The organism is Lacticaseibacillus sp. 22 (assembly GCF_055413445.1).
This window is the reverse complement of sequence record NZ_JBVAYD010000007.1, coordinates 57,672-114,039: the sequence shown is the minus strand read 5'-3', so window position 1 is coordinate 114,039 and position 56,368 is coordinate 57,672. Positions and strand designations below refer to the sequence as shown.

48 protein-coding genes, 1 tRNA gene, 2 pseudogenes and 1 CRISPR repeat array are annotated in these 56,368 nt (G+C 45.9%); of the genes and pseudogenes, 18 read left to right on the top strand and 33 right to left on the bottom strand.

Annotation, left to right across the window (positions count from 1 at the left end; translation table 11 throughout):
* Both ACWP87_RS05460 and ACWP87_RS05455 read left to right on the top strand, forming a co-directional pair.
* Positions 1 to 217, top strand: a pseudogene (locus ACWP87_RS05460) (YhgE/Pip family protein); the annotation flags it as partial.
* A gap of 257 nt (positions 218 to 474) precedes the next feature.
* Positions 475 to 1,419: a cation diffusion facilitator family transporter gene (locus ACWP87_RS05455; RefSeq protein ID WP_014569951.1), complete on the top strand. Its 945-nt coding sequence runs from the start codon at positions 475 to 477 to the stop codon at positions 1,417 to 1,419.
* Positions 1,420 to 1,531: 112 nt separating this feature from the next.
* Here the strand turns inward: ACWP87_RS05455 and asnB are convergent, their stop codons facing one another.
* From asnB to ACWP87_RS05435, 4 genes are all read right to left on the bottom strand, one after another.
* Positions 1,532 to 3,436, bottom strand: coding sequence for an asparagine synthase (glutamine-hydrolyzing) (gene asnB / locus ACWP87_RS05450; protein WP_014569952.1), 1,905 nt, complete (start codon positions 3,434 to 3,436; stop codon positions 1,532 to 1,534).
* Positions 3,437 to 3,833: 397 nt separating this feature from the next.
* On the bottom strand, positions 3,834 to 4,085 hold the full coding sequence (locus ACWP87_RS05445; protein ID WP_129336021.1) for a hypothetical protein: 252 nt from the start codon (positions 4,083 to 4,085) through the stop codon (positions 3,834 to 3,836).
* A gap of 197 nt (positions 4,086 to 4,282) precedes the next feature.
* On the bottom strand, positions 4,283 to 4,990 hold the full coding sequence (locus ACWP87_RS05440; RefSeq protein ID WP_014569954.1) for a type 1 glutamine amidotransferase family protein: 708 nt from the start codon (positions 4,988 to 4,990) through the stop codon (positions 4,283 to 4,285).
* A 310-nt stretch (positions 4,991 to 5,300) separates the two neighbouring features.
* Positions 5,301 to 5,741 carry an AraC family transcriptional regulator gene (locus tag ACWP87_RS05435; RefSeq protein ID WP_014569955.1) on the bottom strand — a complete coding sequence of 147 codons (441 nt, stop codon included), beginning with the start codon at positions 5,739 to 5,741 and terminating at the stop codon, positions 5,301 to 5,303.
* 248 nt (positions 5,742 to 5,989) lie between these two features.
* Between ACWP87_RS05435 and ACWP87_RS05430 the strand changes: the two genes are divergently transcribed.
* Entirely contained in the window at positions 5,990 to 6,151 is a 162-nt protein-coding gene (locus ACWP87_RS05430; protein ID WP_014569956.1) for a putative holin-like toxin, read from the top strand.
* Between the two features lie 508 nt (positions 6,152 to 6,659).
* On the opposite strand, the gene ACWP87_RS05425 is transcribed toward ACWP87_RS05430, so the two are convergent.
* Together ACWP87_RS05425 and ACWP87_RS05420 are read right to left on the bottom strand one after the other, a co-directional pair.
* Positions 6,660 to 7,724, bottom strand: coding sequence for a metallophosphoesterase family protein (locus ACWP87_RS05425; protein WP_014569957.1), 1,065 nt, complete (start codon positions 7,722 to 7,724; stop codon positions 6,660 to 6,662).
* A 36-nt stretch (positions 7,725 to 7,760) separates the two neighbouring features.
* A complete protein-coding gene (locus ACWP87_RS05420) occupies positions 7,761 to 8,675 on the bottom strand; it encodes a 1,4-dihydroxy-2-naphthoate polyprenyltransferase (protein ID WP_014569958.1) in 915 nt (304 codons plus the stop codon).
* Between the two features lie 75 nt (positions 8,676 to 8,750).
* Here ACWP87_RS05420 and ACWP87_RS05415 point away from each other — a divergent pair, with 75 nt between their 5' ends.
* The 7 genes from ACWP87_RS05415 to ACWP87_RS05385 all read left to right on the top strand — a co-directional run bounded on the left by ACWP87_RS05415 (position 8,751) and on the right by ACWP87_RS05385 (position 15,492).
* Positions 8,751 to 9,719: a polyprenyl synthetase family protein gene (locus tag ACWP87_RS05415; RefSeq protein ID WP_015765026.1), complete on the top strand. Its 969-nt coding sequence runs from the start codon at positions 8,751 to 8,753 to the stop codon at positions 9,717 to 9,719.
* A 221-nt stretch (positions 9,720 to 9,940) separates the two neighbouring features.
* Positions 9,941 to 11,146 carry an acetate kinase gene (locus tag ACWP87_RS05410; protein WP_005692564.1) on the top strand — a complete coding sequence of 402 codons (1,206 nt, stop codon included), beginning with the start codon at positions 9,941 to 9,943 and terminating at the stop codon, positions 11,144 to 11,146.
* A 277-nt stretch (positions 11,147 to 11,423) separates the two neighbouring features.
* Positions 11,424 to 12,311 carry an ABC transporter ATP-binding protein gene (locus ACWP87_RS05405; protein ID WP_014569961.1) on the top strand — a complete coding sequence of 296 codons (888 nt, stop codon included), beginning with the start codon at positions 11,424 to 11,426 and terminating at the stop codon, positions 12,309 to 12,311.
* A 2-nt stretch (positions 12,312 to 12,313) separates the two neighbouring features.
* Positions 12,314 to 13,585, top strand: coding sequence for an ABC transporter permease (locus tag ACWP87_RS05400; RefSeq protein WP_014569962.1), 1,272 nt, complete (start codon positions 12,314 to 12,316; stop codon positions 13,583 to 13,585).
* An 18-nt stretch (positions 13,586 to 13,603) separates the two neighbouring features.
* The gene (locus tag ACWP87_RS05395; protein WP_005713168.1) at positions 13,604 to 13,999 is read left to right on the top strand and encodes a GntR family transcriptional regulator; all 396 of its coding nucleotides are present in this window, start codon (positions 13,604 to 13,606) and stop codon (positions 13,997 to 13,999) included.
* Positions 13,989 to 14,855, top strand: coding sequence for an ABC transporter ATP-binding protein (locus ACWP87_RS05390; RefSeq protein WP_014569963.1), 867 nt, complete (start codon positions 13,989 to 13,991; stop codon positions 14,853 to 14,855). Before ACWP87_RS05395 ends, ACWP87_RS05390 begins: the two co-directional genes overlap by 11 nt.
* The gene (locus ACWP87_RS05385; RefSeq protein WP_014569964.1) at positions 14,848 to 15,492 is read left to right on the top strand and encodes an ABC-2 transporter permease; all 645 of its coding nucleotides are present in this window, start codon (positions 14,848 to 14,850) and stop codon (positions 15,490 to 15,492) included. The genes ACWP87_RS05390 and ACWP87_RS05385 overlap by 8 nt, the downstream gene beginning before the upstream one ends.
* A gap of 65 nt (positions 15,493 to 15,557) precedes the next feature.
* On the opposite strand, the gene ACWP87_RS05380 is transcribed toward ACWP87_RS05385, so the two are convergent.
* From ACWP87_RS05380 to ACWP87_RS05295, 18 genes and pseudogenes are all read right to left on the bottom strand, one after another.
* Positions 15,558 to 16,343, bottom strand: a complete 786-nt coding sequence (locus tag ACWP87_RS05380) for an SDR family oxidoreductase (RefSeq protein ID WP_014569965.1) — start codon at positions 16,341 to 16,343, stop codon at positions 15,558 to 15,560.
* Between the two features lie 460 nt (positions 16,344 to 16,803).
* Positions 16,804 to 18,260 (bottom strand): annotated as a pseudogene (locus tag ACWP87_RS05375) (glycoside hydrolase family 1 protein).
* 18 nt (positions 18,261 to 18,278) lie between these two features.
* Complete coding sequence (locus ACWP87_RS05370) at positions 18,279 to 20,114, bottom strand: beta-glucoside-specific PTS transporter subunit IIABC (RefSeq protein ID WP_014569968.1); 1,836 nt, start codon at positions 20,112 to 20,114, stop codon at positions 18,279 to 18,281.
* A 367-nt stretch (positions 20,115 to 20,481) separates the two neighbouring features.
* The gene (locus ACWP87_RS05365) at positions 20,482 to 21,354 is read right to left on the bottom strand and encodes a PRD domain-containing protein (RefSeq protein ID WP_005684687.1); all 873 of its coding nucleotides are present in this window, start codon (positions 21,352 to 21,354) and stop codon (positions 20,482 to 20,484) included.
* 131 nt (positions 21,355 to 21,485) lie between these two features.
* Positions 21,486 to 23,108: an ABC transporter ATP-binding protein gene (locus ACWP87_RS05360; RefSeq protein ID WP_014569969.1), complete on the bottom strand. Its 1,623-nt coding sequence runs from the start codon at positions 23,106 to 23,108 to the stop codon at positions 21,486 to 21,488.
* Positions 23,101 to 24,795, bottom strand: coding sequence for an ABC transporter ATP-binding protein/permease (locus ACWP87_RS05355; RefSeq protein WP_014569970.1), 1,695 nt, complete (start codon positions 24,793 to 24,795; stop codon positions 23,101 to 23,103). Before ACWP87_RS05355 ends, ACWP87_RS05360 begins: the two co-directional genes overlap by 8 nt.
* 211 nt (positions 24,796 to 25,006) lie before the next feature.
* Entirely contained in the window at positions 25,007 to 25,432 is a 426-nt protein-coding gene (locus ACWP87_RS05350; RefSeq protein WP_014569971.1) for a NusG domain II-containing protein, read from the bottom strand.
* Positions 25,433 to 25,617: 185 nt separating this feature from the next.
* Positions 25,618 to 26,718 (bottom strand): hypothetical protein, encoded by a 1,101-nt coding sequence (locus tag ACWP87_RS05345; RefSeq protein WP_014569972.1) that lies wholly within the window; start codon positions 26,716 to 26,718, stop codon positions 25,618 to 25,620.
* Positions 26,719 to 26,926: 208 nt separating this feature from the next.
* Positions 26,927 to 27,289: a GNAT family N-acetyltransferase gene (locus ACWP87_RS05340; protein ID WP_223804838.1), complete on the bottom strand. Its 363-nt coding sequence runs from the start codon at positions 27,287 to 27,289 to the stop codon at positions 26,927 to 26,929.
* Positions 27,290 to 27,531: 242 nt separating this feature from the next.
* Positions 27,532 to 29,085: a CRISPR direct-repeat array (repeat unit 36 nt; unit sequence GCTCTTGAACTGATTGATCTGACATCTACCTGAGAC).
* A gap of 20 nt (positions 29,086 to 29,105) precedes the next feature.
* On the bottom strand, positions 29,106 to 29,786 hold the full coding sequence (csn2, locus tag ACWP87_RS05335) for a type II-A CRISPR-associated protein Csn2 (RefSeq protein ID WP_015765029.1): 681 nt from the start codon (positions 29,784 to 29,786) through the stop codon (positions 29,106 to 29,108).
* A complete protein-coding gene (gene cas2 / locus ACWP87_RS05330) occupies positions 29,783 to 30,088 on the bottom strand; it encodes a CRISPR-associated endonuclease Cas2 (RefSeq protein ID WP_015765030.1) in 306 nt (101 codons plus the stop codon). The genes csn2 and cas2 overlap by 4 nt, the downstream gene beginning before the upstream one ends.
* A complete protein-coding gene (cas1, locus tag ACWP87_RS05325; RefSeq protein ID WP_014569976.1) occupies positions 30,066 to 30,971 on the bottom strand; it encodes a type II CRISPR-associated endonuclease Cas1 in 906 nt (301 codons plus the stop codon). The genes cas2 and cas1 overlap by 23 nt, the downstream gene beginning before the upstream one ends.
* 205 nt (positions 30,972 to 31,176) lie before the next feature.
* On the bottom strand, positions 31,177 to 35,268 hold the full coding sequence (cas9, locus tag ACWP87_RS05320) for a type II CRISPR RNA-guided endonuclease Cas9 (RefSeq protein WP_014569977.1): 4,092 nt from the start codon (positions 35,266 to 35,268) through the stop codon (positions 31,177 to 31,179).
* A 278-nt stretch (positions 35,269 to 35,546) separates the two neighbouring features.
* Positions 35,547 to 37,274 carry a thiol reductant ABC exporter subunit CydC gene (gene cydC / locus ACWP87_RS05315; RefSeq protein ID WP_014569978.1) on the bottom strand — a complete coding sequence of 576 codons (1,728 nt, stop codon included), beginning with the start codon at positions 37,272 to 37,274 and terminating at the stop codon, positions 35,547 to 35,549.
* Positions 37,255 to 38,997: a thiol reductant ABC exporter subunit CydD gene (gene cydD / locus ACWP87_RS05310; protein ID WP_014569979.1), complete on the bottom strand. Its 1,743-nt coding sequence runs from the start codon at positions 38,995 to 38,997 to the stop codon at positions 37,255 to 37,257. Before cydD ends, cydC begins: the two co-directional genes overlap by 20 nt.
* Entirely contained in the window at positions 38,994 to 40,007 is a 1,014-nt protein-coding gene (gene cydB / locus ACWP87_RS05305) for a cytochrome d ubiquinol oxidase subunit II (protein WP_014569980.1), read from the bottom strand. The genes cydD and cydB overlap by 4 nt, the downstream gene beginning before the upstream one ends.
* Positions 40,004 to 41,428, bottom strand: a complete 1,425-nt coding sequence (locus ACWP87_RS05300) for a cytochrome ubiquinol oxidase subunit I (RefSeq protein WP_005684670.1) — start codon at positions 41,426 to 41,428, stop codon at positions 40,004 to 40,006. Before ACWP87_RS05300 ends, cydB begins: the two co-directional genes overlap by 4 nt.
* A gap of 231 nt (positions 41,429 to 41,659) precedes the next feature.
* The gene (locus tag ACWP87_RS05295) at positions 41,660 to 42,964 is read right to left on the bottom strand and encodes a pyrimidine-nucleoside phosphorylase (RefSeq protein ID WP_014569981.1); all 1,305 of its coding nucleotides are present in this window, start codon (positions 42,962 to 42,964) and stop codon (positions 41,660 to 41,662) included.
* A gap of 99 nt (positions 42,965 to 43,063) precedes the next feature.
* On the opposite strand from ACWP87_RS05295, the gene add reads away from it, so the two are divergent.
* Together add and ACWP87_RS05285 are read left to right on the top strand one after the other, a co-directional pair.
* Positions 43,064 to 44,083 carry an adenosine deaminase gene (gene add / locus ACWP87_RS05290; protein WP_014569982.1) on the top strand — a complete coding sequence of 340 codons (1,020 nt, stop codon included), beginning with the start codon at positions 43,064 to 43,066 and terminating at the stop codon, positions 44,081 to 44,083.
* Between the two features lie 214 nt (positions 44,084 to 44,297).
* Entirely contained in the window at positions 44,298 to 44,534 is a 237-nt protein-coding gene (locus ACWP87_RS05285) for a hypothetical protein (RefSeq protein WP_005684666.1), read from the top strand.
* Positions 44,535 to 44,537: 3 nt separating this feature from the next.
* Here the strand turns inward: ACWP87_RS05285 and ACWP87_RS05280 are convergent, their stop codons facing one another.
* Positions 44,538 to 45,026 carry a hypothetical protein gene (locus ACWP87_RS05280; RefSeq protein WP_005684665.1) on the bottom strand — a complete coding sequence of 163 codons (489 nt, stop codon included), beginning with the start codon at positions 45,024 to 45,026 and terminating at the stop codon, positions 44,538 to 44,540.
* 126 nt (positions 45,027 to 45,152) lie between these two features.
* On the opposite strand from ACWP87_RS05280, the gene ACWP87_RS05275 reads away from it, so the two are divergent.
* Positions 45,153 to 45,323: a hypothetical protein gene (locus ACWP87_RS05275; protein ID WP_005684664.1), complete on the top strand. Its 171-nt coding sequence runs from the start codon at positions 45,153 to 45,155 to the stop codon at positions 45,321 to 45,323.
* A gap of 189 nt (positions 45,324 to 45,512) precedes the next feature.
* Here the strand turns inward: ACWP87_RS05275 and ACWP87_RS05270 are convergent, their stop codons facing one another.
* From ACWP87_RS05270 to ACWP87_RS05260, 3 genes are all read right to left on the bottom strand, one after another.
* On the bottom strand, positions 45,513 to 46,430 hold the full coding sequence (locus ACWP87_RS05270) for a DMT family transporter (protein ID WP_014569983.1): 918 nt from the start codon (positions 46,428 to 46,430) through the stop codon (positions 45,513 to 45,515).
* 29 nt (positions 46,431 to 46,459) lie between these two features.
* Positions 46,460 to 47,074, bottom strand: a complete 615-nt coding sequence (locus ACWP87_RS05265; RefSeq protein ID WP_005684662.1) for a DNA-3-methyladenine glycosylase I — start codon at positions 47,072 to 47,074, stop codon at positions 46,460 to 46,462.
* A gap of 440 nt (positions 47,075 to 47,514) precedes the next feature.
* The gene (locus tag ACWP87_RS05260; RefSeq protein WP_014569985.1) at positions 47,515 to 47,961 is read right to left on the bottom strand and encodes a universal stress protein; all 447 of its coding nucleotides are present in this window, start codon (positions 47,959 to 47,961) and stop codon (positions 47,515 to 47,517) included.
* Positions 47,962 to 48,265: 304 nt separating this feature from the next.
* Between ACWP87_RS05260 and ACWP87_RS05255 the strand changes: the two genes are divergently transcribed.
* From ACWP87_RS05255 to ACWP87_RS05240, 4 genes are all read left to right on the top strand, one after another.
* A complete protein-coding gene (locus ACWP87_RS05255; protein ID WP_005684659.1) occupies positions 48,266 to 48,655 on the top strand; it encodes a helix-turn-helix domain-containing protein in 390 nt (129 codons plus the stop codon).
* 356 nt (positions 48,656 to 49,011) lie between these two features.
* Entirely contained in the window at positions 49,012 to 49,800 is a 789-nt protein-coding gene (locus ACWP87_RS05250; protein WP_014569986.1) for a tyrosine-protein phosphatase, read from the top strand.
* A gap of 288 nt (positions 49,801 to 50,088) precedes the next feature.
* On the top strand, positions 50,089 to 51,231 hold the full coding sequence (gene queG, locus ACWP87_RS05245; protein ID WP_005684656.1) for a tRNA epoxyqueuosine(34) reductase QueG: 1,143 nt from the start codon (positions 50,089 to 50,091) through the stop codon (positions 51,229 to 51,231).
* Between the two features lie 39 nt (positions 51,232 to 51,270).
* Positions 51,271 to 51,636, top strand: a complete 366-nt coding sequence (locus tag ACWP87_RS05240; protein WP_014569987.1) for a hypothetical protein — start codon at positions 51,271 to 51,273, stop codon at positions 51,634 to 51,636.
* Between the two features lie 139 nt (positions 51,637 to 51,775).
* Here ACWP87_RS05240 and ACWP87_RS05235 read toward each other — a convergent pair whose 3' ends face one another.
* Positions 51,776 to 52,318, bottom strand: coding sequence for a biotin transporter BioY (locus tag ACWP87_RS05235; RefSeq protein WP_014569988.1), 543 nt, complete (start codon positions 52,316 to 52,318; stop codon positions 51,776 to 51,778).
* Positions 52,319 to 52,579: 261 nt separating this feature from the next.
* A tRNA-Asn gene (locus ACWP87_RS05230) sits at positions 52,580 to 52,651 on the bottom strand.
* Between the two features lie 214 nt (positions 52,652 to 52,865).
* Here ACWP87_RS05230 and ACWP87_RS05225 point away from each other — a divergent pair.
* The gene (locus ACWP87_RS05225) at positions 52,866 to 53,423 is read left to right on the top strand and encodes a class I SAM-dependent methyltransferase (protein ID WP_005684653.1); all 558 of its coding nucleotides are present in this window, start codon (positions 52,866 to 52,868) and stop codon (positions 53,421 to 53,423) included.
* 112 nt (positions 53,424 to 53,535) lie between these two features.
* Here ACWP87_RS05225 and ACWP87_RS05220 read toward each other — a convergent pair whose 3' ends face one another.
* The 3 genes from ACWP87_RS05220 to ACWP87_RS05210 form a co-directional block, all read right to left on the bottom strand.
* Positions 53,536 to 54,534: an RlpA-like double-psi beta-barrel domain-containing protein gene (locus ACWP87_RS05220; RefSeq protein WP_005715365.1), complete on the bottom strand. Its 999-nt coding sequence runs from the start codon at positions 54,532 to 54,534 to the stop codon at positions 53,536 to 53,538.
* Between the two features lie 279 nt (positions 54,535 to 54,813).
* On the bottom strand, positions 54,814 to 55,434 hold the full coding sequence (locus tag ACWP87_RS05215) for a type 1 glutamine amidotransferase (RefSeq protein ID WP_014569989.1): 621 nt from the start codon (positions 55,432 to 55,434) through the stop codon (positions 54,814 to 54,816).
* Between the two features lie 18 nt (positions 55,435 to 55,452).
* A complete protein-coding gene (locus tag ACWP87_RS05210) occupies positions 55,453 to 56,202 on the bottom strand; it encodes a TIGR02452 family protein (protein ID WP_014569990.1) in 750 nt (249 codons plus the stop codon).
* Between the last annotated feature and the right edge of the window lie 166 nt (positions 56,203 to 56,368).

Sequence of the window (56,368 nt, the reverse complement as noted above, 5' to 3'; positions counted from 1 at the left end):
TTTAGTCAATGGCTTTGCAAAAGCGATTAATGAATGGCTGCCGATGACCTATCTCATTGACGCTTTAAGAAGCTTAATTGCAACACATCAAGCGATTGGCACCGACATGGCGATCATGATCGGCTTAATCGGACTATTTAATCTTCTTATGCTCTTCCGTTTTCAGATCGGCTTGCATCAAAGCTTCATCGAAATTGATGCTACTGAAGATGCTTAACGCGCTCCCCGGCGCAAAAGCCTGCGTGTAAGGACCTCGAACGCAATGGCCAAAACCGGGCCATCACGCCCAAGGCCACTTACACTCCGGTCTCTAACCGCGCTGGCTCGCGCTTACGATAAACGCGTTCGCCAGCCCAGAAATCTGCGTGTAAGGACCTTGGGCGCAATGGCCAAAGCCCGGCCATCACGCCCAAGGCCACTTACACTCCGATTTCTAACCGGGCTGGCTCACGCTCACTAAAGAAGGTGTTTGCGATGTTAAAAAGCAACAATTCGCTCAGTATCTCAGCCTTAATTGAACAACACGGTCATGAGAAGATTCGTCAGGCCCGGCGTATGCTGGTTATGAATCTCATCGTCTACACTGTGATTGCCGCCATTGAGCTATGGTTCGGCGCGAAGGATCATGCCGTTGCGTTAACCGCCGATGGTCAAAATAATTTGACTGGCATTGTCACCGTCTCTGCTTTGATTGTCGGACTATCGTTTGCCACCCGCCCTTCTGATACATTTCATCTTGAAGGTCACTGGCAATTTGAGAATCTTGCCGTTTTTCTAGCCGGCTTGGGTATGTTTCTTATCGGCCTGATCACCATCTGGGAAGGTCTGGGCGCAACTTTGGCCTTACTATCCGGACACGCCGCTGCGCCACTCAAAGGCCAAGCCGCTATCATGGCTGCCATTTCAGCGGTGTCAATGCTAATCCTTTGTTGGTTCAACCACCTCATTGGCCAACATACACAAAGTAGTTCACTCGCGGCATCGGCCAAAGATTTTCTCGGCGATGCCTTGACTTCAACTGGCACCATGATCGCCATTCTCGGTGCTTCCTATTGGCACATCCACTGGATTGATCCACTGGCAGCTGTTTTGATCGGGCTATTCTTGATCTGGAACGGCAGCCGAATTCTCAGCACCAGCGCCGAAAAGCTCTCCAACGGGTTCAATCCTGCCCTCCGCACCCAACTTGTGGACAAGCTGCAAACTGTTAGTGGGATACTCGCGGTCAGCTTCGTTGATGGTCGGTATGCTGGCAGCAATATTATTGTCGAAGCCGAAATCGTGCTCCCAGCCGGTGATAGCCTCGCCAAATCCTACCGCATCTGCAAAAGTGCCGAGCAAGTCCTCCAAAGTGACTTTCCAGTGCTGTACTGTTGCATTCAGGTCAAACCCAACTTACCCAAAAATATGTCTAGATGATGAGCTCCCACCACACTTGCCAGCGCAGAGAACTGACTAACACTTAAAAAGCACAAGCCACAGACAGAATGAGTTCTGGCTGCAGCTTGTGCTTGTTTAGGTTCAAAATCGACTAGGCTTCGAGCTTTTCTTTGTTTGAATCCGCCACATAATGCGGAATCTCATCATCAATGAAATAAACCTTATACCAAACTAAGAAGGTATAAATCGTCCAAACTTTGCGGCGATCATTGCGCTCTTTGCGGTAAGTCTTATCGAGAATATCCAAAATTGCGTCTTGATCAAAGAACTCTTTAACCCAGTCTTGCTCAAATGTTTCGCGAACCTTTTTATAAAAAGGTTCATCTTCAAGCCACTGTTTGACCGGAACCGGGAAGCCGAGTTTTTCGCGACTCGCCCATTCTTCTGGCAAGTGACGGTTGGCAGCTTCACGCAAGGCGTACTTAGAATTGTGCGAGTTGATCAGATATTTGGTTGGAATACCAGCCGCCACTTTGGCAACTTCCTTATCCAAAAACGGTACCCGCAGTTCCATAGAGTTGGCCATTGACAGCTTGTCGGCCTTCAGCAAAATATCCTTAGGCATGAACTGGTGAATATCAAGGTACTGCATCTTCTTGACTTCATCATCGTAATGGCGCACCTTTTTGTACGATTCCGTTACGATATCACGAACGCTCTTACTCTGGCGGAAGTCCGGCTGCAAGATCTCATCGGCCTGGCCTTCATGGAAAACTAAGGCCTCACCAATGAAGAACTCTTCCGCCGGGGCCGTGGATTCATACAGATGCAGCCGTCCGTGGAAGTTCGGCATCTTCTTCAACCCATGGGCAATGCGGTACTTCACGCCGCGCGGTAACTTACGCAAACCGTCCGCGAAGACCCGAATCGCATGGCTGCGGGTATGAAAGCCATAGTTGGCATACCCGGCAAAAAGTTCGTCCGCCCCTTCACCAGACAAAATAACCGTCACATCTTTGTGAGCCAGTCTTGTCAGGAAGTATAACGGCACGCAGGAAGGATTGGAATCCGGCTCGTCCAAATGATATTGAATCAATGGGAAGTTATCCAATGCCTCTTTTTCCGTCACGATATCACTAGTGTTATCTAAGCCCAATTTGTCACTGAGTTCTTTCGCAGCGACCCCTTCATGATACTTCTTGTTGTCAAAACCGATGGAGAAAGTGTGCTCTGGCCGCAACAGCGCGGTAATATATGACGAATCCACCCCTGAAGAAAGCAAGGAGCCGACTTCAACATCGGAAATCCGGTGGGCATCAACTGATTCGGACACACTCTTGTCAATGGCAGCAACCGTATCTTCAAAACTCAGATTGTTCGCCTTGAAGTCCATATCCCAGTACTTCTTAATCGTGAGTTCATTATCCTTCAACGTGAAGTAATGACCTTCCGGAATGCGATAAACGCCTTTGAAGAAAGTTTCGTCCAACGCAGAGTACTGGAAGGTCAAATACGGTTTGAGCGCTTCTTTGTTCAGTTGCTTCTTAAACTTAGGATGTTTCAAAAAGGCCTTGATTTCACTACCGACGATGAACGTGTCGCCATCGTGGTAGTAATACATCGGCTTAATTCCAAAGAAGTCGCGCGCACCAAACATTTCTTTCTTGTTGTCATCCCAAATCAGGAAAGCAAACATGCCGCGAATCTTTTTCAACAGTTCTTCAATGCCATACTCTTCGTAACCATGAAGCAGCACCTCGGTGTCGGAATGGGTCTTAAACACATGTCCGGCAGCAATCAAATCTTTGCGAATGCTCTGAAAATTATAGATTTCCCCATTAAAGATAATCGCAACAGTACCGTCTTCGTTCAGAATCGGCTGCGAACCACCCTTTAAGTCAATGATCGACAACCGACGAAATCCAAGCGCAACATCATCATTGATATATTCGCCACTCGAATTCGGCCCCCGGTGTTTGATCATATCCATCATGTTATTAATAACTGGTTTCTTGTTCAAAATTGTCTTGTCCGCAAACGCGATGATTCCGCACATACAGTTAACCCCTTTTCGCGTGAATGACGATCATTACTTGTTTCAGTATAAAGATTTGACAACGCAAGTCAATCAAAGAGCGTGAGCCAGCCCGGTTAGAAACCGGAGCATAAGTGTCCTTGAGCGTGATGGCCCGGGCTTGGCCATTGCGCTCAAGGTCCTTATGTGCAGGTTTCTGGGCTGGCGAACGCGTTTCAGAGCAGAGCGTGAACAGGAGCGCTTAGAAATCGGAGTGTAAGTGGCCTCAGCCGCAATGGCCGGGCTTTGGCCATTGCGGCTGAGGTCCTTACACGCAGATTTCTGCGACTGTGAACGCGTTTCAGAGCAAAGCGACTACACCCTCAAAGTCGGCACCATCACCTTTTTTATGTGGCCTCCAAATAAGCACACGACACGGTTAACGCCATTTAATTATCAATATTGATTTTCTTTTACCCAACACGCTAGGATAAGTATCACCATGATTTGAAACTAAGATGGAATATGAAAATTCACCATTGACTAGCAAGATAGAGATAAAGAGCCTGTTATTAGGATCAATCACAGGCAATTTTTCATGGATAGTTTGATTGCCTCTTTTTAAAGCATTCTTAAATGGAGTAGATATTTGACTTGGAACGTCTATCAGATAGTTAGAATAGTTTGCCATGCTGCCAGATTCAAATTGATTAAGAATGTTTTTTAGACGGTTTCCAATGGAATCTTGTTTACAAGTATCACCGTAATATATATTCAAAAGCAATTTTCAAAAACGCTAATTTAAAATTTAATACATTGTAGTTGTATCTAAAATTAATCTTTAGTCAACTTTCTTCAACTTCCGTATTTTTAATTTTTTTCAAGGCTTTATCTATAAGCTTCTGTGGAACATGCTGCCTCCTTACCTTTTTTAATTATCTGAGCTGTTTCTTTTTTAGAATTCGCCATAACTGAAAAGCCATTATCCTTTTCAGTTACTTTAGGAATATATTTAGGACCTGGATCTTTGTCTAATATTATGGTGTTACCATTCGAATCTTTTCCAAGTCTTAACACTTGTGGCATATTCCACTTGCACCCTTCTAACTCTAGAATCTCTCTTTTTATTTCAATTGTTGCACCAAGAGCACCATCATAGTCTGCACAAACTGTATTCGTAGTAAAACTATTAATGCCAATAGCTTCAGGAATAACATGTTCTAAGCTAGATTTTTTCCCCACCCAAAATATACACGTAATTTTCAAGGTTAATCCCCCTAAACAAGATAAGCGATATAGTTTAATCAACAAAATCGATTGCCATACTTTTTTGCAAAATTGATAAAACCCAAATTCGCATAAATAAATATTCTTGTCTATTTGCTCACTATTTTTAAACTTAATCATTTTCAAAACTTGCTTTGTAAATTCTAGCGGCGCAGCACCATTAGCAGTAACTAAATTATGATCGCGTACTGTTTTTTCTTGAAAGAAGTCTGATTTGTTTTGATACTGGTCAAAGTCTTTCCACAGATATTGTGCGTTACCAGTATGTTTGAAGTTAGTAAGTAATCCATTTTTAGCGAGATAGTCCACGGCACTACAGATCGCACCCACGAACTTGTTATTCGTTAGCTAATCTTGGATTAGCTGTTTTAGTACACTGTTTTTAATTTGCTATGAATTTCCACCAATCAATATTAATAGCTCACAATTAGCCGGTATTTTCCGATTTATAGTCTACTGTGGTTCTAAAACCACCAATTGAAACTACCTCTTGCTTAATGGAAGCAGTTTTAACTTCCTGACTAGGGGCTTGATTTAATGTACTTGAAAGGTAAGCGTCTCCCAATCAGCATAGTCATTCAACATCACAAAAACTGCTTGTTTCATAATAATGGAGTCTCTATTCTATTGGGATTAGTATCTCACAGAATCCCAAACTGACTAATTTCTGTTTATATCGTTCAATAATTGGCTTATTAAGCACCTTAAGTTGTTTTTCGCAGATAATCTGGTTCAACTTTTTATAAAATTCATTAATTGCTATTTCGGTATGAGGTATTTTAAAAATAGCGTACTTTATGGAAGGTAAAGGCCTTTGCTTAATACGGTTATTCTTCAAATGTTCCTTATTAATAATTAAACAAACATCATATCTACAATTCGCATCAGGAACATTCTGCGGATTATCTAAAGCTATACCTAGAATAGTTGATCCTTCGAATAGACCTTCTGCCTTAACCCATTGTTTAAAGGAATGCATTAATTTTCCATTTTCACTACCATAAGGGCCCATTCGTCTAAAATAGGCAACGTTTGTTTCTTTCATATATTCAATATGCACTTTTCTGTACTCCATTTTTTTACTTGGACGTCCTGTGTCATTAGCATAACCCCAGTTAAAATGAAATACACTACTGATTTAAAAATATGTTTCTAAAACAATTGTATTCCCTGTACAATGGATCAAGTAGAGAAGTGAAAGCGGTGGCTATTTCCGATCGGAAGTGGTGCTTATGGCGTTAACCTTCAAAGCCCGTAATTCCTAACGAAAGGAGTAGCCTAAGTGTCCGTTGCGGACGCTTACAATTAGTGCTGGCTTTCGATACGTTTATCGTAGCCTTGATCGCATTAATTGTTGAGCTGATCAAAAGTCAGCAAAAAATGGTCAATCCTACCACCACCAAAAACGGCAAAAAAATAGAGACCCAAGTTCCTACAGTCGAACTTGGATCTCCTAAGTTAAGGATTTGACCGATGCAGTCATGTTGTTACATTGACTGGTACTAATTGTAAAACCCTCTTCAATAAACCTAATACTGCGACACCTCTACAAAAATCTTATTCACTTGTACGGAACGACGAGTGTTGAAATGATGTTGCCAGATAACTTGGCGTTGTTTGGTGGTTCTATGACACACCCGATTGAACATCTATGGGAAGCTCATTGTCCCGTTTGGATTACTGAGTCTTGTTATTAGCCTCATACCTCCATGTGTGTTCATCTTTAGATCTCATGGAACATGAATCTGACGATAGGTGGCGCAGATACTTACTGCACCAACGCTCTATTCGTTTTACTCGTGCTTTGCGACACACACTTTCGAGCCAGTTCGTTTGCTTGTTACTGAACGAAGGATCGTGATTCTTGGTTCCTGCATCGACCTTGATGTTCTTCCTTAACTTCAAATAAAGTGTATCATGTAAGCGCTATCTTGGCAAGCCCTATGACCTGCTTTTTTACAAAAAAATTTTTAAACCGTCAAAAAGCAAACCGGCGAACCCGGCTTGCTGCGCCATAGCCATAGAGACTTAAACGCCGACGATCAATGTCAACACTGACAACATATCCGGCATATTCGCTAGGAGTACCAAAATGTCGATCAAACCGGCGATTAAATTTAGTCGTCAATCCGTGATGGCGACCCATCAGTGCACTGGTATTTTGTAGGCTGTAATGAATACCATTCACCTGATAGTCCGCTTCCAAGTGGTAGTGTCCGGCGAGATACGCAATGATCCGACCCGTGTTTTGGGTGAAATCAAACCTTAACTGTCCGCCAAATTCAGGCGTTTTACCTGTATTCAACACCCCACTGGCATGCAAATTAAATGCACGCAACAACTCATGGACGGCCCGACCGTTAAACTTTAAGGCTGGTTGGCCTTTTTGATTCATCGCCGGCGCGTGACTCATGATTAACACATCACGGTTCAACGCGCCTTTTAACGCTAAAGCAAAGTCGCGTAACTGCGCAAACGAAACCGCTAAAGTCTTCTTGACATCGTAAACTTTATGTCCGGCATGTAACGGTACATCAGCCGTATTTAAAACGATCACGCGTAATCCCGGATAGTCCCGCACCAATAAGCCTTCACGCGAAACCGCAACATCAGGCTGCGCGGCATCTGTCGCAAATATCAGCTGACGATTAACATCCGGCAAGAAGCTGCCTTTGTGACCGGGCCGCTTTTCGGCGAATTTATCATTGTCATCGTGATTGCCTTTAGTAACCAGAAATGGCACCGCACCTCGCCGATAATCAGCCATGATATTGCGCAAGCGCATTTTGGTTAGCCATGGCAATTCCGAGCCATCAACCATGTCGCCAAGATGAACCCGCAAGTCAAGTGGCATCCGGGTGCTCAACCACTGCTGCTCACGGACATGCCAAAATCCAGTCGGGCCATAATAAGTCGACGAGAATTTGGCTTTGTCATGAGTATCGGTAATCAAGGCGAAATTCAAGGCTGAAGGCGACAATAATGGTGTCACCGCATCAATAAAATGACCCAAATCTTTTTTAACAAAAGGACGAATTGTCATGGCCTGCTTAACCTCCTCACACGTACGCTTTACCGCTTAGAAATTGAGCCACACCCCAAGCGCCAAAAAGACTACCTGCGCTAAAGTGGTGACGAATAGATTTTTGATGGCGTTCGGAAACGTCAGCTTTTTAACCGGATTAGCAGCAAATCCACGCGCATTTTTGACGACCAGCGGCACGGTGATCAATGTCAGCAGCGTCAATTTTGGCAACAGGCCGAGTAATACCGAAATAATCAGCATCAAGAAGCCTGCCGTATACAAACTATAAAAGAAAACAATACTGCGCTGACGTCCGAGATAATGGACAATTGTGCGCCGTTTAAGCGTCTCATCTTCATCCTGATCAGCAATGTTGTTGGCCAGTAACAACGCCGAAATCGCGCATTGTGCCAACCCACTTGCCAGATAAACCGACGCAATTAATGACCACGAAAAGTCAACCACGTTAAAGACGTTGACATAAACCGCGATCAGAAAAATGACAAACCCCATCGTAAATCCCGAGAAGAATTCCCCATACGGTGTGGCGGAAATCGGCCGCGGACCACCTGCATAGCCATAGCCCACCGCAAAGCTAAACAGTCCCATCACCAACAATGGCCATCCGGTACGGCTTACCATCCACAAGCCAAGCACTGCGCTGGTGACCATCATTACCACCACCATCCAGCCAATCATGCTTGGATTCAGATGATTGACGCCAATGATATTGGTCTTTTCGCGAAAATGTAGGGCTTCTGTCTTTTCCGAACGGCGATAATCTTGATAGTTGTCATTCGCATCAACCGCCATGTTAAACAAAAGCATGGCAACAAAGAAAACCAACAATTCCGGAATATGTAACGTATGATAATGGTACCAGGCAAACAACGTCCCCAACAAAAAGGGGAAAACCGATGCTGTTTTCGCCTTAATCTCAACTAATTCAAGAAATACAGATATTGACATAACAACCTCCAACAATTGACTTTTAAGAATCAGGTACAGTAGAGTAAATATGTCTTTAGGAAAGAGAGAAAATGCATGATTCATCCCCTGTGGCACCGATTCCCCATGGTCTATCACCAACTCGAACAGATTCAGCAGCGGCTGGAACAGGTCGCTACTTTACGCGAACCACAAGTGCATACGTTGATTCAGCAACAAATCAATGCAGGCGGCAAGATGTTACGAAGCGGGCTTATGCTTATGCTAGCGCGTTTTGGCGAACCTGACAACGCTGAGCTTGTGACGGCTGGTGCTGCGATTGAAGCACTACACCTAGCCACACTGGTTCACGATGATGTGCTGGATCATGCCGATATTCGTCGCGGCATGACCACGGTTTCTGCCGAGTCCGGAAATCGTGAAGCCATCTATGCCGGTGATTTCCTGTTTGCCATCTATTTTCAATTGCTTAGCGAACAGGATCCCGAAACCGTTGATTTAAGAACCAACGCCCGCATCATGAAGCGCATCTTTATGGGTGAAGTGGATCAAAACGGCCCCAGCGCACCGCTCATTCCAACCGTCAATGCTTATTTAAGTGCCATCAGCGGTAAAACAGCCGCTTTGTTTGCGCTGGCAACTTATACAGGCGCAACGATTGGTCACCTTTCTGCCGCCCAGAAAAAGGCCGCTTACCGATTTGGCCGGCAGCTCGGAATGGCCTTTCAAATGATTGATGATTTACTTGATTATACCCAAACTGCCAAAACATTGAATAAACCGGCGCTTGAGGATTTAAATAATGGCATTGTCACCTTGCCGCTCATCTACGCCTATCAAACTGTGCCTGACCAGTTGAAGCCTTTAACGAAAACAGCCGAACAAATCGCTGCCAATGCTGATGAAATCGCTGCGATTGTTCGTAAACACGGTCTTCCACAGGCACATCAGCTTGCGTTTACCTATACACACCGAGCAATTACAGCTTTGAACCCACTGCCTTCATCGCCTACCAAAGCAGCCTTGACCAAGCTCACGCAGCAGCTCTTGCAGCGAACGCATTAACTAATTTGTGATTTCTTTAGCGATCCCAGCTTCAATTTTGGTTGCCTGTCAGTGCAAAAATTGTTAAAGAATCGCCGCCAACATTGCATATTTCAAGAAATCATGCCAAAATAATAATTCATTTAATTTTTAAAAATTAACAATTAGCACAATGTTTCACAAACATTGTGCTTTTTAAGTGGTATGATACAGATATAGCAATAGTGAAAGAGTGATCAAACATGGTAAAAATCCTCTCTATCAATGCCGGCAGCTCCTCACTTAAATGGAAGTTGTTTGACATGCCCAGCGAAAGACAAGTAGCAGAAGGCGCAACTGATATCCTGCGTCAGTCGACGGTTAAAATCAAGTATGGTACTGATCAGGTTTATGAAAGTACCACTCCGATTCGCAATTATCGGGAAGCTGTTAGTAATTTGCTCAGTCACTTGCAATCTTTAGGTCTGGTGAACCGCCTCGATGAAATTACCGGCATCGGTCATCGCGTTGTTGCAGGTGGAGAACTATTTTCCGCACCTATCGTCATTGACAATCGGGTGTTGGCCCAAATTCGGGCGTTGCGGGATTACGCGCCACTGCACAATCCCGTCGAAGCCGATTGCATCGATATTTTCCGTAAGATGATGCCGTGGGCGCTTGAAGTGGCGGTTTTTGATACTGCCTTTCATCAGACTATGAAACCGGTCAATTATCTTTACAGCATTCCTTATGAATATTACCAAAAATACGGCGTTCGTAAATATGGCGCACATGGCACCAGCGTTCGGTATGTCAGTGCTCACGCAGCCAAAATGCTAGGCAAACCGCTTGAATCCATGCGTATGATTGTCATGCATCTTGGCGCCGGCTCCAGCATCACGGCGATCCAAAATGGTAAATCCGTGGATACGTCAATGGGGTTCACCCCTGTATCCGGCGTGACAATGGGAACCCGCGCCGGTGATGTGGATGTTTCATTGATTGCCTACCTCATGAAAAAGTTAGACATAACCGATGTTGATCAAATGATTGACATTTTAAACACCGAATCCGGATTGCGTGGGATCTCCGGCATTAGCCACGATGTTCGTGATCTTGAAGCCGCCGCCCCGACACATCCGCGCGCAAAACTAGCGCTGGATATTTTCGTCAACCGAATTATCAAATATATCGGTGCTTACGCGGCCTTAATGAATGGCGTTGACGTGCTTGTCTTCACAGCCGGCATCGGCGAGCACAGTAGCAATATTCGTGCCCGCATCATGCAATCGCTTGGCTATCTGGGCGCCCGGATTGATCCTGAGCGTAATTTACAGATTCACGATAACGCCGGCGATATTACGGCAGCGGATGCACGCGTCAAGACCCTCGTTATCCCGACAAACGAGGAATTAATGATTGTCCGGGATGTTATGTCATTAAGCCAAGTTGCCCAACAAGCGGAATGAATCCGATTTTGATCTTCAACCTGCCTTAACAATTGAATCACTGCTTTTTGAATGCGCCAGAAGTCATTACAGCAAATGCTGCCTGACTTCTGGCGTTTTTGGGTTCAAAAAAGTTGCCTTATATTCACACAAATGATAGCCGCTCAACCCCCGTAAATCGCCGCAGCTGACAAATCGTCATCAAATTTCCAAAATGCTGCTTGCAATTCCAATAGTCGCTGTTTATACTGTGCATATATTACATATACAGTATAAACACACAAAGGAGATGTTCGCTATGCTCAACGTCACCAACCTTACCAAGCGTTTTGGAAATACCACCGCCGTTCACGATGTTTCTTTTGCGGTTCGACCCGGAGAAATTCTCGGACTTATCGGTCAAAATGGTGCCGGAAAGACCACGACCTTCCGCATGTTACTGAACTTGCTGCAACCGGATCAAGGCACGGTTACTTGGAACCAGCAACCATTGGCCAAACTGAGCCGCGAGACAATCGGGTATTTACCTGAAGAACGCGGTTTGTATCCTAAAATGACCATCGCGGATCAAATTTGTTTCTTCGCTGAACTTCACGGCATGAAACGTCCAGCGGTCATGGCAGTCCTTGATCAATGGCTTGACCAATTTCAAGTCAAAGGCAAGCCCACCGACCTCGTCAAAGATCTGTCAAAAGGTAATCAGCAAAAAGTTCAACTGATTGCCGCGATGATTCATACACCCCAATTTATTATTTTGGATGAACCCTTTTCCGGTCTGGATCCGGTTAATGCCCATCTGCTAGAAGTCGGGATTCGCCGGTTGCGTGATCAAGGCAGCGCAATTATCTATTCGAGCCACGACATGCGCAACGTTGAAGCCATTTCCGATCGGTTGGTCATGCTAAAAAACGGTGCCGTTGTCTTATCCGGCAAGCTTGACGAAATTCGCGAACAGTTTGGTCAAACCCGACTCTATGTTCAATCCCCCTTAACCCAACAGGAGCTACAGGCTTTCCCCGGCGTGATCACGGTGACGCCACGTTCTCGCGGCTTCTTAGTCAAACTGACCGATCCGCAAGTTGGCCATGATATTTTCGCCGCTGCCACACACCAAGGCTACATTCCCGAGTTTAGTCAACAAGCACCATCCTTAGACGAAATCTTCCGCATGAAAGTAGAGGCCTAATCATGGAAAAAATGGATGTCATTTTTCGCCAAGTCTTCATCAAAAACCTTAAAAGTAAAACCTGGTTGTGGATTGTCCTGGGTCCGTTAGTATTAGCAGCTATCTTTGGCGCGGTTTTCTGGTTGATGAATCAAACCAATCAAACAACCCGAATCGGCGTGGTTTCGGACAGCCCGGCATTGGTTCAAACGTTTAAAAGCAGCAGCGACAACGATCAGCGCTATACGCATTACGCCACCACGGCTGCAGCTAAACGAGCATTGGCGGCCGAAAAACTTGATGCAGTTTTGACAGTCACCGGTCAGCCGACTCAACAGGCAAGTCTCATTCAGCGAACAAATGGACAAAGCATCAACCGCACCCAACTGCAAGGCGTGCTGGCTCAAGCCCACACCAAAAAAGTTGCCAGTCAACTACAGCTATCGACCACCCAACTGCAGCAACTTTTTGCGACTCCCGCCTTGGCCACTACCAGTGTCAAAGTAGATGATGGCAAGCTTGTCACCCGCTCTGCCAAATCCCAAGCGTCCGGATCGGTTGCTGGTTTCATCGTCGGTATTTTGATTTACACCTTTGTCATCAGTTATGCTTCAATGATGGCGCAGGAAATTGGTACGGAAAAAGGATCACGGATAGAAGAATCGATTTTAACTGCGATTACGCCGCAAGCTCAGTTCTTTGGCAAACTGCTTGGCATTCTGGCGTTGATGGCAACACAAATCATTATTTATGCTGTCGTCGGATTAGCCAGTCTCGTCGCCTTACGCCAGCTACCGCAAAATCCCCTGTCAACGCTTATCAGCCATCTTGACCTGAGTAGTGTGAGTCCAAACATGATTCTGTTTAGTATTGCGTTCTTCTTTGTCGGCACCTTGACCTATACCGTTTTGGCCGCCTTAACTGGTTCGTTGGTTGCGAATCAGGAACAGATCGGCCAGGCTACCACACCGATTGTGATGCTGGGAATGGTTGGCTACTTTGGCGCTATCATTGTTGCCAATGGCGCCTCGCCTATTCTTAATATCGCCAGTTATGTGCCATTTTTATCAACCATGATGATGCCCGTACGACTGGGAGCAGGCCAAGTCAGTGCTGCGGCCGGCTGGTCAGCATTCGGCATTAATGTGATCTTTTTAATCGCGTTCACCTGGCTAACGGTCAAGCTTTATCAGACGAATGTGTTAAGCTATTCTGATGGCGGGATTTTCAAAGCGTTCAAGCGTTCGTTACAATTACAACGTACCGCCCGCAAGCGTCATCCGGTCAAATCATGACACGAAATGAGGTTAACCATGCGGATCGTCATCTCAAATCAATCGGGCAAACCGATTTATGAACAAATCGAAGACCAGGTTAAAACCGCGATCCTCGCCGGCCAGTTAAAGGCGAATGAACAATTGCCATCTATCCGCAGTCTTGCTAAAGATTTACGTATCAGCGTGATCACAACGACCCGCGCCTATCACGAACTTGAAGCAGCCGGATTCATTACCAACGTTCAGGGTAAAGGCGCCTATGTTCTGGGCCAAGATAGCGCTTTGGTCCGGGAAAACGCACTGCGCGACATTGAAGCGTCCCTGAATCAAGCAATCGACACGGCTAAAATGGCCAAAATCACCCCCGCCGAGTTGCACACTATGTTAGATACATTACTGCAAGCAGAAGGAGAAGCCGATCATGACAACTGATTTACTCACAGTTTCGCACCTCAACAAACACTATGAGGATTTTCACTTGGCTGACGTCAGTTTTCACCTGCCTGCCGGTTATATTATGGGTTTCATCGGTCCAAATGGCGCAGGTAAAACAACAACGATCAAAGCGATTCTCGACATGCTTCAACCTGACAGTGGTGCCATCAATTTACTGGGCCAAACCACCGTTGCAGCTCGAAAACAGGTTCGGGATCAGCTTGGTGTTGTTCTGGATGGGATGGTTTATCCAGACTCATGGCAATCAACCGCGGTGAATCGGTTTGTCGGTCCTTTTTTCCCTAGTTGGGATGCGGTTTATTTTAAACAGTTATGTCACGATTTTGCGATTCCTGAAAAAACCAAATATCGTGATTTATCAATGGGTACCAAAATCAAGCTGCAACTGGCCGCGGCTTTAGCCCATCATCCGCAGCTCTTAATCTTAGATGAACCCACGTCTGGCTTGGATCCGATTGCCCGTGACGAACTCATTGCCATTTTGCAGGATTTTATCAGCGACGATCAACATAGCGTTTTGATTTCAACCCACAGTATTATCGAATTGGCTAAAGTGGCCGATTATGTCACTTACTTGCTAGCAGGGAAAGTAACCTTCACTGGGCCATTAAGTGACCTGCTTGATCGGTATATTATGATTAAAGGTGGCCCAAATGAGTTAACCCCGGGCATTCAAGCAACGATTATCGGATTGCAACAAAGCCGCGTCGGATTCTCCGGTATTTGGCCTGCCGATCAAGCCGATCAACTGCCTGACAGTATTGTTCAGGAAACAGTTGATTTGGAAACCTTGATGATTGCTTTTGGCAAGGGGAGGCGTGCACATGCGTGATTTGGTCAAACTTGTTGGCTTGGACCTGGCTGTATTTCATACTAATAGTAAGAAGTATTTTTGGTTTGGTACTTTGATCAGTATCGTTTTGTTGCTTCTCCCTTTCTTGAACGGTGACTTAGCAACCCCGCTTGCAGGCGGCATTACGGGTCTTAGCATTGGCTTATTGATGATGCCTTTTGTCGGTGTTGATCGCCAAGGAATGGAGAATCTTTACACCATGTTACCGGTCCGCCGTACTACCATTGTCGCCGGCCATTATCTGTTCGGTTTGATGACAGTGGGCTTAATTGACGCGTGCAGCATGCTTATCATTGGTCTGGGTTGGATGGCTCGCGTTAATCCCATCCGTGATTCACAAGCTTTCGGGTGGATGCTTTGTTTTGGTACTGCGCTCATGCTCTTTCAAATTATCTTATCGTTTCCACTCATGATTGGCTTGGGGTTTAAGCGCGCGCCTCTTGCTGCTTATTTTCCACTTGCCATTCTCTTAATTGCCATCTTTCTTGAAAGAAGCTTCCAAGTAGACTTAGATGCCCTCAAGCCTTGGTTCGGAGTAATTGTGGCAATCTTTATTTCAGCTTTCATCTTCTCTTGGTGGTTGAGCACCATGCTGTATAAAAAACGCGAATTCTAACCCGTAAACAAAAAGACGCCATTTCATAATCGAGATGGCGACTTTTTGTATCTTCTCAACATTGATCAGCCCTGTCCGTCTTTAAACGCAGGATATAATGTCATCCCTCCGTCAATAAATAGGGTCGTGCCGGTGACGTAACTTGACTCTGTCGATGCCAGCCAGGCTGCTCCGGCGGCAACATCTTCCGGTTTACCCAGCCGTCCTTGGGGAATCATGGCGACGGTTTGGTCATACTGCGCCTTATCAGCAAACTTTTCCGCATTAATCGGCGTCTCAATGGCACCGGGGCCGATAGCGTTGACTCGAATTCTGCGGTTAGCGTATTCCATCGCAATCGTCTCCGTGAAAAGTTTAACTGCCCCTTTAGCTGCAGTATAGCTGGCAAACGTTGGCCAGGGAATCTGTTCATGAACCGATGTGATGTTAATAATATTACCTGGCTGGTGATGGTCGAGAAAATAATTCAAAGCAGCACGGGCGCCTAAAAAGACCCCGGTTTGATTAATCGCAATGACTTTATTCCAGTCATCCAGAGACACTTCATGCGTCGGTGCTTTTATTTCCATACCTGCATTATTGACCCAGACATCAAGGCGGCCAAATTCGGACTCGGCTGTTTTAACCAAACTCGCTATCCCCGCTTCTGTCGAAACATCCGCATGAATACTGACTGCCTGACCGCCATTTTTGATCACTGTATCGGCTGTTTTTCGCGCGCCTTCGTGATCACCTAAATAATTAATCACAACGGCCATATGCTCTTTGCCAAACCGTTCTGCAATGCCCGCGCCAATGCCTTTGGAGCCACCGGTCACGACTGCAACCTTACCATTCAGATCTCGATACATATCCGTCTTCCTTTCATCAATTCAGGAATTCAGCTTGCTGGATTCACACTTCACACAACCGCTTTGCTCTAGCCTTACCGAATCTTACACCACGCCGCCGCTGCTTCAACTGGAAAAATGTGCACCATTTACCACATTTAATCACGACTTATTAGGAACCAGTTTATCGCGACACGTTAATGGCATTGATCCTGACTCATCAAGCATAACAAATTATTCCTAAGTTCGTCACAAACCAAGCGGCATCGATCACTTACTTTTTAAAATTTTGCGCCAGAAACAAAAAGTAGCTGTCAATGATAATTTTGCATCACCCAAACGACATCACCAACGTCAAGCTCAGTCACTACCACCTTCATGCATCCAAAAACACCACCTGATTCCACCGAATATTCGGATGGATCCAAATGGTGTCCTTTTTCGTGTGAATTTCAACTAGCTAATCCATGCGCGCCAAGATTTAAGCCAGATCCGTGCCATTTGAAGCAATGACGCGCCGATACCAATCGAATGACTTTTTCTTACTGCGTGCCAATGTTCCTTCACCATCATCATCAAGATCAACGTAAATGAAGCCATAGCGTTTTGACATCTGTCCGGAAGAGGCACTCACCAAGTCGATGCAGCCCCATGGTGTGTAACCCATCAGATCAACACCGTCATGAATCGCCGCACCCATTTGCTTGATGTGCTGCCGCAAGTAATCAATCCGGTAATCATCCTGAACTTCCCCCTTTTCATCAGGCCGATCAATGGCGCCTAAACCATTTTCCACAATGAACAGTGGCTTGCGATAACGATCGTAAAGTTGGTTCAACGCAATGCGGAGGCCGATTGGATCAATTTGCCAGCCCCATTCACTCGCCTTCAGGAACGGATTTTTCAGACCGCTCAACAAATTACCACCAACTTCTGCATGATGCTCCTGCGTGGTTTCAATCACCGCTGACATGTAGTAGCTAAACCCGATATAATCAACCGGGTAATGCTTCAACAGCGCCAACTCAGCTGCGGAAAATTCAAGATCCTGGAACTTAACGCCGTACTCAGCCATCATGGCATCGGTATAAGCCGGATATTCACCGCGCACTTGCACATCGCCGCAGAAAAAGTTAAATGCCTGATTCTGTTGCAAAGTTGCAAGTTGGTTGACAGGATTGGCATCATAGCTATAGGTGGTCGCATACAACAACATGCACCCGATCTGCAGCTGCGGATCCAATTCATGACCCATCTTAACCGCCCAAGCACTGGCGACAAACTGGTTATGCCACGCTTGGAAAATATTGCGCTTATCGTCGGCACCATTGCTTGCGACCAGCCCTTGACTCATGACCGGAAAAGAAAACGCGCTATTAATCTCGTTAAAGGTCATCCAGTATTTAACCTGTTTAAAATATCGCGTCAACACGGTCTCAGCAAACCGTTTATAAAAAGTGATCAGTTTTTTATTTTTTTATTTTTCCATCCGCCATACTTGGTTACCAAATGAAGCGGCATCTCATAGTGAGAAATCGTCACGATCGGTTCGATGCCATACTTTAAGCACTCCGCAATCAATGCATCGTAAAATGCTAAGCCAGCCTTGTTGGGTTTTTGCTCATCGCCTTCTGGAAAAATCCGCGACCAAGCAATGGAAAAGCGGTAACATTTGAAGCCCATCTCGCTAAATAACTTAATATCTTCTTTGAAATGATGGTAATGATCAATGCCCAAATGATTCGGATAGCGATACTTGCTTTCATCAATCGTCCAATCAAAGTCCGGTTGGTTCACAATCGCAAACCGGTCTTTTCCTTGAGGCAACACGTCGGCAATTGATAAACCCTTGCCATCTTCGTGATAAGCACCTTCTAGCTGATTGGCCGCGGTTGCCCCGCCCCACATAAACTGTTTTGGAAATTTCAAGTTAGTCATCGTCCAATACCACCTTTTCTATGCCAGTGTCATTAATGCATCGTCGTCAGTTGCACCATCTGATCGGGTCTCAACCTGATACTGATCAGAGTTCGTCACAATCATCGTCACAGTCGGCGCATACCCGGCCGCTTGAATCGCTTGGTAGTCAAATTCAACCAGCGGCGTCCCAACGGTAACTTTTTGGCCTTGTTCAATTAAAGCTTTGAAATGTTTGCCTTTTAGGTTCACTGTATCAATCCCAATATGGATCAGAATTTCGGCCCCTTTGTCAGATGTGATACCGATTGCGTGCCCCGTTGGATAAACCAGGCTCACGGTACCGGCAACCGGAGACTTGACGACATCTTCTTCTGGTTCAATCGCAATCCCTTGACCCATCGTACCCGAAGCAAACACTTCATCAGGAACGTCACTGAGGGCGACCAATGTTCCTTTTACCGGCGCGGCCAAAGTTTCGGCGTGATCAGCAACCACCTTAGCCGCAGCTTGCTTTTTAGCCGGTGCATTAATGCCGCCAAATGCGAGCGTCAACCCAACGCCCAGCACAAAGGCAACCACATCGCCAATCACCGAAACGCCAAACCCTTTGCCCAAATAAGTCGGCAGTGACAAAATGCTTGCCAGTGCGGCCACATTAGCGCCAGCACCGGACATGGCGACGATAATGCCGCCAACTGCACCGGCAACACAGGCACAGTAGAATGGCTTTTTCAGTTTTAACGTAATCCCATAAATCGTTGGCTCCGTGATCCCGAAAAGTGCGGTGATCGTACTGGAGCCCGCCAGACTTTTCATCTTGGCATCCCGCGCCTTGAGGAACACGGCAAACGCTGCTCCCGCTTGTGCCAACACAGCAGGTAGAAGAATCGGCATCATCGGATCGGTACCATACAGCGCAATGTTGTTCATCATCACCGGAACCAAAGCCCAATGAACGCCGAAAATCACAAACACCTGCCAGAATCCGCCAAGAATCATCCCTGCCAAGACCGGCACACTCTTATTCAACGACACAATCGCAGTTGCCAAGCCATTGCTGAGAATCGAACTAACCGGACCGACCACCAGCATGGTTAACGGAACAATCACGACTAACAGACACAACGGCGCCAAAATGTTCCGCACAGATTCATGCCAGATCCTGTTGAAAAATGGCTCCAAAAACTTCTGCACCACGACCACCAGCAAAATTGGCAGCACGGTTGCCGTATAGTTGGCAGCCACCACCGGAATGCCGAAAAAGTCGATACTCGGCTTGCCAACCAACGCCACGATGTTGGGATAAACCATCGCCGCCGCAATCGCCATCGCAACAAATTGATTGACTTTCAACTGTTTGGCAGCCGTAAATGCCAAGGCTAACGGCAGAAAATAGAAAATGCCATCCGCCGCGGCCCACCAAATCTGATAGGCCCCGCTTTTCGTCGTCAGCCAACCAAGCACCACCGCTAGCGATAACAGGCCCTTCAGGATCCCGGCACCGGCCATTGCACCCAAAAATGGGGTAAAAACGCCGGAAATAAAGGTTAGCAAGCCGTTGAAAGCGCGCTTAAAGGTCATTTTTTCATGGGTCACGGTTGCCGGTCCTTCTGTGCCATCACTCAACGATGGTTCCAGTTTCACAACTTCCTGATAAACATCGCTGACATTGTTGCCAATGACCACCTGAAACTGTCCACTAGCCTCCACGACGGTGATAACGCCGTCCAAGGCTTCAACTTTTTCTTTGGGTACCTTGTCTTGATCCTTTAACGTAAAACGCAAACGGGTGGCACAATGCCAGACCTGATTGATATTTTGCTTACCGCCAACCAGTTTCAACAACTGTTTGGCTAATGCTGTTTCGCCCATTTCAAACTGCCTCCTTTAGTTTACGCTCAGCACCTGCAGTTGCACCCGCTGCTGATGCCGGCTTTAACGCGTTCCCCGGCGCAGAAGTCTGCGTGTAAGGACCTCAGTCGCAATGGCCAAAACCGGGCCATCACGCCCAAGGCCGCTTACACTCCGACTTCTAACCGCGCCGGATCCACGCTTACTTTCTTTAACGCGCTCCCCGGCGCAGGGGCCGGCTCGCGCTCACATAAAAAAAGCCAGAAAGACATGACTTGTGGTGCACACAAGTCGTATCTTTCTGGTTTTGCCTAATTCAATAGTTACAAGCCCAATTAAAATGTATTCGTTTTCAACATCATCATCTTATCTGATGGATTAGCGTTCGTCAACTACTTTTTAAACTTTGCCCCTGACTCTTGGCTAAACGGGCGATGTGGAGGGTTAGATAAATTTGTTCGTTTTTTGAAATCGGTCCGGGTAATTTTTGCTGCATAAACTTAACCACATCTTCCATGCATCGGTATGCCTGCGTATAGTCTTGTTGCAGATGTGCCAGCAAGGCCTGATCATATGGCTCGGGTGATACCGGTGTTTTCGCCGTTGAAGTTGCATAAACACGTTGAAGAAAGAACTTAAGATGAATGACCAAGCGTTGATACTCTGGCGTCTTAGCGTTCATGTTCAGTCCGAGTTGATAGAAAATAATTTTGGTAATGTTAGCCAGCATTTGCGTGAACGCCACCGAGTTAACGGGATGTTGTTGGCTCAAATCGTTGCTGACAAATTTCAACGCAATAAAACCCGCCTCATCTTCCGGAAGCTGTTCCCCGATCTGATTAGCAATTTCCGTCAACGCCCATTCACCCATGCGAAAAGCCGGCTCGTAGGCAATCTGGATCTCCCACAGCAATTTGTTATGCAGGATAAGCTGTTCATGCAGGCGCGTCACGGCAAAATGTATATGATCGGCTAACTCGATTAACAAATAACTGTTGAATTTTGTGTGTAACTGAACTTCAGCTTCCTGAATAATCCGCGCGGCAATCGTTAAATATTCATCCGGCAAGCTGGCAATCGTCGCCATGGCAATCTTTAGTTTGGCGTGATCTTCAGGCACATAAACTTTCATCGAATCCTGCAGCGTTAACTGGTCGCCTTTTTTAGCATGAAACCCAATACCGCGTTCGACGACAATGATATCGCGCTTATCACGTCGCACGACAACGGCATTGTTATTAAGAATCGCATCAATGATCATAGCTAGCCCTCCCCCAAGGCGGTCAGGTCACGGTTCAATCCGCATCCAGATTCAGGCTAACAATTTTTCGAGAAAATGACAACGTAAACGACTTGGCTTCAATTTTCACCGCACTTTTTTCAGAAGGCTAACTATTCAGTTGCTAAGACCACCTGATGCTCTGCAAACCGATAAACCCGATCCGCAAACGCTGCTGATTCAGGCCGGTGCGAGATCAGAATCACAATGCCGTGATAGTAAGTTTTAATCGCCTCTAAAATCAGCCGTTCATTTTCGGTGTCTAAGTTGCTTGTCGGCTCATCGAGAACCAACACACTGCTTGGATGCAACAATGCCCGTGCCAACTCGAGTCGTTGCTGCTCGCCGCTTGAAAATGGCACGTGACTAGCCGCAACGACGGTATCCAAGCCGTGACTCATTTGCTCCAGTCGCGCCCGGAGTTTAACTTGATCAAGAACTGTCCAAATCTGCTGATCCGTGATGGCTGGGTCATGCAGCGTGAGATTATCCCGCACCGACTCGGAGAAGAATACCGGTGTCTGCGGCAGATAATTCTTTTGATTGCGTAATGCAGTCGGCTTGATGGTCGCCAAATCGTTACCGTCAATCAAAATCTGCCCATGACTAACCGGATACCAACCCATGATCAGCTTGGCCAAGGTACTTTTACCTGATCCGCTCGCGCCAACAAAACCAACGATTTCACCGGCATTCAAAGTCAGCGTGACGTCTTTTAATACCGCTTCCGGCCGAATGGGATAACTAAAAGCGACATGATCTACTTGAATTTGATTAATGGTCGTGACTGTTTGAGTTGCGTTGGGCAATGCGGCATTTAACGGCTGTTCCTGTAACAGCTTGAACAAATTTTTCGCCGCCGCAAAACCGTTTAGCAACGAACCCGGCAGATTATTTAATGCCAGTAACGGTCCAAAAGTAAGCGGAAAAATTGCGAATAGGGCTTGTTGAATGGTCGTGGGTTGCGGCCAACCACTAAGCCAAATCATCAACAACCAACCGCCAACAATCACAACGGTTGCCGCCACATTTTTCAACAATTGGCTAAACTGCGTCTGCTGAAAGGCCGTTGCTTCTTGGTCAAAACCTTCATTACCTTTTGTCATGCGTTGCTTGGCGATCCCTAATTGCCGCACCACCGCCATGCCGCGCACTGATTCCAGTAAATATTGCTGATTGGCAGCTTTCAAACGATCGGCTGCCTGGATTTTGGCTGTCAGTTGCCGATGACGCGCATATGGCACCACCATTCCAACGGCAACATAACTAATCAGTGCGATGATTGCAGCCAGCCAATTTAGCTGACTATAAATGCCAACTACCAAGAGCCCGTATACCAACCCGATCGCAACCGGAACCAAGGTATGCGCGTAAAAAATTTCCATGGCTTCAATATCACTGCCAATTAGCTTGAGCGACTTACCACTAGCTTGCGTATCAAGTTTAGCCGGTGCCAGTTTGACCAATTGGCGATAAACCGCTCCACGTAAGTCTGCCAATACGTGAAACGCAACATAATGTCCGGAATACTGCTCGCCAAAGCTGCCTAAGCCTAATAAAATAATGGCGATCAATCCAGGTAACAGCAATTGTCCAGCATTTTGCGGATCAAAAAGCATCATAGCAGCTAAAACCAACACCACGACTTTAGCTAATTCAGCCACCATACCAATTAGAAAACTAATAAAAATAGCGCCGGTCAGATGATGCGTATAGCGTAACAGGCCTCTAATCATTGGGATTCACCTCGTTTTCCATCATCTCCGGGTTGTCTACCAGTTGCCGATATGCAGGCTGTTTTTGATATAGCGTCTGGTGATTGGCAACCGTTAGCTGATGGTCATGAATGAACCAGACTTCATCAGCCTGCGTCATTGCCTTGAGATCATGGGAAATGAACAAAACAATCTTATGGCGACTCAACTTCTTAACCGCCTGAAGGATAATCGCCTCATTGGCTTCATCAATACTCGATGTTATTTCGTCTAATAAGTAAACCGTCTTGTCCGCCAGCAACATCCGGGCAAACGCCAACTGTTGTCGCTGCCCAGGTGAAAGCAGCCGTCCGTTTTCGCCTACTTGGGTCGCGTAACCTTTTTCCAGCGATGGCACAAACTGCATCAATCCCAACGATGCGAGTTTGGCTTGCCATTGATCACCGAAACGGTTGCCTAACAATAAGTTCTCCTGAATCGTGCCGGAAAAAAGATATTCGTTGGCAGAGACATACCCAAACACGGCCGCTTGTTGCACATTGCTTAGAGCCGAAACCGCAGTCTGGTCAGCCATAATGGCGCCGGATAAAGGTTTCAATCGTCCCAAAATCGCTTGGATTAACGTACTTTTGCCGGTTCCATTTTCGCCAGCCAAACCGTAAAGCTTACCCGGAACCAGGGTGGCATTAATCCCCGTTACCAGCGGCGCATCTGCGGCATATCCAACGTTAACCTGATCTAAAGTAATTTGGCTAAGCGGGCGATTATCCGTGATTTTGACGGTGTCTGGCACCTCTTTAGCCTTGGCGATCGTGGCCAAAATGGCTGCCAATGATGGGCCATTTGATTTCACCACATGGACAAAATAACCGAGTTGACGAGCATTTACCATCATCATCGCCAATGTAAACCAAGTGGCAAACGCGCCTGCCACCGGTAATTGGCCAGCCACCAGCTGAACTGCCGTGATAAAGCCGCCAGCAAAAACCGTCAAATAACCAAAGCCGTTAATCACAAACAAGGTCTGCAATTGCGTTTTCAAAAGATTCATTGTCGCCTGCCGAAAAAACTCGCTATCATCGGCAAACTTCTGGGCATAACGATCTGCGGCATCATACATCACTAAGGTGGTCATCCCGCGTAAATCATCCATGAACCGGCCGCCCATTTTCAAAAATCCACTGAGATGTGCCTTGTTCTGTGCTGACATGCGTTTACCTAAAAACATCATGGCCAGACCAATTAAAAACACACAGCCAAACGGTAAAAGTGCCAACCACGAGCGGTACCAAAACGAAAGCCCAATTAAAACCAAAAACGTCATGCCCGCCTGCAAAATGGTTGGAAATAGCGTGCTGTAAAACATATCTAAATTATTGAGACCACCCAAGTCGCGCTGAATCACCGCATGATCCGCAGCAGTGGTTGCAACAGCATCATTGCGTTGGTAAAGCGCAGTAAAATAGCGATCCCGCAGCTCCCGTTTCGCACTCATGGCCCATGCGTGGCGATGGTGAAGTTCATAACCCACCACGTAACCCAACCACACCGCCATTAACACCAGTGTTGTCACGAGCGCCGCAACCTGATGCCCAGTACCCAAATTAAGCGCAATCAAGATCGGTAGTAAGGTTGGCAACCAATCAAAAATTGCTTCAATAACCCCAGCCCAACGTTGATCACGTCCGTATTTCAGTAATCCAAACAAAGGCTTGCCTCTTTTCTCACTTTGAATATGCAGCGTTTCAACCTACCGCTGGCCCTCAGCGCAATGGCAGATTGTTGTTACAGTTTACCACGGGAAGTCATCAGTACTGCAGCAATTTTTAGTGCAAGCCGTCAAAACCGATCTGTCAGTAGTCTATCCATTTTCAAAAAAGCCGATCCCTCGCACACTGATCGGCCGCCACCAGCTTGTATTATGGGTGAACCAGTCCGCCTGCATCACCATTGGAACCATGATTTCCCTGAGCCGGCTTAATCTCAATGAGCAACTTATGCGGCAAACAAATACTCTGCTGGCCAATGCGACTAATCCAGCCAGTATGCACCGCAATCTGATCAGGCGAATTATCTTCTTTGTCCCGAATACGTTCACCCTCAACTTCAATGATATTGTACTGACCTTTTGCCGGATAAAGCGTGAACTGCTGATGGCGGGTGTGCGCTCCCAGCTTAATTCGCCGTTTGACCTGACCATTAACTGAAATTACCGCCACCTTTTGACTCGTATTCACATTGGCTTCGGTCAGCGAAAAAATCCCCGCCGGAATAAAGCAGGCGATAAATAGTAACACAACAATGATATAATCTAGCGGTCGTACATAGCGTTTAAGCCAGCGCATTCTTTTCACCTCGGTTTAAAGCCTTCAACATTTATCTTACACGTTATCAAGTCGTAAGTACGGCCCACTGCCTGTCAGTGCCGCCCATCAGGATTAGTCCAGTTATTCAGGCCAACTAAAAAGCCACGAACTTCCATTCGCAGCTTTCTTCTTATTCTGACCGCACGATTATTTTCAGAACACGACTATTTTGCAGCCTTTGCCGCCTTGATAATTGCCGCCAAGTAACCGGCCGTGTCGGTGAAAGTAGCGCCAGACACAACGTCACTGGCCTTCTTCTTACCTTTTAAGTCACTAACTGCTGTTTCAAGTTCGGCAACGGTCTTCCCCTTAGCAAATTCATCAATAGCCGTTGAATTTTCCTGCCAGGTCTTTGTCGCTTTGCCTTTTGACTTCATAATGGCAGAATAAGCATCAGAGTTTGCCCGCTTCGAAGCCAAAACCGTGCCTGCCTTAATGCCCTTGCCAAAATCGGTATTCGAATTAGGAACCGCACCGAAGTCCTTGGCTGGCATATATTGGAACTCATCCAAGAAAACATTGGCAATTTTATCGCCTTGCATAGCAACTGTCACGATGCCAAACGACTGAGTCCCATGCGGCGCCGCCAGAACCTGACCTTCCGTGAGATTCGTATCAGTCGTTTGAATTCCTTCCGCAACCATTCCGGTCGTTGCCGCATCATAAATCGCTTGCAGATAGCCGGCTGTATCAGCAAAGGTCGCACCGGAAACAACATCGCTGACCTTCTTAGTGCCCTTCACTTCAGCCACAGCCGCTTTTAGATCACTAATCTTCTTACCCTTAACAAAATTCGTAATCGCCGTTTCGTTTTCTTCCCACGTGTGAGTTGCCTTTGCTTCCTTTTTCATCAACGCTGAGTATGGTTTGCTATTTTCCGCCTTAGCAATCAAAATCTGACCGGACGGATAATTTTTTCCAAAGTCTTTATTGGAATTTGGCACCCCAGTCCAATCCGAACTCTTTTTGACATACTGGAACTCATTGATTCTAGCGGACACAATCGTATCGCCATTCAGCGTGACATTCACCGCCGCAAAAGACTGCTTGCCGTGTGGTGCCGCATACAATTGCCGCATCATCAAAGTACCGGCAGCCGGAACTTTTGCATTCGCATCCGCACCCGTTTTGATCTTGACTTTGGCGTTGCTCGTTTGGCTGGTGGTGCTGCTGCTCTTACTTGAACTAGACCCAGACCCACCGCTACATGCTACTAACCCAACACTAAGTAAAAGCGTTGCCCCGATGATCGCAACTTTTTTCATGTTGTACCCCCTTGCTTGAAATCGCTTACATTTATATGATGAATTTTAGCACAAGGCGGCTGTGTTAGTACACGTTTTTTGATGTTAAAGTCTTTTAGATTAGCATATTAAACCAACCCAGCCATACCACTCGAATCTATCGTTTTCCCCTACATTTCCACACAAGTCCGGTATGCCAATTTCTGCTTTAGGACAATCAGCTTCGTTATCATGACCGAACTTTCACGAAATAAATTATATGCATATGCTCATTAATCGTTGTTTCCCGATCTGGCAGCTGCTGAAAGCCGACTTTACGATACAAATGTACCAATTTAGGTTCTTCCGCAATCGTGTCTACATACCATGTTTGAATGAGCGGAAACTGTTCTTCAATCAACTGTAGTCCGAGCTGAGCGTATCCCTTTCCTTGATAAGACGGCAAGATTAAAAATGGTGAAATACGGACTGCCGAATTTTTGCGATCTGTTACAACGCGAATCAGGCCTATGTGTTTATCTTTAACGATTATAAAGAAGAAGGCATTGTTATGCCGTTTGAACTTTTTTCTGTAAGCTTTCCAACGATTCACAGTAGGGGTTGGTTTCCCGATCTTGATATTTGTCGTAAATGGATTTGAACGCCTGTTGATACATGTGACGGATTTCTTTGAGATCAGTGTAAAAGGCTGGGGAAAGGATTAGTTTCGCTTTTGACATTGCTGTTGCCTTCTTTTGGGATTTGCATAGCATTTATGGGGTGAGGTTTCACTGAAGTTTTTTTGATCTGACATCTACCTGAGACTATTCAAACTGCATAGCAACTTTTCCAAGTATTCTTGAACTGATTGATCTGACATCTACCTGAGACGAGGCATGTTAGACGTCATATTTGCTGAAACCTCTTGAACTGATTGATCTGACATCTACCTGAGACTCTCGACAACAACCCGTTTTGGCACCACAAGCTCTTGAACTGATTGATCTGACATCTACCTGAGACTGAAATAATTGTTGACACGTGAGAACACAGGCTCTTGAACTGATTGATCTGACATCTACCTGAGACACTGGCATCAATCATCATGAAGTATGCGATGCTCTTGAACTGATTGATCTGACATCTACCTGAGACTTAGTGGCAGAGAGGTAATGATGATCACACGCTCTTGAACTGATTGATCTGACATCTACCTGAGACGCATATAGCTTGATATTGGCCGCAAGCTCGGCTCTTGAACTGATTGATCTGACATCTACCTGAGACTTTCTGTCGGGTTTGTGGAATGGCACTGTGGCTCTTGAACTGATTGATCTGACATCTACCTGAGACGTCTAGCCCGAGAAGTTCCGCGGCTTTTTTGCTCTTGAACTGATTGATCTGACATCTACCTGAGACCATAAGGTGGCAGCGGCCATTTGTGTTTTTGCTCTTGAACTGATTGATCTGACATCTACCTGAGACTTTAAATGCGTATTTTCTTTTCTCAACTGTGCTCTTGAACTGATTGATCTGACATCTACCTGAGACCGCAGTCTTGCAAGCCGTAATGCTCGATCTGCTCTTGAACTGATTGATCTGACATCTACCTGAGACCCCATAGGCCTAGCTGTCGCCCGTAAGGCGGCTCTTGAACTGATTGATCTGACATCTACCTGAGACACAGCCGTCTTGATCTTGTCAGCATCACCCGCTCTTGAACTGATTGATCTGACATCTACCTGAGACGGGGCTTCTGCAATCTGGAATGCCCTTGGAGCTCTTGAACTGATTGATCTGACATCTACCTGAGACTAGAATACTACCTTTTGGCACAATATTATTGCTCTTGAACTGATTGATCTGACATCTACCTGAGACTCAATCGTCATGCCAAGCGGCATAGCACCTGCTCTTGAACTGATTGATCTGACATCTACCTGAGACTAGTGATCATATTCATGCAACACAAACGGTGCTCTTGAACTGATTAATCTGACATCTACCTGAGACTTGACAAGTCAAAGTGCTCATACAAGTATGGCTCTTGAACTGATTGATCTGACATCTACCTGAGACTGAACTCATCGCTTACCGGCAACCAGTCATGCTCTTGAACTGATTGATCTGACATCTACCTGAGACGGTGGCATCACAGAAGCAACCGAAACAATCGCTCTTGAACTGATTGATCTGACATCTACCTGAGACAAGTGGTAAGGTCCCCAAAGATTCGATGATGCTCTTGAACTGATTGATCTGACATCTACCTGAGACAGCATCCTATATTTCCATGAATACTGATGAGCTCTTGAACTGATTGATCTGACATCTACCTGAGACAAGCAATCCAGAAACTCGGGATCGTTTCTTGCTCTTGAACTGATTGATCTGACATCTACCTGAGACCGGTGTTTTCACACAGTCTCTTAATCAATCAGTTCACGGCTATCCATGAAATCTTTGTCAATATAGATATACTGGCACCTCTCAAAAAACTTTCTACGTTCGACATCCGAAAATTCAATGAGAAGTAATTCTAACGATGTTTCCTTAACCTGATCTAACAGCTTGTTCAAACTATCAACATCTAAATAATGACTGATGTTGGTAAAAATGACAAGACGTTTCTCCTCAAGTTTCGCCAAAGTCTTAATTGCCGCTTCAACTTTCGAGAAAGGCTCCGTGAGTACTTCTTCATCAAAATGAACATTACAGTATTTCATGATTTGTTCAAGTTTTCCACCAGGTTCGACTGTGACTGGAAGTTCACTTAACAACGGCTCTCTCAATAAGCTCATTGCCAGTCGTTGTGACTGCTCAATCAACTCAATCAGCCGCCGATCCTCTATCAATTGACTTACCTTCTTGATGATCAAGCGTTGGAATAACTTGTCCAAATCCAGCTCTAAAACCGGGTCACCAATCCATAATGATGCTTTACGCAACTCTTGAATTTGCATTTGCTCGTTGCTCAAGACAATGCCGTCATCGTCATTGCGAAAAGCCTGAACCAGATCAAGCAAAACTTTGGGTAACCCTGTGTCTATTACTGTTATGACGGAGGGCTTCGTAGTGATCAGCTGAAAGGGATAATACGCCAAGTTCAAATCATCACCGTCCTATCAGCCGAGTTGCGAATATCCTGCTTTTCTGTCCCGACCATAAAATGCATGGACTGATACTGTGCCTCTGTGACCATCAGTGTTTGAACGATACCAGTCGGCGGCTTAACCGTTGCTATTCGCTGCTCCATATAAGCAGCTGACTTTTTAGTTTTGCAAACTCGCACATAAACCGAGTATTGAATCATCAAAAAGCCTTCATCAATGAGTGCTCGCCGAAACCTTCGATAATTTCGACGATCTTTTGAAGTTGCAACCGGTAAATCAAACATGATCATTAATCGCATGGCTCGATACCTCATCTGGAAACTTCACCTCAATTCGACACACCTTAGCTTTGCCATCTAAAAAGGCCAGACAATTTTCAACATGATCGGCCACTGCATTTTGGAGTAAGGCTTTCTTACCGTTGAACGTAATCTCTAGGTTTAACAAATCAATCAGGCCATATTTGACATCTGGCGTCAGCTCTTTAATCCGATGCTGTGCCACCCAATAATCGACTGCGGGACGAAAAGGCTCCATTAAATCCGAGCCGAGATTATAGGGATTTGAAGCACTGTGATGATGCAACCCAACCTCTGTCAGATGCCCTGTGCTGACAATTGCTCGATTAGTGGTCGAAAGTAGCACTGAATACCCGTAATTCAATGCCGCATTAGTTGCACAGATGTCGGATCGAGAAAAATCATCGCCAAACATCAACTTAAAATAGCGACGTGCGGCACTAGCCTCTCGATTAGATACATCATTTATTTCAAGTGCGTCGAGATCATCCAGTAGTCCTTGAGCATCATGTCCACAAAGCTTTGCCACTTGCGCCTGATTACTGATCTTAGCTGCAACAATTTTTGTCCAAACGGTTTCGATTAAATCGAGTGGCCAATTAACTTGTAAGCGAACCTGTTCAGCCCGCCGTCGATCAGAATACAAATTCTTAGTTTCGGTTACGGGTTGCCCGTCCCGCCCAGAGAAAATAACTTTCGCGTTCGCGTCCGCTAAAGCTGCAATCGCATCAGCTGAAATCAACGCACGTGTCGTTGTAAAAATAACTTGATTCAGATCATCTATTGGCATCGTATACACTTCACCATTTGTTTGGACAACAAGCGAATGCTGCTTCGTTGTCACTTTACAATGCTGCGTGATGATGAACGAGCGCCATCCCATAAAATCACCCCTTGTAATCGCTTCCCTAATATGCTTTAATACAGTTGTTGAGACGACATCCTCAACAACTTGAATTGATTGATCTGACATCTACGAGTTGAGATCAAACAAAGCTTCAGCTGAGTTTCAATTTCTGAGCCCATGTTGGGCCATACATATGCCACCCGAGTGCAAATCGGGTGGCTTTTTTTGCTTTAAAAATAGTTTACAAGTCAGCTAGCGGTATTCGACGTTTGAACAGACCGCTTGGAGATTGATAAACAATTTGTGTATCTTTATCAAGCTTAATGCCGCTCCCAACTTGAAGAAGACCCAGATCTGTCTTAATACCTAAATTTTTTACATTACTTCGGGTGCCATTAGCTTGTAACCCAATTAAAATCTGTCTTAAAGTCTCAGTTTTCCCGATTTTATTGCCATCAGTATTTATTGGTAATTTTTCAAAACGTTCGATAGCATCAGATAGTTTCGCTCGAAATTGATTAATGTCATAAAGCTTAAAGAACTTCTCTACCTGATCGATGATGGCCTTATAGACTTGTAAAGCATCGTGGTTCATTTGGGTTTTCTCATACTTTATGGAAAACAGTTTTTTTAGCAATTTTTGATTTTCACGAGATAACCACAGTTCTTGATAATTACGATAATAGGTGTCTGAGTTCACCATAAACAGGCCATACTTAGCATTCTGAAATAATGTCCCCATCCCAAAGCGAGGGATGACAATTTTAAAGGAATTAGCTGACGGCTTCCAATTTTTCCTTCTCTTAGCAAGCTGCTTTACTACAATTTCGTTTAATAGCTGTTTCCCTTTTTCACGTGATTTTAAATTGGCTGATGCAATTTTTGAAGCATTTTGTGCTGAGATCTTAATAACTTGATAAGCAGTTGTATCGGCTTCTGCTACTCGAACAAGAGCATTATAACTCCCTGATTCTTGAGTATAACCCCCATAAACCTGAGTCGGATATCCCTGCTTCTTAGGAATCAATTGCTTACTTCCGCCACGTTCTTTCGAATCCTTGGCAGCATAAATTGTTTGCTTGAACAAATCAGCCGTCTCAAAATAAACCTCATGCGTTATCAGCATCCGCTTGAAGTTGTATATCCGATCCAACTCTCGGATATCACGTTCTTTATCCCAAACAATCTCGCCGGTATCTTTAGCGATAATATTCTTCTTAGCATGTGTCAGTGCACCAATGAAGTTGAATTCGCGGAACTTCTTAACATCAACTTTTGCAAATTCGCCATATGTGAAAAATGGTGCCAATTTCGGATACCGCTTAAGCAGATACGTGCCAATTCGCGCTGCTAAGAAGGCATCAAATGCATGATGATAATGGTTCACGTCACGATTCTTTGGAAAATCTAGTTCTTCGCGTAATTGGTGGGATAAGCCAGCTTTGACTGCAATGATCTTGGTGTTCGGATATTGGGCAGCGGCAATCTGTTCGGTTAATTTAATGATCTGGCGTGTTTCAACCAACTGACGCGCGACAAATCCTTTCGCAAACTTATCGATCTCATCAGGGCGCAGCATCAAGTTTCTAAGTTTACGTCCACTGATTAAACCGGCTTCGTGCCACTTACGCCAAGTTGCCTTCATCTTGCCAGCAAACAAGGTTGAAGCAAACACGTTGTTCTTTTCGCGGTTGATGGTTGCGTTAACGAGCACGCGGTTATCTAAAGAGTCATCCTTGATCAGCGATTGTGGCAATATGTGATCGATGTCATAATGGCTGAGTTGATCGATATTCAACGGTGCGCCGGTATAAATATCGCGCCCGCCTTGCATGAAGTAAAGGACTAGCCGATCGGTAAAGCTGGCCTTGTCTGCAATCTTATCCTCCAATTCACCGCGGACAGCACTATCAATCAGCTCTTGGGCGGCGTTGGCATAAACTGTTTGAATTTGCTTTTGCCGTGACTGAGTGCGCTTGCCAGCAGTACCTGTTCCGTCTGCCGTTTCAATAAACAGCCAACTTGGATCTTGACCATTTGCTGCATGCTTGATGTCCTCAACAACCCGTAACACTTGGCGCAAAGCTTTTTTATTGCTTGGCGAAGTATACGCATCATTGATCACATCTTCAATGTCGTCTGTCTTCAGCTTGTCTTGATTCAACTCCGTCATCGTTTCTTTTAATGTTTCATCGGCCAAAATTTGCATCAAGTTATGATTCGAAAGCATTAATTCCTGAATTACGGTGTGGCCATTGCCTAGTTTCAACCCATCTAAAAGCTTTCGCGAGAACTGACCCCAGCCACGATACCGGATGCCACTTAATTCATTGATTTTCTTTGGATCCAACCATTCAATTTCTGCCAACTTGGTCTCAAAAATTGTGTGATCTTCAAAAACCGTCGACCACGTAATAATATTTTCGATATCAAGTAATTTTGTCGGGTCATCAATTGCCTCATGTAAGATTTCTTTCAATTGATGATAAGTTGAAAGCGAACTTAAGAAACGTTTTTCATCTGCCAGTCCGCGAATCTCCGGTCGTCGGGCAAAATCTCCATGAGCAACCAAATTATCAGCAACTTGTTTAATGGTCACACTGCTATGCCGCTCGAACACCTCACGGATCAAGCGTTGTTTTTGGTCCGTTCCAAGACATTCATTGTTAATGCGGACATTGTTCAGCTCATTCAGAACTTCATACTTTTGATACAACAGACTTTGTTTGGGTAAGACATCTTCGCCAATTAAATAAGTGTCGGTCGTCTTCATGCGTTGAATAAACGTGTTTGCCGAAGCTTCACGATCAACCTTCTCATCAAAATTGTAAGGAGTAATATTGCCTGAAGGATCTTTACGGACCATCCATGCGAAGACATTTTCTCCTGACTCAGCCTGTTGTTTTGGCGTGATCAGCGGTCCTACATAGTAAGGGATATGGAAATTTAACAACTCGTCTAATTGATAAGGCATTTTCCACCGATGCGCTTCTACTGGATTTGGTGCGGCTAGCCAGTCGTAGTATTTTGATTGATTGGCAATAATCTGGTCGAGTTCACGTTGTTGCAGTTGTATCGGAATCGCACCATTGGCCTTAGTTCGTTGTTTGAGCATGAAGTTTGCCTGTCCCATTCGATTCAACAGCTGCTCCGACACTTCATTTGGGTGTGCGGTTACTTCTTTGGTTAAGGCTTTAACAAAGTCTTCCCTCAAAAAAGGCTTAGCATCATCGCCATTAATATATCGATCATAAAGACCCCGAATTGTTTTAGCTAATTCGTGATCATTTAGTTTCTTGAGGTAGGTTTTAAACAGCTCAAGATCTTCTTTATGTTGCCCATAGTCAGCAACTTTTGCCTGGGATAAGCTCATCCCCGCTGGCACAATGCCATTTAGCAATCGTGCTCGATAAAGTTCTTGAATTTGTTCAAATATTTCCGTTCCTTGATCGGTCATGGAAGTTTCGATGTTACTCCACTTGTCGTCCAGCTGCCCCATCGAGAATTGCCAATTTGACGCATCAGCTTCATCTACTTCTGTACCTAAAGCAAGATTGAACTTGGTTTTTAGCCCTGTGATCGCTTTGGCAAACTCTGTCAGCACTTGTTTGCGTTTCTTGACGATTTCTTTCTCACCATCACTGCTTAATAACAAGTTCACCAAGGCCTTCTGGGTATCGCTCGGCGTCGCTTGTTCATCTAGCAATTTTGCCTTGAAGTCATCAGCCTTTGCCAAATCAAAAGTTAACTCAAGATCGGGATAAACTTGCGCATATGCCTCTGTCAAGGCAGGAAAAATATCTTCTAAATCGACTTTATCCGTATTAAAGTCTTTAGCAGCACCCGGCGTCAAAAAATGCCCGCGACTTTTCAAAATATGATGGATTGCCAAGAAAATCTCACGCGGATCGGCTTTATGCGTATGCGTCATCAAATGCAGACGCAAGTGATACATACTCGGATAGTCCTCGTAAAATTCAGCATCCGTTCGATCATTAAACAGACGCTTTTCATACTTAAACCTGTCCTTGTCTTTGGGCGAAATTTCGGAATACTTTTGCCGCAAAAAGAAATCCGGGTCAATTTTTGTAATATGCGGGGCAAAGAAATCGCGTAAAAAGCTTAACCGCCACCGAGTTCGACTCAAACGCCGCCGAGTCGTCCGACTTCCCCGCCGATCAGCGGCTGATTGCCCCTCTCTAAATAGCCGTGCACCGATGGCCGTTTCTCCTTTCAGCCGCAAGAGGTGACTATTTGCATCCACAACCGCAAACCCAATCGAATTGGATCCAATGTCAAGCCCAATTCCATATGGTTGATTTAATTTTGTCATGTTAACTCCTCCGATCCTTTGACATAAGTTCAGTATGAAGGGTGCTGCAATCGTTTTCAACAATTTGTACTATCGCGAGGCTTTCTAAACGCATTTTTGGCTTCGAATGTTTCAATTGACTTTTAAGAGTGTCCTTTAAGGTCAAATCATTTTCAAGGCTATCTGCTGCTTCAGATTTGACTTAATAAGGCAAAATAAAAGCAGCTCGATCACTATCCAAAAATAGTGTCTAAGCTGCTTTTCAAATGCACCAGCCGTGGCATGCCTTTACTCCAGCACTACCTCAACCCTGCATCCAATGCATAAAGATTTTGATACCGTTTATTCTGTTCAGCTAAATGTTGCGGCGAGTCATTCATCGTTAACCGCCCGTCTTCCAGGAAAATGACACGATCGGTTTGACTGACGCCTTGAAGATGATGGGTTACCCATAGAATCGTTTTACCTTTTAAAACCGTGAACATAGTATCCAACAAGGCTTGTTCTGTAATCGGATCTAATCCGACAGTCGGCTCGTCTAGCAAAACAATCGGGGCATCCTGCAACAGTATCCGTGCTAGTGACAAACGCTGCCGCTCCCCACCGGAAAAGCCAAAGCCTGCTTCTTCAACGCTGCTGTTCATACCGTTGGGCAACTGAGCAACCAGTTGATCCAGTTTAACCGCTTTCAACGCTGCCGCAACAGTTTCATCGCCGGCATCTTCATTTCCCAAACGCACGTTATTCACAATCGATGTATTGAAGAGAAAGGGGCTTTGATCAAGGACCGCAAACAAATTCGTGCGGTGATTCTGGTAGTCGAGTACATCTTGTCCGTCAATGAGTACGTGGCCATTTGTCGGGGTTAAATCACCTAGCACCAATTGCAAGAGCGTGGTTTTCCCCATCCCGCTGGGGCCAAGAATGGCAATTTTTTCTCCTGCCTGGATCGTCAAATCAATGTTCGTGATCAGTTCGGGATCAGACGGCGTATACCGAAAACTGACATCATTTAATTCAATTTTATTGAAGGTAGTCGGTACTGACTGCTGTTGTGGCAACTCGCGCGTAACCGGGTGTAGATCGTTTAGGTGACGGATGGCATCCCGATAAGTCGGCCATTCACCAACCCCTTGGGCGATTCCCGAAAACGCCTGGTCTAGCGGGAAGACAACCAAGACAAACGCGCCAACCCAATTAGCCATTGACTGATTGCCGGTCCATTCCAAATTGGTCCAAATCAACATACTAACGGCGATTAAAGCAAACAAAAGCTGGCCGATAAAATCGCGCCCCCACTGAAATCGCTTGGATTTGGCGGTAGAGGCAGCAAGTTTTTTGGGTGCTGCCAGACTTTGCTTCATGAAATCTTGATCGCGGTGGGTAATCACCCAATCAGACAAACCCAACACTGAATCGGTTAACGACACATAGGCATCATGATTCAGCCGTTTTTGCTCTGCTTTACGAAAACGTTCAACGACCAAACCCCACCATGGAAGAATCAGAATCTGGAAGAGCAACAGCAGCAATATCCACAAGGCAAATCCCCAGTTAAACCAGCCCAATAATAGCGTTGCAATGACCGTTAGACCGGCACCGACAACCGTGGGAAAAATCATTCGCAGATAGAGGTTTTGGATATGTCCGATATCGTCCGCCAATAAGCCGAGAATATCGCCAGTCTGATGATGTTCGGAGACAAATGCCGCGTCGGTTTCCAAGACTTTATATAATTTTCGCCGCATGTGACTGGTGATCCGCAACACCCAATTATGACTGGTCAACCGTTCAGCATATTGAAAAACTGGCCGGCCAACCCCGAATGCCCGGGTCAGCACCACTGTGACGTAAATTGCAGCAAACAGTGGCTTGGTCGCACTTTTATCAATTAGAAATCCAGAGGTGAACATCAGCGCACCGGCAAAGACAAAAGTCATAATGCCCAGAATCAATGACCAAAACAACAGCCACCGATAGCGCTTGAGATCAGGCCGGATCCAATGTTCATTTTTCAACCAATGCATTGAATTCACCTCGCATTTCATGGACCAACGCCTGATACGGCTTAGAGTGGGCGGCTAATTCAGTCGGGGTTCCTTCCGCAACAATCTTGCCCCCGTCAACCACGATGACCCGGTCCATTTGGTTCAACCAGTGCAACCGGTGCGTGGCAAAGATAACCAGCCGATTGGCAAAAAGCGGGACTAAGGTTTCTTTTAACGCGGCTTCGGTTTCAATATCCAGATGTGCGGTCGGTTCATCGAATAGCCAAATAGAACGATTTGTGTCGATTAACGTCCGGGCAAGGGCAATTCGTTGCGCCTGACCACCGGAGATGCCACGGCCGCCTTCACCGATTCGCGTTGCATAACCATCTGGCAACGAATTGATCCAAGTCGTCAAACCAGCCGATTCTGCGGCATCCCGCACTGCCTGATCAGAAGCATCCGGCCGATAAAACCGAATATTAGCCGCAATCGTATCTGCAAATAGATAAGGATCTTGCGGAATATAGCTCAGGTGATCCTGCCAGGCCGTCTGCGTCATATGGGGAATTTTGGTCCCGCGCACCGTGATATCGGCAGCTTGTGGCTGTAAAAATCCGCCAATTAAATTCAGTAACGTTGATTTTCCTGATCCACTCGCGCCAATAATGGCAATTTTTTCCGGTCCAGTAAAGGTTAAATTAGCATCCTGAATGCCCGCTCGCTTGTCAGCATAAGTAAAATCAAGATGCTGCATGCTGAGCGTATCTTGCGGCTGCCATCCCTTAAACGCTGGTAGCACGTGCGTATCCGTTGGCAGCGGCTGGTCAATCACCTTCCAGATCGCCGTCATGGCATTCTTACCGTTCAAAGTGGCATGGTAATCCGTTCCGAAATCACGAATCGGCATAAAATATTCAGGAGCCAGAATCAGCGCTACCATCGCCGGATACAGCGGAATCGTCCCATCCATTAGCTTAATGCCCAGAAAAACCGCCACGACTGCGATTGATAAAGTGGTGAAAAAATCTAACGCAAAGGTGGAAAGCATGGCAATTCGCAAAACGCCCATCGTCTGCTTGCGATAATCTTCAGAGACTTCATAGACGTTGTTGGCATACTCGCGACTGATACCCATCAGCTGCAGTGTTTTTAACCCTCGCAGTGAATCAATAAAATGATTGCTCATCTTTTGAAATCCGGCGTACTGACTTTCCGACTTATCACGCGCCGCCAAACCCAGGATGACCATGAACAAGATAATGATTGGAAACATAATCAGCAACGTGAATCCGGTCAACCAGTTTTCATACCAAATATAAGCCACCAAAATCCACGGAATAATGCTCATATTTAAGATCTTATTTAAAATAAGTTCGATATAATTTTCAGCTTCGGGAATGCCGTCAAGTGCCATCGTGACTAAATTACCAGTACCTTCTTTAGCAACCGCTGCCGGACCAAGCGCAAAAAGATGTCGCAACAACTGCGCTTGCAGCCAGGCAGCACTTTTCATCGCAAACTTGGCGGCGATACGGTTTCGTACCCACACGATCAACTGGCGGACCGTAAAAGCCGCGGCAAACAAGCCAAGCGGCAGCCATAAACCAGCTAAACTTTGACGATTCCAAGAATGAACAATCCCTTCAGCGAGATATTTTCCTTGGAGTAAAATAACAAAAGCTTGCACGAGTGCAAACCCGGCAAGCATTGTCATTGTTTTTCGCATTCCCGAAAGGCGCAACAGCGTCTTATCGATCATTCGCTAACCGCCCCTTTGGCTTGAATGCGTTTGTGGAAGACAACATAGCTCCAAATGAAGTAGGCCAAGGCAATTGGCAAAAGAATAACTGCCACAATGGTCATAATGGTCAGTGTCAATGGGCTGGCGCTGGCATCCTTAGCGAGAATCGACATGGCCGCATTTTGACCAATCATCACCCGCGGGAATAAACCGTTGAAGATGACGCCGACAACGCCGACCAAACCAAGGGCGCTGCCAATGAATGACAAGACTTCATTATCTTTTAAAACCCCGATATGGGCTGCGACCGTTGAACCAACGATGACAACCAGAATCAGCAACGTGCTAATCGGACGTTCCTTGAAGAAATCGGTCATGAAGAATAGTAAGACAGCGAAAACAACTTCGCCGGCATAAAGCAGATAATACAACTTGCTATTCCAGTCACGTGCTCGCTTCCGCAAGTCGCCTGTGGTCTTCAAGCAAATGAAGTTCAGTCCATGCATCAACATCATCAGGGTCACTGCAACGCCGCCGACAATCGTCAATAGATTAATCTGATTGCCCAACGTCGGGAACACATCCCCGTTTTTGGTAATCGGCAGCGGTTGAATGATCGCGGTGAAAATCATGCCCAAAATAAACGGCGGAATCAAACTGCCACACGCCAACGCCCAACGCCAAATGTTGCGCCCGGTTTTGGTTTCAGCATGTGCGGCAAATTCAAAGGAAACCCCGCGAACAATCAGACCGAACAAAACAAGGAAGAACATGATATAAAAGCCAGAGAACAGGCTTGCATACCACATCGGATAGGAAGCAAACATCGCACCGCCAGCCGTGATGAGCCACACTTCATTACCATCCCAGTGCGGGCCAATGGTTGCTACCAACTGATCTTCTTCATCGCTATTGTGGGCCAGGAGCTTAGTTGACATCCCGACACCAAAGTCAAACCCTTCAAGGACGAAGAACCCACTGAACAGGACGAACAATAAAAAGAACCATAAAATCTGTAACCAGCTCATTTTGCGAACGCCTCCTTAGCAAACGGATCGCTGTTGACCCCATAATCGGTGTTCAAATCGCCATCTGGTCCATTCTTCAAAACGCGATGTGAATAGTAAATCATCACGCCACCTAATAAGGTAAAGATCAAGAAGTAGCAAATGTTGGTAAACAGCAATTGACCGGCCGTCGTGGTTGGCGAAACCGCATCGGCAATCGTGTACAATCCATAAACAACCCACGGATAACGACCTAATTCGGTAATGAACCAGCCAGCGGTATTAATGATAAACGGCAGCCACAGAGCAAAACCGAGAATGTACAATAACCACCGCTGATCTAGCAACGTATCCTTCTTCTTACGACTGAACCACAGGCCTAAGACACCCAGCAAGAAGAGCAAAACGCCGCCACCAGCCATGACCCGGAAGCTCCAAAATAGGGTCTTGACCGGCACATAATAATTCTTATCTTTGCCATACTTGGCTTCAAGTTCTTTATTAGCAGTCTCCATGCCTTTAACGGAACCGTTCATCTTATGATAGGATAACAAGCTCAGTAAATATGGCACTTCAATGTTGCCGCTAGTTGTGTGATCTTTGGTGTTGATTAACTCAACCAATGTCCAAGGTGCCGGATCGCTGGTGTCTTTGTAAATCCCTTCAGTTGCCGCAAACTTCATCGGTTGATCCTTAATGATGAATTGCGTCTGCAAGTCACCAAAGCCAATCGCACAAGCAGATGCAATGGTCCCGACAACCAAGCCGACCTTAAGGGACTTCTTGTAAAAGTCGACGTGATCTTTTTTAAGCAAGCGCCATGCTGCCATGCCCGCAACCGCAAAACCGGCTGTGGTAAAGGCACCAAAGATGACGTGTGGAAATTCAACCCACAGTTGCGGATTGGTGATCACCGCACCAAAGTCAACCAATTTGACCCGACCAGTTGTTTGACTGATCGCAAAACCGGTGGGATGTTGCATGAAAGCATTTGCGGAAAGAATCCAAATTGCTGATAACGTGGTACCCAACCAAGTCATCCAAATAAAGATAGCATGTACAGCTGGCTTGAAGCGGTCCCAGGTAAACATCCACAACCCGATGAAAGTCGATTCCATGAAGAATGCCAACAAGGCTTCAATCGCCAGTGGCACTCCGAAAATATCCCCCATGAATCGTGAATAATTTGACCAGTTCATGCCAAATTGAAATTCCTGAATAATACCGGTAACGACCCCGACAGCAAAGCTCAGCAAGAAAATCTTGCCCCAGAACTTGGCCATTTTTTTATATGTCTCATCCTTTTTGCGTACATACATCGTTTCCATGATGGCAGCCACAAGACCCATACCAATTGAAAACGGTACGAAAAAGAAATGGAAAACGGTCGTCATCGCAAACTGAAAACGAGCTAGCGATAATACGTCCATTGCCATTAGCATATGTTTCTCCTCCTTTAATAGATTGATTACAATCTAAGTATACCCCGATATTTATTTTTTAAAAACCAAAAACCCAAAAAACCAGATGGAAATCATGCTTCTTAGGATATTTCATTTCACAAGATTGTTATGATATTCTCCGACGTCAATAATCGCAACCGCTTTCCGGGAAGTCGATTTCCTATCTTTTCACAGCGGAGAAAACAATCGCATCTATTTGTGAAAAAACGTTTACGGTCGAATCACTTCATGAATTAATGGCAACTTTTTCGGAGCAGTTGTGCCGATATGATAAGCTTGGCGCACCAACTCTACAATCGCATCCACATGTTGATCGTTAGTGTGCAGCATGACCAGCGTATCGCCTTTAGTCACCGGCGTTCCCAGTTTTTTGTGTAGAACTAAGCCGACTGCCAAGTCCAACTTGTCTCCTTTTTGAGCGCGACCACCACCCAGTTGCATGGCCGCCACGCCTAGGGCATTCGTATCAATCGCAGTGACAATACCGCTTTGCTCAGCTTTAACCGGAATTCGATATGCTGCTTGCGGTAACTTCCGCGGATCATCAACCACCGCCGGATCACCGCCTTGAGCTTGAATGAGCTGTTTAAACGCGTTCAAAGCTCGGCCATCACGCAAGGCATCTTCTGCTAGCCCGGTGGCAATTTCCAGACTTGGTGCTTTTTTGCCTAAGACCAACATCTGTGCGGCTAATGCAACCGTTAAGTCGTGGACATCCCGTGGTCCGCGATTTTTTAAAATAGCAATTGATTCGGCGATTTCCAAGCTGTTACCGATTGTAATGCCCAGCGGTTGATTCATATCAGTTAGCAAGGCAACACTTTTGACGCCGGCAGACTGACTGATGCTAACCAAGGCTTTAGCTAAAGCACGCGCATCTTCTGAAGTCTTCATAAACGCACCATTGCCAACTTTGACATCGAAAACCAAGGCATCGGTCCCACTCGCCAGTTTCTTACTCATAATCGAGCCCGCAATTAATGGTATCGATTCCACTGTCCCGGTCACATCGCGCAATGCATAAATTCGCCGATCCGCTGGGGCAACATCGCGACTGGCACTCACAATGGCTTGGTGGAGTGTTTGGACTTGGCATTTGAATTGGGCTTCAGTTTCGTTAACATTAAAGCCCGGAATACTTTCCAGCTTATCCAGTGTTCCGCCGGTATGGCCAAGGCCACGGCCTGAAATCATGGGTACGGGAACACCCAGAGAAGCCACTAAAGGTGCCAGCGGAATACTGATTTTATCACCCACGCCCCCAGTACTGTGCTTGTCAACCTTGATGCCGGGAATATCGCTTAAATCAAGGACGTCACCGGAATGCAACATTGCAAACGCAAAATGATCGCGTTCAGCCGCACTCATACCGTTAAAATAGACTGCCATCAAGAACGCACTCATTTGGTAATCCGGGATTTTTTCCGCGGTGTACTGCTGAATCATCCAGGTTAATTCATCATCGGTCAATTCCCCGTGATCGCGTTTTTTTGTAATCAAGTCGACCATGCGCATTTTTATCACCCTTCACTCGGTTGTTATCACTATTGTAACGCCCTACTTGCTGCCTATGTTAAACTCAAATCAATCTATTCATTCATAAAGGAGAACATCATGGATTTTGCTACCTTACATACGCTGGGTAAAACGGAATTACATTGCCATCTGGACGGGTCTCTGTCCTTAAATTGCATTCGTCAACTAGCCCAAAAAATCAATCAACCGTTGCCTGCCGATGATAACGCCTTACGCAAGCTGGTCCAGGCTCCGGAAAATTCTGAAAATCTGGCTGATTACCTAAAAACATTCGACTTTATCGCACCCCTTTTGCAAACCAAGGAGGCGCTGCAGATGGCGGCCTTTGATGTTGTCGCGCAGGCTGCCCGCGAAAATGTCCGCTATATCGAAATCCGATTTGCCCCGGTACTTTCGACTGCCGGCGATTTAACATTGAGTCAAGCCACCGAGGCGGTTATCGCAGGTTTACATCAGGCTATGGCCCAATTCGATATTATTGCCAAAGCCTTAGTTTGCGGCATGCGCCAATTGCCAAACGCAGACAATGCAGCCATGTTTACCGCCAATGCTCCTTTAGTCGGTGATACCTTGGTTGGCGGCGATTTTGCCGGTAACGAAGCCGACTATCCGACTAAAGTTTGTGCACCTGCCATTGAAACGGCGCAACGACTTGGCGTCCCGTTAACTTTCCACGCTGGTGAATGCCACTGCCCGCAAAATATTGCCGAGGCGATTCGCTTGGGTATTCCGCGAATCGGCCACGCCACCGCTTGTTTTGACCAACCTGAACTGATTCAGACAATCGTGAAAACCCATACAACGATCGAACTCTGTCTCACCAGCAACTTGCAAACCAAAGCCGCACGGTCACTGGCAGAATTTCCTTATCAAGCCCTCAAAAAAGCCGGGGCCGCCATCACGATTAATACGGATAATCGTACTGTCTCCAACACCACCCTGACCCACGAGTATGAACGGTATCAAGCATATTTTGATACCACCACCGCTGACTTTCTAACTTTTAACCTCAATGCCGTAAATGCAGCTTTCATCCCCGAAACCACCAAGCAAACATTACGTATGCGCTTAAAACAAGATTACGCACCTTACCTGTAAACTCACCCGCTTAAGTCCACACTCCATCAGCATTATTGCGTTTCGAGCTGCAAGTGTTATCGAGGCTTCATTTTTCTTAACGTCCTTAACCTTTGCTTAGGGAAAAAACCACACGTTTATCATTATTTATCCCCAAATTCATCCCGACTGATTCGCGATAAAGCCACATGGACAAGCTATGCTGGTTCTATCAACAAATGAAAGGATGATTCTTATGTTGATTAACCAGACAGATTTCATCGCAACCCAATTACAGCAAATTGTTTACCCTAATATCACCGCCATCACTGAAACCGGCGCGTCAATCACGATTCAAACTAACCAAAAACAGCGCGATGACCCTGCTTTTTGGCAGAGCATCAGCGCTATCCTAAAAGCCCATCTTTGGGTTCCGGTTTCTAAAAAATATCATGAACTCACCGATCATGACTGGTTAGCATCGCCAGCATAAAATTTATGCTTGATGCGTGGCAAAAGCATTGGCAGCTAAAATAAGCGTCAAAACTGCATCAGGTGACAATGCGGCACTGACAGTTTTAATGTGCCCGCTGGTTGCAACCGCACCGATTACTTCAAGCCCATACTTCACAATATTGAGATCGCGTTGAGGTGCATAACCACCGTCAAAAACCGGTTCATGGTTATATGTAAAGTTTAAATGATCATCTTTAATCGAACCATCAACGTGATTCACCATAATCCGATCATGTGCCGCCGTTAACGGTGCCTGATCATCGGGCAGATTGAGTTTGTGATCCGATTCAGTGGTGTAATAATCAGCCTGTTTCATGTGCAAGTATTTTTCAGCCGGTTTCTTAAGTACCTTTAAATAATCCACAATGGCAAAAACCTTCGTGGGATCCAGCTGGGTGGTCTTAGCCATGAGCTCATCATTATGGGCCTCAAGCCAGTCTGCTAAATTACTGATACTAAACTGATCCATGTTGTGCCTCCATATTCATCGCAGATTCTTACGCCAGTATAGCATGGACATCGGGTTTGATGTGCATGATTGTTATAAACTTGTGACACTTTTTGGTTCTATAATGATGTTAAGGGGATGAGCATCATGCCGACGAATCAGACACCATATCCGATTATTGACTATTTGGGTCGTCCAATCCAACTGCAGTTATTTGTCACCTATCGTCTGCGCGTCAAAAACGGCTACATTCTCGCATTACGCCGCAACCAGCACCAACAAGCACTTCCCAACCTTCTCGTTAAACACGCAAGTTAAGCTTGATTTTGTTGGGACATGCTGCATCGCAATTGCGACAAGCTTTGATTTGACGAGCATAGGTTCAAGTTTCCACCTGAGAAACAAACAAAGAAAAGGACAAATGAATTTTTTGCGAGCCAAGCGCTATCAAGGGTTCGTTCATTTGTCCTTCTTTTTTTGCCTAAAAATAGGTTGCGCATTAGCCACTTAGTCGGAACGATCCTCAAGCTTAGGTCCGCGTGGGGTCATGAGTGCCATCATCGCCACGGTTAAAATAATGATCATCCCACCCAGTATCTCAGCCACACCTAGATGCATATGCAAAAAAATGACCGACACCAAGGTTGCCCCCAGCGGCTCAAACGCGTCTAACAAGGTCGCGGCTGTCGGTGAAATAAACTGTAGGCTGGCCAAATAGACCGAATAAGCAACGATCGTCCCAAAGATGACAATAAACCAGTAACCGGCCCACCCTGCTTGATCCAAGTGCGGAATTTGTTTCCAGAAAGGATCGAAAATATCAACTAATAAGCCACCCAGTAATTGAGCCCAAGCTGTCACGACAATAGGCGAATGCCGCTTCAGTAATCCCGCCGGCAATAATGTATACGCCGCTGCGGCTAAGGCGGCCATCACCCCCCAGAAAAAAGCAGACGGCGAAATAGCCAAATGTGTTAACCGTCCCTTTGTCACCACTAGCATGGTACCAAGCATCGCCATGGCAATCGTGAACAAATCAATTCGGCGCGGTTTTTCACGTAATCGTAACGCCAAAAAAACCAAAACGATAATCGGTGATAGATATTGCAAAATTGTCGCAGTCGCTGCGTTAGCCACTGCAACTGCTTTAAAGTAGATATATTGCATCCCGATCATGCCAAACAATACAAACAAGATCAGCTGTATCGCATCACGCCGATTATGCCACGGTGACATAATGGCAGCGCGATCTTTCCAAACAGCTAACGTCATCAAAACAACGCCGGCAATGATCATTTTAGAGCTAATCAGCCAGGAAACTTTAATGCCTTCATCAAATAAAGCTTCACTCACTGGACCGGATATTCCCCATAAACTTGAACCAAGGATGGCCAGAAAAATCCCCCATAAGCGGATGCGTTTCAACGCTCTTGCCCCTTTTTGCGCTGATTGGATCAGTCTTGCATCACAACATGATCATCAATTAATCCTGCGCCTTGCAAATAATTATACACGATTACCGGGCCAACGAAGGCAAACCCGTTCTTTTTCAAATCCTTAGCAATTTTCACCGATAATGCGCTTCTGGTTGGGATCTCAGCCAATGATTTAGGTCGATTGACAAGTGGTTTGCCATCCACAAATGCCCATAAATAGTCATTCAAGCTCCCATATGCCGCTTGAATTCGCAAAATAGCCCGTGCATTCGTGATCGTTGCTTCAAGTTTCATGCGATTGCGAATAATGTCGGTGCGTTGTAATAAGGCATCAATGTCCGGCTCATCCATCGCAGCCACTTTTTTGATATCAAACTGATGAAACGCATCGTTAAAAGCGGCTCGCTTATGCAGGACCAATTCCCAGTTCAGACCAGCCTGAAAAATTTCTAACGATAGTAACTCGAATAGCTTTTGGTCATCATGAACCGGAACGCCCCACTCATGGTCATGATAAGCACGCAATTCCGGTGACATTTTGGCCAACCAGTCCGTGTATTGCTTACGCGCCTGATACTTCCGCAATGCCGCCTCTGTTTTGACCTGCTCAGCGCGATCATGTGCATTTGTCATTTTAGGATTCCTCCAAGTTTTTATCGTTGTTAACGATACATTACGCCGTCAGTTGCGAGAATGCCAGTTAACGTACTTCGGAAGATGATTGTGTTGCGTTTGGGGCTGTGGTAGCTTGGAGGAATTCTTTTTTCGGCAAGTGGCGGCGTTATTCTCTGTTTTCTATAACGCGCTCGCAGTCGCAGCAATTTGCGTGTAAGGACCTCTAACCTAAATGGGCAAAGCTCGGCCATTTTAGGCCAGATGGCCCTTATGTTCTGGCTTACGCCCATAACGCGCTCCCCGGCGCAGAAGTCTGCGTGTAAGGACCTTAAGCGCAATGGCCAAGTGCGGGCCATCACGCTTAAGGCCACTTACACTCCGACTTCTAAACGCGCCGGCTCGCGCTTACCAAAAAAGAGTCCGCAACCTTCGCTGCCGACTCTTCATCGATAAAACGCTTATTTTGTTTTGACAATCAGAACATCACATGGAGCCGTGCGGTTAACGTATTCTGTCACCGAACCGACTAATACGCGCTCAACTGCATTCAAACCGGTTGCGCCGATCACGATCAAGTCGTTGTGATGATCGTGGGGAAAGTCGGTTGCGATAACTGTCTTAGGGTTTCCAAACCGGATATGGATGTCCACATCTGTCAGGCCGGTCTGCTTTGCCTGATCCTTCAAGTTCTCTAAATATTCCTGTGCGTCCTGTGTCAGCTGATAAACTGCATCACCTGAGATCATGCCGCCGTAACTGCCGATAAATTGTTTGGTATCCAGCACATTTAACACATCCAAATGTGCTTGATTGGCCGATGCAACTTTAACTGCCTTGTTGAAAGCCAATTCAGCTTCCTTCGATCCGTCTACAGGCACCAGCAAGCGATCATATTCTTGATCCATTCCGCTCACATCCTAACTTTCTAATTAACTTAAGCATAGAACGGTGAGGAAACGAATACAAGAAATAAATTTGCACTTTTACATGGTAATCTATCTTCACACCATGTAAAATATATGCCAGTAACATCCTTGAAGCATTAACACACAACTTGCAGAATGGCTATCATTATTTATTAAAATATGCTTTACTTTTGCGGTTTTATGATTGATTTAATGCGTAATGATGCTATATTAAAGTGAGTAAGCTGAATTCTTAATTTTTAAAAATTTGGCGTTCAAAAAGAAAAGAAGCGTGGTGAAATTAATGATTACAAATGGTGTTGGCAGTGTTTTACGGCAAATCCGTAAAAGTCGTGGCGAATCAATTGTAGAAGTTGCAAAGGCAACCCATACTTCCCCGGCAAGCTTTACCAAGTGGGAAAATGATCAAACAATTCCAAGTGAACGCAGTATTCGTAAACTTGCGGAATACTATCAAACCGACCCACTGGAATTGCTCGGTGTTGCATACCCTGATAAGTATGCGAAACAGCAAGAACAGGAAAAAGCAGCTGCAGAAGGCTCAACGATCCGCATTGAAGATCTCATCGGAAACAATTCCGTTTTGACCTACAACGGCTCGCCGCTTTCTTCAGGAACCAAGTCACTCGTCGCAGCATTCATTGCTGGTCTTATTATTTCACAGCCTGAATAGTTGTTCGAAGTGATGAAGGAGTCGTCTGAAAACGGCTCTTTTTTTGTGAGCGCGAGCCGGCGCGGTTAGAAGTCGGAGTGTAAGCGGCCTTAGCCGTGATGGCCGGTCTTTGGCCATTGCGGCTAAGGTCCTTACACGCAGACTTCTGCGCCGGGGAGCGCGTTATGGGAGTAAGCTGGAACATAAGTGGCGTGAGGCGTGATGGCTGGGCTTTGGCCATTGCGCCTCAGGTCCTTACACGCAGACTTCTGCGCCGGGGAGCGCGTTATCGTCACGAAAAACTATTCAGCCGTTGCTGGTCACCATCCATTTCGCGTATACTAAAGTCAAACGTTTTCACGATGGAGGAATTAAATTTGGAACCATTTGTTCTTAATATCAAAAACGGCCTCAACTTTCGCGATCTTGGTGGGTACAAGACGAAATCAGGTCAAGTGATTAAATCACGTAAAATTATTCGCTCTGCCAGATTAAGCGAACTGTCAGATGACGACCTGCAATATCTGGCAGACTATGGCCTGACAACCGATATCGATTTTCGGTCTCCGGAAGAACAAGCAGCCGAACCTGACCGTTATCCCGAAAACACGACTTATCATTTCGTCCCAGTTTTCCCAACAGATGAAACCAAAAGCAGCGAACAAGCCGATGCTCTACAAAAAAGTTTTTCACGCGATCCCCACGCTGGCTTTGAAAATATGGTCAAAACTTATGCCGATATTGTCAAAATGCCTTCCGCTCAAAAAGCTTATCGGCAATTCTTTGACATCCTTTTAAGTCATCAGGAAAATGACGGTGCGGTTTTATTTCACTGTACGGCTGGTAAAGATCGCACCGGCATGGGCGCCGTTTATTTGCTGTCAGCATTAGGCGTTGACGGCCACACCATTCGCCAAGACTATCTGGCAACCAACGATCTTATTCAGCCAATGGTCGAGAAAAATCTTGCTGCCGCTCGCAAACGCGGTGCAACCGATGCTTTGCTTGCCAACATTCGCGATCTCGGCACAGTCTCCGGTGCATTTCTTGATAGCGCCTTAGCCACCATCGATGCTGAATATGGCAACATGCACAATTACCTGAAGGAAGCCTTGCAATTAACCGACGCCGAAAAGCGTGATTTACGCGAACTTTATCTTCAGTAATTAGCGCCAAAATCGTCATATTCTGTTCACATTTTAGCGGTACTTTAACATCGTCGTGAAAAGCGATGTTCACCTCCTGCCCATTATCCTGCACTTTCCGAAGTTAAATCAGGGAAGTGCGTAATGTAAAAGCGCTGTTCGGCCTGACCGCATGGCGCTTTTTGTCTATTAAAATGACTGTATCATAATGCGTTCACCGACGCAGGAATCTACAGTATGGCGATTTTTTGCGTTCGTCAGGTCATTTAGCTAAAATAATGGCAAACACCATTGTTAGGGGTGGCGCTCATGGATCTTAAAGCTACGATTAAGCAGCACGCCAAAGATCTGGGTATTGACAAAATCGGATTTACGACAGCCGATAACTTTGCTGCATTAAAACCAAGCCTTTTAGCACAAAAAGCTGCCGGCCACACAACTGGCTTCGAACACCAGAATCTGGACGAGCGGCTCTATCCGGATAAAATTTTCGACCAACCGCAAAGTATTATCGCCATTGCGCTGGCTTATCCCTCGAAAATTCATGACCGACCACCGCGAACCGGTCCCAAACGTGGGCGCTTTGCCCGTGCTAGCTGGGGAATTGATTATCACACGGTTCTCGACCGGAAAATGGCAGCACTCATTCGCTTTATTAAAAAAACCGCCAAGTCACAGACTGATATCCGCTTTAAACCCATGGTCGATACCGGCGAATTAATTGATGTGGCAGTTGCCCAACGAGCAGGGCTGGGTTTTATCGGTAAAAATGGTTTATTAATTACACCCGAGTTCGGTTCCTATGTCTATTTAGGCGAAATCATAACCAATATTAAATTTGCCCCTGATGAACCCATGTCATGTCAATGCGGCACATGCACCCGCTGCATCGACTTTTGTCCACCACATGCTTTACTCGGCGACGGTCGAATGAACGGACAACGTTGCTTATCTTATCAGACACAGACAAAGGGGTTTATGGACCCGGAATTTCGGCCAATGATTCGCAATGTTTTATACGGCTGTGATATTTGTCAGCAAGTGTGCCCGTTCAACAAAGGCAAGGATTTTCACGTTCATCCTGAAATGGAGCCTGACCCGGATACTGTCATGCCGGAATTGATCCCGATGCTGACGCTAAGCAATAAAGGATTCAAAAACCGATTCGGGAAGCTTGCCGGCGCCTGGCGGGGAAAAAAGCCCTTGCAACGTAATGCGATCATTGCTCTTGTCAATCTCCACGATCGCAGTGCCGTCCCTCATTTGCTTGAAGTGATCGATACCGATCCCCGCCCCATGATTCGCGCGACTGCCGCATGGGCTGTAAGCGAGCTTGCCGCAACCCCAAATGCTGAGTTGACAACATTCCTGGAGAAAGCGCAAGCAAAAGAAACCACAGCTTTGGCGCAGGCAGAATTTCAAAAAGCACTTGAGCGAATCGCGCAACGTTGAGCATGCTATAATAGAAAATAAAGATGAGAGGTGCCTATTTTGAAATTATATCAAGGACTTACCCAAGTACAGGTCAATGAAGAAATGGCCGATGATGCGCCAGACTTCAAGATCACAACCGATCTAGTTAAGCCGCTGCATTACGCGCCATCGGAACTCTATCATTACTTAGACGCTGTTTTGAAACCAGGTAGTCGGCACGATCAAAACAACCTTAAATATGTCACAGATGCCGCCTTCATTGGTGAGAATTTTGACTTCAATTCGGTGCCTTTTACCGCTAAATTGAAAGATTTTGAGGCCAAGATGGCATTTGCCCGAAATCTGGTCAGTGATCTTAACCGCCACGTTGCCGTCAATATTAATACCCAAGACCTTACGTTTGAGCTTTTGTTTGTCGATTAATGACGTCATATCGACCAGTCATTCTTCCCGTTTTGATTGGCATTCGCCCATCGTCAAGAATAATCCTAAAAATACCGCAACCCGATCACATGAAACGCCGATCAGGTTGCGGTATTTTTTAATTGATTGATGACCAAATTCAGTTCTGGCGCAACGCCGGAATAACAGCGGTCAGTTGCTGAACAACTAACACGGTCAGTGCCATTTTAAGCAAGTCGCCTGGAATATAAATCAGAACGCTTAAAATGGCAGGCACAAATCCGATACTTGTCGTGACCGTTAGCCATAATGCGCCCAAAAGTTCTGTCAGCAAAACGCCGCCAAACGTCATGCCGATTGCTTTTGTGAGCCAGAAATCCCGTTTCAGGAAATGCGTGATGCCCACGTACGCTAGCGGCGTCAGCAACCAGCCATACATAAAGCCGGCTGTCGGTCCCATAAAGACAGCAATACCACCGCGTCCTCCAGTCAACACTGGCAATCCTAACGCAGCCAACGCCAGCAACATGCCGATCGTAATGGTCGCCGGACGCGTCGGTAATAACATGGCGACCAACATGACACCCATATTCTGTAAAACGATTGGTACACCCAAGAATCCAACGGTAATTGGTGGGGCAAATGCCAACCCGATTAATACAGCTAATAATAACCCCATCCGTGTCAACGTCTTTGTATGCATGACGCCACCCTTCCTGCTTTTGTATTTCGTTAAGCATACCATGTTTTGTTTACAATTGATCAAAAAATTCGTTCATGGCCTGTCTCTTTAGTGTTCTTTTTAATCTGGTTAATTTAAACTGACGAACCATCGTGCCATCTCGCTCAAGAACCACCGCTTAATTGCATCAGCGCAAACACAACATGACGCGGTACCCGGCGCAGAAGTCGGCTCGCGCCCAAATAAAAAATCGCGGACATTATCGTCATCCGCGATTAAGGCCTGCCCAGGCTGGATTCGAACCAGCGACCCTTTGATTAACAGTCAAGCATTCTACCACTGAACTACTGGGCAATAAGTATGTATAGTATATTCTCATGTTTCTTAGAGAAATGCAATACTTTTGTTTGAATTTCCGACATTTTTTCAGATTCCTCTTAGACAAGGCGCTGACAGGTGACGCACTTGCTTTGAATTTTGAGTTAGCATCGTGATCCCTCCTACCAGCTATCTCGTCACACATCGTTCATCTTTTTCCTCTATAATGAACGTGAAAGGTTGTGAACCTATGGAAACGCCATATCCTAATATGCAAGATAACCCCAACCTGCCAGTTGAATCAGGCGATCATCAACCGATTTGGCAGGCACTCATCAAGAAAATGCCACCGTTGACTGACTTGCGCGTCCTTGTCATTCATTGTGGCGATGGCTGGTTTTGCCGTTATGCTTTGAACCACGGTGCGACAGCTGTTCTTGGGATTGACACCGATACCGAAGCCATTCAAAATGCGCGTGCAGCTGCGAGTTCTGATCGGCTCCGCTACCGAATCATGCCCGATCGGTGGTTGAAATTGCTGACGGGTCCCTACGATTTGATTGTTGGCGCATTCGACCAATCGCCAGCGGAATTAAAAGCGATCACTCAGGTTCTTAGTGCTCTGCTGAATGCCAAAGGACAGTTAGTGGCTGCCGTTGCACCGCCAAAACAACCAACTGGTGATCAGTTAGCGGTTGAAGAACTGATCAGCTCACAATTGGTCATTAATCGTTGGTACCAGGTTACCGACAAACGGCTGGCTGAAACCGCACAACTTTATCTACTACTGAGTTCACGGGTACATTAAGATTATCTTTCTAAAGCAACCCACGTAAAAAGCACGCGTTAGCAATTCCCAATGCTAGGGAATTGACGCGTGCTTTTTAAACTGATTTTAACTGATTAAAGTTTGCCGACGCTTAGTTGATCACTTCAACGGTTGCAGAAAGCACTCCGGCTGATGGAATGGCACTATTTGGCATTGCAACGTCAAGCTGGCGCGGGTTGCTATATGCAAATGAGCCAGTATCATTAACGGTTCGTTCTAACACTTGTCCGTTAGACATGGTGATTCGCAGCTTAGTACCTTTAGGGAAGACGCTCAGGTTTGCAGCCACACCTTCGTAACCCATGTTGCTACCTAAAACAGACGGGTCATAGAAACTAATTTTAAAAGTGCCCTTATTAGTTGATGTTTGGGTCGTCTGGGTTGCTGGTGCTTGCTGTTGTTGAACAGCAGCCTGAGATGCAGCTGCCTGCTGCTGTGCTTGTTGCTGAGCAGCGGCTTGCTGTTGTGCCTGTTGTTGAGCCGCAGCCTGTTGCTGAGCTTGTTGTTGCGCCTGCTGTTGAGCAGCAGCCTGAGCCGCGCTGGAAGCAGCAGCGTTGGATGCCGCAACACTGGAAGCTGCAGCGCTTGATGCAGCGGCGCTAGAGGCAGCCGCATTAGAAGCTGCAGCACTTTGAGCAGCAGCATCGGATGCAGCCTGATTATTATCTGTGGATGTTTGCGCAACCTGTTCCGCAGTCGAGGTTGTCTGAGTTGGCGCAGCAGTGGCATCAGCCTTCTTGGTCAATGATGATAATTGCTGCAAGGTGTTGATGCTCAAATAACGTTCTGGAACCCAACCATGGTCAGATGTTTCGTACCAGATTTCTGCGTAAACTTTTTTACTATTAATAAATTTAAGGTGTTCACCGGTTGCTACATAACGCTTAACTTGCTGTCCCACAGTCGGTGAGGTCCAAACGGTTGTTGCACCGCCATTATAAGTGACATCAGCTTCAGTCTTATCACTGGCTGGTGCGCTGACGGTGGTGTCAGTATCTTTCGTTGCCGCGTTAACGTGACCTGGTTTTGACAAGGCAACGGCAGATAAAGCAACGGCTGAGAATAATACTGTACTTAAGAGCTTTTTCATGTTCGAGTTCCTCCTGAATTTGTGTGGTGACTTAACTAACTGTCGCTTAGTATAGTCAGTGAGTATTACGAACATGTATTCGGCGTGTTGCGTTTAGGTTAAGTTCTATGACAAAAGATTACATTAGATTACAGCTTTAACATAACAGTCGGCACAATCGCCCTCATTTAGTCTGTGTTATCCAGCCTTCAATCCGCAAACAGATCACTATTTAACCGCTACAAAGCCACCTGGTTTCGTATTTGTTTACAGCTCGGCAACATGCTTCATCATTGTCGATCATTTAAACAGCCGTTCTAAAATAGCCGTCAAAACCTGATGTCCCGGCTTCAACAGTGCTTCGTTGACCGGCGCTTGCGGTTTATCAGCTGCCGCACCAATCGCAGCAATCATTGCAGGCGTGACTTCCAAATGAAATTGCAAGCCCACAATCCGCTCATGATAAGCAAAGCCTTGCAGTGCGTGCTCATTTTCATACAGTATCTGACTGCCGGGTAATCGACTCATCGCTTCGCCGTGCCAATGGAAAACATTCAATAACGTCCCATCCGTTCCTTTTACTGTCCCGACGCCTTCCTCAGGTTTCGGCATGCGATACACATTGGCACCGAGCGCTTTGGTAATTTGCTGTGCTCCAAGGCAGATACCTAAAACAGGCCGGTTAAGTTTGTTCAGACTGCGAATCAAAATCCGTTCAGCAGCAAGCCAATCGAGATCATCATTCACACTCATCGGCCCGCCAAGCACAATCAACCCATCAATATCAGCTGGATTTAACTGGGCAATTGGATCGCCTTGGTCCGGTCGATAGGTGACTGTTTCAATCCCCTGATCTGCGGCCCATTCTTTAATCACCCCGAGATCTTCGGCATCTGCATGTTGCATGACTGTAAGCTTCATCCGCCCATCACCTCTCCTTTATTGTTCATCTTCACCTTTTAGCACCGCGGCAAACGCCTTTATTGTCGTCATCCCAGGATCATAAACTGCAAAATAAACCCGTTTAAAGGCACCGGCGAATTCAGGCATCAACAACGTGTCGCGAAAAATCTTGGCAACCGGTTTGACGGGATTCCCAAAAACACCGGTACCAAAAGCACCCAAAATGATCTGATCAACCGCATGCATTTTAAAAGCGCGCAACGTTTGGAGAACCTTAAACGCAATATCATGCATGGCGGTTTCGTTGTCTAAGTGTGGATCTACCCGACGATCAGGGGCAGCTACTGTGACGATATCAACATATTTATTCGGTAATCGCCGACCTTGATCGTCAAACACCTGGCGCACATGTTCGGCATAAATCAGTTTGGAACTAAAGAGCCCGCGATTGGCCTGTTGACAATTGACATCATAGTAATCGGCCATATGTTGCTTCATGCCGGGCACCAGGAAAGTTCCTTTGGCAATCGATTCTTCTTGGGCTCGGGCGCCAAACATCACACCACCGCCTGGATGAATCGGACTAGCAAAATTCATCACCCCAATTTTGCCTGTCAATTCACTCATAAGCTGAAAAACATCCACATTCCGAATAGCAATTTGCGGCGAAGTAGAACCTTGTGCCGGCGTTTGCGGTAATGGTTGGCTGATCAGTTCCGTCTTTGGCATTTCCGGATTCGCTTTAAAAACTTTCATCGTTTCCCAATACATCTTAACCTGTTCCATCTTAATCTTGCTCCTATTCAAAATAAGCGTGATCAAACGCGCTCAGCACTCGGCGTATACGCGCTTTATGGTGTGGTCACTCACGTTTTGACATGACAACACAGATTCTTACGCGCAGATAACCACGCTGACAGACGCTTTATATCAAATGCTGCCATCTAATCAA

Excerpts from the sequence above, each read along its gene's own strand:
- ACWP87_RS05455 (WP_014569951.1), top strand. The coding sequence starts at position 475 with ATGTTAAAAAGCAACAATTCGCTCAGTATCTCAGCCTTAATTGAACAA.
- asnB (WP_014569952.1), bottom strand. The coding sequence starts at position 3,436 with ATGTGCGGAATCATCGCGTTTGCGGACAAGACAATTTTGAACAAGAAA.
- ACWP87_RS05445 (WP_129336021.1), bottom strand. The coding sequence starts at position 4,085 with ATGGCAAACTATTCTAACTATCTGATAGACGTTCCAAGTCAAATATCT.
- ACWP87_RS05425 (WP_014569957.1), bottom strand. The coding sequence starts at position 7,724 with ATGACAATTCGTCCTTTTGTTAAAAAAGATTTGGGTCATTTTATTGAT.
- ACWP87_RS05420 (WP_014569958.1), bottom strand. The coding sequence starts at position 8,675 with ATGTCAATATCTGTATTTCTTGAATTAGTTGAGATTAAGGCGAAAACA.
- ACWP87_RS05415 (WP_015765026.1), top strand. The coding sequence starts at position 8,751 with ATGATTCATCCCCTGTGGCACCGATTCCCCATGGTCTATCACCAACTC.
- ACWP87_RS05410 (WP_005692564.1), top strand. The coding sequence starts at position 9,941 with ATGGTAAAAATCCTCTCTATCAATGCCGGCAGCTCCTCACTTAAATGG.
- ACWP87_RS05405 (WP_014569961.1), top strand. The coding sequence starts at position 11,424 with ATGCTCAACGTCACCAACCTTACCAAGCGTTTTGGAAATACCACCGCC.
- ACWP87_RS05400 (WP_014569962.1), top strand. The coding sequence starts at position 12,314 with ATGGAAAAAATGGATGTCATTTTTCGCCAAGTCTTCATCAAAAACCTT.
- ACWP87_RS05395 (WP_005713168.1), top strand. The coding sequence starts at position 13,604 with ATGCGGATCGTCATCTCAAATCAATCGGGCAAACCGATTTATGAACAA.
- ACWP87_RS05390 (WP_014569963.1), top strand. The coding sequence starts at position 13,989 with ATGACAACTGATTTACTCACAGTTTCGCACCTCAACAAACACTATGAG.
- ACWP87_RS05385 (WP_014569964.1), top strand. The coding sequence starts at position 14,848 with ATGCGTGATTTGGTCAAACTTGTTGGCTTGGACCTGGCTGTATTTCAT.
- ACWP87_RS05380 (WP_014569965.1), bottom strand. The coding sequence starts at position 16,343 with ATGTATCGAGATCTGAATGGTAAGGTTGCAGTCGTGACCGGTGGCTCC.
- ACWP87_RS05370 (WP_014569968.1), bottom strand. The coding sequence starts at position 20,114 with ATGGGCGAAACAGCATTAGCCAAACAGTTGTTGAAACTGGTTGGCGGT.
- ACWP87_RS05365 (WP_005684687.1), bottom strand. The coding sequence starts at position 21,354 with ATGATCATTGATGCGATTCTTAATAACAATGCCGTTGTCGTGCGACGT.
- ACWP87_RS05360 (WP_014569969.1), bottom strand. The coding sequence starts at position 23,108 with ATGATTAGAGGCCTGTTACGCTATACGCATCATCTGACCGGCGCTATT.
- ACWP87_RS05350 (WP_014569971.1), bottom strand. The coding sequence starts at position 25,432 with ATGCGCTGGCTTAAACGCTATGTACGACCGCTAGATTATATCATTGTT.
- ACWP87_RS05345 (WP_014569972.1), bottom strand. The coding sequence starts at position 26,718 with ATGAAAAAAGTTGCGATCATCGGGGCAACGCTTTTACTTAGTGTTGGG.
- cas2 (WP_015765030.1), bottom strand. The coding sequence starts at position 30,088 with ATGCGATTAATGATCATGTTTGATTTACCGGTTGCAACTTCAAAAGAT.
- cas1 (WP_014569976.1), bottom strand. The coding sequence starts at position 30,971 with ATGGGATGGCGCTCGTTCATCATCACGCAGCATTGTAAAGTGACAACG.
- cas9 (WP_014569977.1), bottom strand. The coding sequence starts at position 35,268 with ATGACAAAATTAAATCAACCATATGGAATTGGGCTTGACATTGGATCC.
- cydC (WP_014569978.1), bottom strand. The coding sequence starts at position 37,274 with ATGCATTGGTTGAAAAATGAACATTGGATCCGGCCTGATCTCAAGCGC.
- cydD (WP_014569979.1), bottom strand. The coding sequence starts at position 38,997 with ATGATCGATAAGACGCTGTTGCGCCTTTCGGGAATGCGAAAAACAATG.
- cydB (WP_014569980.1), bottom strand. The coding sequence starts at position 40,007 with ATGAGCTGGTTACAGATTTTATGGTTCTTTTTATTGTTCGTCCTGTTC.
- ACWP87_RS05300 (WP_005684670.1), bottom strand. The coding sequence starts at position 41,428 with ATGCTAATGGCAATGGACGTATTATCGCTAGCTCGTTTTCAGTTTGCG.
- ACWP87_RS05295 (WP_014569981.1), bottom strand. The coding sequence starts at position 42,964 with ATGCGCATGGTCGACTTGATTACAAAAAAACGCGATCACGGGGAATTG.
- add (WP_014569982.1), top strand. The coding sequence starts at position 43,064 with ATGGATTTTGCTACCTTACATACGCTGGGTAAAACGGAATTACATTGC.
- ACWP87_RS05285 (WP_005684666.1), top strand. The coding sequence starts at position 44,298 with ATGTTGATTAACCAGACAGATTTCATCGCAACCCAATTACAGCAAATT.
- ACWP87_RS05280 (WP_005684665.1), bottom strand. The coding sequence starts at position 45,026 with ATGGATCAGTTTAGTATCAGTAATTTAGCAGACTGGCTTGAGGCCCAT.
- ACWP87_RS05275 (WP_005684664.1), top strand. The coding sequence starts at position 45,153 with ATGCCGACGAATCAGACACCATATCCGATTATTGACTATTTGGGTCGT.
- ACWP87_RS05265 (WP_005684662.1), bottom strand. The coding sequence starts at position 47,074 with ATGACAAATGCACATGATCGCGCTGAGCAGGTCAAAACAGAGGCGGCA.
- ACWP87_RS05260 (WP_014569985.1), bottom strand. The coding sequence starts at position 47,961 with ATGGATCAAGAATATGATCGCTTGCTGGTGCCTGTAGACGGATCGAAG.
- ACWP87_RS05255 (WP_005684659.1), top strand. The coding sequence starts at position 48,266 with ATGATTACAAATGGTGTTGGCAGTGTTTTACGGCAAATCCGTAAAAGT.
- queG (WP_005684656.1), top strand. The coding sequence starts at position 50,089 with ATGGATCTTAAAGCTACGATTAAGCAGCACGCCAAAGATCTGGGTATT.
- ACWP87_RS05235 (WP_014569988.1), bottom strand. The coding sequence starts at position 52,318 with ATGCATACAAAGACGTTGACACGGATGGGGTTATTATTAGCTGTATTA.
- ACWP87_RS05225 (WP_005684653.1), top strand. The coding sequence starts at position 52,866 with ATGGAAACGCCATATCCTAATATGCAAGATAACCCCAACCTGCCAGTT.
- ACWP87_RS05220 (WP_005715365.1), bottom strand. The coding sequence starts at position 54,534 with ATGAAAAAGCTCTTAAGTACAGTATTATTCTCAGCCGTTGCTTTATCT.
- ACWP87_RS05215 (WP_014569989.1), bottom strand. The coding sequence starts at position 55,434 with ATGAAGCTTACAGTCATGCAACATGCAGATGCCGAAGATCTCGGGGTG.
- ACWP87_RS05210 (WP_014569990.1), bottom strand. The coding sequence starts at position 56,202 with ATGGAACAGGTTAAGATGTATTGGGAAACGATGAAAGTTTTTAAAGCG.